The sequence below is a fragment of the Streptomyces sp. NPDC001927 genome (assembly GCF_053594455.1).
Genome location: NZ_JBSFEN010000012.1, coordinates 167,488 through 224,141, shown reverse-complemented (window position 1 = coordinate 224,141; position 56,654 = coordinate 167,488). Strand labels below are relative to the sequence as shown.

General features: G+C 71.0%; 54 protein-coding genes and 1 riboswitch (2 of these 55 only partly in view). Of the genes, 21 read left to right on the top strand and 33 right to left on the bottom strand.

Translation table 11 applies throughout. The features are described 5' to 3' along the window. Together ACWCO8_RS30550 and ACWCO8_RS30545 are read left to right on the top strand one after the other, a co-directional pair. A protein-coding gene (locus ACWCO8_RS30550) for a deoxyribonuclease IV (RefSeq protein WP_362013345.1) crosses the window boundary here: on the top strand, nt 1-262 show its 3' end. The gene continues 590 nt to the left of window position 1, outside the view; 262 of the gene's 852 nt are visible here — the last part of the coding sequence; the start codon falls outside the window, past its left edge; it ends in the stop codon at nt 260-262. Between the two features lie 82 nt (nt 263-344). Continuing rightward, nucleotides 345-866, top strand: coding sequence for a DUF4396 domain-containing protein (locus ACWCO8_RS30545; RefSeq protein ID WP_451034969.1), 522 nt, complete (start codon nt 345-347; stop codon nt 864-866). Nucleotides 867-895: 29 nt separating this feature from the next. On the opposite strand, the gene ACWCO8_RS30540 is transcribed toward ACWCO8_RS30545, so the two are convergent. Then, nucleotides 896-1,528, bottom strand: a complete 633-nt coding sequence (locus ACWCO8_RS30540) for a sulfite oxidase-like oxidoreductase (RefSeq protein ID WP_451034968.1) — start codon at nt 1,526-1,528, stop codon at nt 896-898. A gap of 176 nt (nt 1,529-1,704) precedes the next feature. Here ACWCO8_RS30540 and bfr point away from each other — a divergent pair, with 176 nt between their 5' ends. Continuing rightward, nucleotides 1,705-2,181: a bacterioferritin gene (gene bfr / locus ACWCO8_RS30535; RefSeq protein ID WP_362013351.1), complete on the top strand. Its 477-nt coding sequence runs from the start codon at nt 1,705-1,707 to the stop codon at nt 2,179-2,181. A gap of 46 nt (nt 2,182-2,227) precedes the next feature. On the opposite strand, the gene ACWCO8_RS30530 is transcribed toward bfr, so the two are convergent. Both ACWCO8_RS30530 and ACWCO8_RS30525 read right to left on the bottom strand, forming a co-directional pair. Continuing rightward, complete coding sequence (locus ACWCO8_RS30530) at nt 2,228-2,473, bottom strand: (2Fe-2S)-binding protein (protein WP_451034967.1); 246 nt, start codon at nt 2,471-2,473, stop codon at nt 2,228-2,230. 130 nt (nt 2,474-2,603) lie between these two features. Continuing rightward, nucleotides 2,604-3,956, bottom strand: coding sequence for a class II 3-deoxy-7-phosphoheptulonate synthase (locus ACWCO8_RS30525; protein ID WP_362013354.1), 1,353 nt, complete (start codon nt 3,954-3,956; stop codon nt 2,604-2,606). 157 nt (nt 3,957-4,113) lie between these two features. Here ACWCO8_RS30525 and ACWCO8_RS30520 point away from each other — a divergent pair, with 157 nt between their 5' ends. Beyond that, nucleotides 4,114-6,930, top strand: coding sequence for an N-acetylmuramoyl-L-alanine amidase (locus ACWCO8_RS30520; protein WP_451034966.1), 2,817 nt, complete (start codon nt 4,114-4,116; stop codon nt 6,928-6,930). Nucleotides 6,931-7,175: 245 nt separating this feature from the next. After that, nucleotides 7,176-9,044 (top strand): anthranilate synthase family protein, encoded by a 1,869-nt coding sequence (locus tag ACWCO8_RS30515; RefSeq protein WP_451034965.1) that lies wholly within the window; start codon nt 7,176-7,178, stop codon nt 9,042-9,044. A 7-nt stretch (nt 9,045-9,051) separates the two neighbouring features. Here ACWCO8_RS30515 and ACWCO8_RS30510 read toward each other — a convergent pair whose 3' ends face one another. The 5 genes from ACWCO8_RS30510 to ACWCO8_RS30490 all read right to left on the bottom strand — a co-directional run bounded on the left by ACWCO8_RS30510 (nt 9,052) and on the right by ACWCO8_RS30490 (nt 13,952). Next, entirely contained in the window at nt 9,052-10,053 is a 1,002-nt protein-coding gene (locus ACWCO8_RS30510; protein ID WP_451034964.1) for a 2-hydroxyacid dehydrogenase, read from the bottom strand. A 99-nt stretch (nt 10,054-10,152) separates the two neighbouring features. After that, on the bottom strand, nt 10,153-11,181 hold the full coding sequence (locus ACWCO8_RS30505; protein WP_451034963.1) for a 6-phosphofructokinase: 1,029 nt from the start codon (nt 11,179-11,181) through the stop codon (nt 10,153-10,155). Nucleotides 11,182-11,290: 109 nt separating this feature from the next. Next, nucleotides 11,291-11,974 (bottom strand): response regulator transcription factor, encoded by a 684-nt coding sequence (locus tag ACWCO8_RS30500; protein WP_362013362.1) that lies wholly within the window; start codon nt 11,972-11,974, stop codon nt 11,291-11,293. Next, on the bottom strand, nt 11,971-13,182 hold the full coding sequence (macS, locus tag ACWCO8_RS30495; protein ID WP_451034962.1) for a MacS family sensor histidine kinase: 1,212 nt from the start codon (nt 13,180-13,182) through the stop codon (nt 11,971-11,973). The genes ACWCO8_RS30500 and macS overlap by 4 nt, the downstream gene beginning before the upstream one ends. 38 nt (nt 13,183-13,220) lie before the next feature. Then, entirely contained in the window at nt 13,221-13,952 is a 732-nt protein-coding gene (locus tag ACWCO8_RS30490) for a lysophospholipid acyltransferase family protein (RefSeq protein ID WP_362013609.1), read from the bottom strand. Nucleotides 13,953-14,178: 226 nt separating this feature from the next. On the opposite strand from ACWCO8_RS30490, the gene ACWCO8_RS30485 reads away from it, so the two are divergent. Both ACWCO8_RS30485 and ACWCO8_RS30480 read left to right on the top strand, forming a co-directional pair. Then, a complete protein-coding gene (locus tag ACWCO8_RS30485) occupies nt 14,179-14,961 on the top strand; it encodes an alpha/beta hydrolase (RefSeq protein WP_362013365.1) in 783 nt (260 codons plus the stop codon). After that, a complete protein-coding gene (locus ACWCO8_RS30480; RefSeq protein WP_451034961.1) occupies nt 14,954-15,625 on the top strand; it encodes a hypothetical protein in 672 nt (223 codons plus the stop codon). The genes ACWCO8_RS30485 and ACWCO8_RS30480 overlap by 8 nt, the downstream gene beginning before the upstream one ends. A 46-nt stretch (nt 15,626-15,671) precedes the next feature. On the opposite strand, the gene ACWCO8_RS30475 is transcribed toward ACWCO8_RS30480, so the two are convergent. The 6 genes from ACWCO8_RS30475 to ACWCO8_RS30450 form a co-directional block, all read right to left on the bottom strand. After that, a complete protein-coding gene (locus ACWCO8_RS30475) occupies nt 15,672-16,424 on the bottom strand; it encodes an endonuclease/exonuclease/phosphatase family protein (protein ID WP_451034960.1) in 753 nt (250 codons plus the stop codon). Between the two features lie 76 nt (nt 16,425-16,500). Further along, complete coding sequence (locus tag ACWCO8_RS30470) at nt 16,501-17,442, bottom strand: ROK family glucokinase (protein ID WP_362013370.1); 942 nt, start codon at nt 17,440-17,442, stop codon at nt 16,501-16,503. Nucleotides 17,443-17,508: 66 nt separating this feature from the next. After that, entirely contained in the window at nt 17,509-17,967 is a 459-nt protein-coding gene (locus tag ACWCO8_RS30465) for a DUF5304 domain-containing protein (RefSeq protein WP_451034959.1), read from the bottom strand. Nucleotides 17,968-18,008: 41 nt separating this feature from the next. Then, on the bottom strand, nt 18,009-19,133 hold the full coding sequence (locus ACWCO8_RS30460) for an ArsA family ATPase (protein WP_451034958.1): 1,125 nt from the start codon (nt 19,131-19,133) through the stop codon (nt 18,009-18,011). Nucleotides 19,134-19,206: 73 nt separating this feature from the next. Then, entirely contained in the window at nt 19,207-19,650 is a 444-nt protein-coding gene (locus tag ACWCO8_RS30455) for an SRPBCC family protein (RefSeq protein ID WP_451034957.1), read from the bottom strand. 91 nt (nt 19,651-19,741) lie between these two features. Further along, on the bottom strand, nt 19,742-20,509 hold the full coding sequence (locus ACWCO8_RS30450; protein WP_362013377.1) for a metallophosphoesterase family protein: 768 nt from the start codon (nt 20,507-20,509) through the stop codon (nt 19,742-19,744). A 254-nt stretch (nt 20,510-20,763) separates the two neighbouring features. On the opposite strand from ACWCO8_RS30450, the gene ACWCO8_RS30445 reads away from it, so the two are divergent. Continuing rightward, a complete protein-coding gene (locus ACWCO8_RS30445; RefSeq protein WP_451034956.1) occupies nt 20,764-22,560 on the top strand; it encodes an AMP-dependent synthetase/ligase in 1,797 nt (598 codons plus the stop codon). Nucleotides 22,561-22,626: 66 nt separating this feature from the next. Here ACWCO8_RS30445 and ACWCO8_RS30440 read toward each other — a convergent pair whose 3' ends face one another. Next, nucleotides 22,627-23,769 carry a glycosyltransferase family 4 protein gene (locus ACWCO8_RS30440; RefSeq protein ID WP_451034955.1) on the bottom strand — a complete coding sequence of 381 codons (1,143 nt, stop codon included), beginning with the start codon at nt 23,767-23,769 and terminating at the stop codon, nt 22,627-22,629. A 97-nt stretch (nt 23,770-23,866) separates the two neighbouring features. Here ACWCO8_RS30440 and ACWCO8_RS30435 point away from each other — a divergent pair, with 97 nt between their 5' ends. Further along, nucleotides 23,867-25,156: a glycosyltransferase 87 family protein gene (locus tag ACWCO8_RS30435; protein WP_451034954.1), complete on the top strand. Its 1,290-nt coding sequence runs from the start codon at nt 23,867-23,869 to the stop codon at nt 25,154-25,156. Here ACWCO8_RS30435 and ACWCO8_RS30430 read toward each other — a convergent pair. The 5 genes from ACWCO8_RS30430 to ACWCO8_RS30410 all read right to left on the bottom strand — a co-directional run bounded on the left by ACWCO8_RS30430 (nt 25,113) and on the right by ACWCO8_RS30410 (nt 30,519). Then, a complete protein-coding gene (locus tag ACWCO8_RS30430) occupies nt 25,113-26,342 on the bottom strand; it encodes a hypothetical protein (RefSeq protein ID WP_451034953.1) in 1,230 nt (409 codons plus the stop codon). The two genes, ACWCO8_RS30435 and ACWCO8_RS30430, sit on opposite strands and share 44 nt — an antisense overlap. A 40-nt stretch (nt 26,343-26,382) precedes the next feature. Beyond that, nucleotides 26,383-27,399, bottom strand: a complete 1,017-nt coding sequence (locus ACWCO8_RS30425) for a C40 family peptidase (protein WP_362013384.1) — start codon at nt 27,397-27,399, stop codon at nt 26,383-26,385. Nucleotides 27,400-27,593: 194 nt separating this feature from the next. After that, nucleotides 27,594-28,622, bottom strand: coding sequence for a C40 family peptidase (locus ACWCO8_RS30420; protein WP_362013385.1), 1,029 nt, complete (start codon nt 28,620-28,622; stop codon nt 27,594-27,596). Between the two features lie 255 nt (nt 28,623-28,877). After that, on the bottom strand, nt 28,878-30,242 hold the full coding sequence (locus tag ACWCO8_RS30415) for an NYN domain-containing protein (RefSeq protein WP_451034952.1): 1,365 nt from the start codon (nt 30,240-30,242) through the stop codon (nt 28,878-28,880). A gap of 34 nt (nt 30,243-30,276) precedes the next feature. Next, nucleotides 30,277-30,519: a hypothetical protein gene (locus ACWCO8_RS30410; RefSeq protein WP_362013389.1), complete on the bottom strand. Its 243-nt coding sequence runs from the start codon at nt 30,517-30,519 to the stop codon at nt 30,277-30,279. A gap of 155 nt (nt 30,520-30,674) precedes the next feature. On the opposite strand from ACWCO8_RS30410, the gene ACWCO8_RS30405 reads away from it, so the two are divergent. The 7 genes from ACWCO8_RS30405 (at nt 30,675) to ACWCO8_RS30375 (ending at nt 36,809) form a co-directional block, all read left to right on the top strand. Continuing rightward, nucleotides 30,675-31,427: a rhomboid family intramembrane serine protease gene (locus tag ACWCO8_RS30405; RefSeq protein ID WP_451034951.1), complete on the top strand. Its 753-nt coding sequence runs from the start codon at nt 30,675-30,677 to the stop codon at nt 31,425-31,427. Further along, the gene (locus tag ACWCO8_RS30400) at nt 31,424-31,705 is read left to right on the top strand and encodes an Lrp/AsnC family transcriptional regulator (protein WP_362013392.1); all 282 of its coding nucleotides are present in this window, start codon (nt 31,424-31,426) and stop codon (nt 31,703-31,705) included. Before ACWCO8_RS30405 ends, ACWCO8_RS30400 begins: the two co-directional genes overlap by 4 nt. A gap of 102 nt (nt 31,706-31,807) precedes the next feature. Further along, entirely contained in the window at nt 31,808-32,071 is a 264-nt protein-coding gene (locus ACWCO8_RS30395) for a small hydrophilic protein (protein WP_451034950.1), read from the top strand. Next, nucleotides 32,046-33,488: a sensor histidine kinase gene (locus ACWCO8_RS30390; RefSeq protein ID WP_451034949.1), complete on the top strand. Its 1,443-nt coding sequence runs from the start codon at nt 32,046-32,048 to the stop codon at nt 33,486-33,488. Before ACWCO8_RS30395 ends, ACWCO8_RS30390 begins: the two co-directional genes overlap by 26 nt. Further along, nucleotides 33,485-34,147 (top strand): response regulator transcription factor, encoded by a 663-nt coding sequence (locus ACWCO8_RS30385; protein ID WP_362013397.1) that lies wholly within the window; start codon nt 33,485-33,487, stop codon nt 34,145-34,147. Before ACWCO8_RS30390 ends, ACWCO8_RS30385 begins: the two co-directional genes overlap by 4 nt. An 80-nt stretch (nt 34,148-34,227) precedes the next feature. Beyond that, complete coding sequence (locus ACWCO8_RS30380; protein WP_451034948.1) at nt 34,228-35,661, top strand: SLC13 family permease; 1,434 nt, start codon at nt 34,228-34,230, stop codon at nt 35,659-35,661. Beyond that, nucleotides 35,658-36,809 (top strand): glycerate kinase family protein, encoded by a 1,152-nt coding sequence (locus ACWCO8_RS30375; RefSeq protein ID WP_451034947.1) that lies wholly within the window; start codon nt 35,658-35,660, stop codon nt 36,807-36,809. Before ACWCO8_RS30380 ends, ACWCO8_RS30375 begins: the two co-directional genes overlap by 4 nt. Nucleotides 36,810-36,822: 13 nt before the next feature. Here the strand turns inward: ACWCO8_RS30375 and ACWCO8_RS30370 are convergent, their stop codons facing one another. From ACWCO8_RS30370 to ctaE, 6 genes are all read right to left on the bottom strand, one after another. Beyond that, the gene (locus ACWCO8_RS30370) at nt 36,823-38,226 is read right to left on the bottom strand and encodes an aminotransferase class V-fold PLP-dependent enzyme (RefSeq protein ID WP_362013402.1); all 1,404 of its coding nucleotides are present in this window, start codon (nt 38,224-38,226) and stop codon (nt 36,823-36,825) included. Between the two features lie 192 nt (nt 38,227-38,418). Continuing rightward, a riboswitch (SAM riboswitch) is annotated at nt 38,419-38,535 on the bottom strand. Between the two features lie 108 nt (nt 38,536-38,643). Continuing rightward, nucleotides 38,644-39,735 carry an anthranilate phosphoribosyltransferase gene (gene trpD / locus ACWCO8_RS30365; RefSeq protein WP_451034946.1) on the bottom strand — a complete coding sequence of 364 codons (1,092 nt, stop codon included), beginning with the start codon at nt 39,733-39,735 and terminating at the stop codon, nt 38,644-38,646. Nucleotides 39,736-39,865: 130 nt separating this feature from the next. Next, on the bottom strand, nt 39,866-41,491 hold the full coding sequence (gene qcrB / locus ACWCO8_RS30360; RefSeq protein WP_362013405.1) for a cytochrome bc1 complex cytochrome b subunit: 1,626 nt from the start codon (nt 41,489-41,491) through the stop codon (nt 39,866-39,868). After that, complete coding sequence (qcrA, locus tag ACWCO8_RS30355; RefSeq protein ID WP_362013406.1) at nt 41,488-42,540, bottom strand: cytochrome bc1 complex Rieske iron-sulfur subunit; 1,053 nt, start codon at nt 42,538-42,540, stop codon at nt 41,488-41,490. The genes qcrB and qcrA overlap by 4 nt, the downstream gene beginning before the upstream one ends. Continuing rightward, nucleotides 42,537-43,346 carry a cytochrome bc1 complex diheme cytochrome c subunit gene (gene qcrC, locus ACWCO8_RS30350; protein WP_362013408.1) on the bottom strand — a complete coding sequence of 270 codons (810 nt, stop codon included), beginning with the start codon at nt 43,344-43,346 and terminating at the stop codon, nt 42,537-42,539. The genes qcrA and qcrC overlap by 4 nt, the downstream gene beginning before the upstream one ends. A gap of 67 nt (nt 43,347-43,413) precedes the next feature. Beyond that, nucleotides 43,414-44,034: an aa3-type cytochrome oxidase subunit III gene (gene ctaE, locus ACWCO8_RS30345; protein WP_352189322.1), complete on the bottom strand. Its 621-nt coding sequence runs from the start codon at nt 44,032-44,034 to the stop codon at nt 43,414-43,416. Nucleotides 44,035-44,211: 177 nt separating this feature from the next. Here ctaE and ACWCO8_RS30340 point away from each other — a divergent pair, with 177 nt between their 5' ends. After that, entirely contained in the window at nt 44,212-44,613 is a 402-nt protein-coding gene (locus tag ACWCO8_RS30340; RefSeq protein ID WP_362013410.1) for a hypothetical protein, read from the top strand. A 15-nt stretch (nt 44,614-44,628) separates the two neighbouring features. Here the strand turns inward: ACWCO8_RS30340 and ACWCO8_RS30335 are convergent, their stop codons facing one another. The 4 genes from ACWCO8_RS30335 to ctaC form a co-directional block, all read right to left on the bottom strand. After that, on the bottom strand, nt 44,629-45,882 hold the full coding sequence (locus tag ACWCO8_RS30335; RefSeq protein WP_451034945.1) for an Ig-like domain-containing protein: 1,254 nt from the start codon (nt 45,880-45,882) through the stop codon (nt 44,629-44,631). 123 nt (nt 45,883-46,005) lie between these two features. Next, nucleotides 46,006-46,404, bottom strand: coding sequence for a cytochrome c oxidase subunit 4 (locus ACWCO8_RS30330; RefSeq protein WP_361669642.1), 399 nt, complete (start codon nt 46,402-46,404; stop codon nt 46,006-46,008). Next, nucleotides 46,401-48,143: an aa3-type cytochrome oxidase subunit I gene (gene ctaD, locus ACWCO8_RS30325; RefSeq protein WP_362013413.1), complete on the bottom strand. Its 1,743-nt coding sequence runs from the start codon at nt 48,141-48,143 to the stop codon at nt 46,401-46,403. Before ctaD ends, ACWCO8_RS30330 begins: the two co-directional genes overlap by 4 nt. Then, entirely contained in the window at nt 48,140-49,135 is a 996-nt protein-coding gene (gene ctaC, locus ACWCO8_RS30320; protein WP_451034944.1) for an aa3-type cytochrome oxidase subunit II, read from the bottom strand. Before ctaC ends, ctaD begins: the two co-directional genes overlap by 4 nt. 288 nt (nt 49,136-49,423) lie before the next feature. Here ctaC and ACWCO8_RS30315 point away from each other — a divergent pair, with 288 nt between their 5' ends. Continuing rightward, on the top strand, nt 49,424-50,809 hold the full coding sequence (locus tag ACWCO8_RS30315) for an aminotransferase class V-fold PLP-dependent enzyme (protein ID WP_451034943.1): 1,386 nt from the start codon (nt 49,424-49,426) through the stop codon (nt 50,807-50,809). 61 nt (nt 50,810-50,870) lie between these two features. Here the strand turns inward: ACWCO8_RS30315 and ACWCO8_RS30310 are convergent, their stop codons facing one another. Continuing rightward, entirely contained in the window at nt 50,871-51,845 is a 975-nt protein-coding gene (locus ACWCO8_RS30310) for a carbohydrate kinase family protein (protein ID WP_362013419.1), read from the bottom strand. Between the two features lie 131 nt (nt 51,846-51,976). Here ACWCO8_RS30310 and ACWCO8_RS30305 point away from each other — a divergent pair, with 131 nt between their 5' ends. Together ACWCO8_RS30305 and ACWCO8_RS30300 are read left to right on the top strand one after the other, a co-directional pair. Beyond that, nucleotides 51,977-52,183, top strand: coding sequence for a hypothetical protein (locus tag ACWCO8_RS30305; protein ID WP_451034942.1), 207 nt, complete (start codon nt 51,977-51,979; stop codon nt 52,181-52,183). A gap of 86 nt (nt 52,184-52,269) precedes the next feature. Beyond that, nucleotides 52,270-53,715, top strand: coding sequence for a hypothetical protein (locus ACWCO8_RS30300; protein ID WP_451034941.1), 1,446 nt, complete (start codon nt 52,270-52,272; stop codon nt 53,713-53,715). 86 nt (nt 53,716-53,801) lie between these two features. Here ACWCO8_RS30300 and erpA read toward each other — a convergent pair whose 3' ends face one another. Continuing rightward, complete coding sequence (gene erpA / locus ACWCO8_RS30295; protein ID WP_362013422.1) at nt 53,802-54,158, bottom strand: iron-sulfur cluster insertion protein ErpA; 357 nt, start codon at nt 54,156-54,158, stop codon at nt 53,802-53,804. Between the two features lie 264 nt (nt 54,159-54,422). Between erpA and nadA the strand changes: the two genes are divergently transcribed. After that, entirely contained in the window at nt 54,423-55,604 is a 1,182-nt protein-coding gene (gene nadA / locus ACWCO8_RS30290) for a quinolinate synthase NadA (RefSeq protein ID WP_451034940.1), read from the top strand. 102 nt (nt 55,605-55,706) lie between these two features. Here nadA and ACWCO8_RS30285 read toward each other — a convergent pair whose 3' ends face one another. Continuing rightward, nucleotides 55,707-56,654, bottom strand: the final stretch of a protein-coding gene (locus ACWCO8_RS30285) for an efflux RND transporter permease subunit (RefSeq protein WP_451034939.1). The gene runs 2,208 nt beyond the window's last position; 948 of the gene's 3,156 nt are visible here — the last part of the coding sequence; its start codon lies beyond the right edge, outside the window; it ends in the stop codon at nt 55,707-55,709.

The following is a 56,654-nucleotide window of genomic DNA, read 5'->3' as shown; positions in this document are numbered from 1 at the left end:
CATGCGGCAGACGCTCGACGAGCTGGTGGCGACGGTGGGCGAGGGCCGGCTGAAGCTGATCCACGCCAACGACTCCAAGGACGTCGTCGGCGCGCACAAGGACCGGCACGCGAACATCGGGGCCGGGCACATCGGCGAGGACCCGTTCCGCGAGCTGATGCGGCACCACGCGACCGAGGGCGTGCCGCTGATCATCGAGACGCCGGGCGGGAAGGAAGGCCACGTCGCGGACGTGGAGCGGCTGAAGAAGCTCCGGGGCTGAGATTCCCGTGGCGGAATACCCCTAGGGGGTATACGGTTCCTGCGTAGGCAGCAGGAACCGCCATCGGTCATTGGGGGAACCCATGCAGTACGAAGCGCACGCCGACCCGCACGCCCGCCACGACGGACACGACCACGGACAGGGCCACGGACAGCCCCCGGCCAAGGCCAGCTGGTCCATGGCGATGAAGGCCACCCTGCACTGCCTGACCGGATGCGCCATCGGTGAGGTCCTCGGCATGATCATCGGCACCGCGCTCGGCTGGGGCAACGCCCCGACGATGGTCCTGGCCATCGCCCTGGCCTTCTTCTTCGGCTACTCGCTCACGCTCTGGGCGGTCGTCCGTGCGGGCCTGAGCCTGAAGGCGGCCATCGGCGTCGCGCTCGCCGCCGACACGCTCTCGATCACCGTCATGGAGCTCGTCGACAACGGAGTGCTGCTCCTGGTGCCGGGCGCGATGGACGCACACCTCTCGGACGCGCTCTTCTGGGGCGCCCTGGCGTTCGCCTTCCTCGTCGCCTTCCTGATCACCACGCCCGTCAACAAGTGGCTGATCGGCCGCGGCAAGGGCCACGCGGTGGTCCACCAGTACCACCAGCACTGAGCGAGCACTGGTACTGGCACCGGCACCGATCAGAGTTCCGGGCCGTCCCCCGGCTCCTCCTGGTACGAGTACCGCTGTTCCTTCCAGGGGTCGCCGAGGTTGTGATAGCCGCGCTCCTCCCAGAAGCCGCGGCGGTCGGCGGTCATGTACTCCACGCCCCGGACCCACTTGGGACCCTTCCAGGCGTACAGGTGAGGCACCACGAGCCGCAGCGGGAAGCCGTGCTCGGCGGTGAGCAGCTCACCGTCCTTGTGGGTGGCGAACATCGTCTGGTCGGAGGCGAAGTCGGAGAGCCGCAGGTTCGCGCTGAAGCCGTACTCGGCCCAGACCATCACATGCGTCACGTTGCCGGCCGGCGGGGCCAGATCCAGGATCGTCCGGGCGGGCACCCCACCCCATTCGGCCCCGAGCATGCTGAATTTCGTCACGCAGTGCAGATCGGCCACGACCGTCGCGAACGGGAGGGCCGAGAACTCCTCGTGGTTCCAGCACCGCTTGTCGCCGTCCGCCGTCGCCCCGAAGACCCGGAACTCCCAGCGGTCGGGCTTGAACTTGGGGACGGGGCCGTAGTGGGTGACCGGCCAGCCGCGCTGCAGCCGTTGCCCCGGCGGAAGATCCGTCTGCCCTGCTTCCCGGTGTACCCCGCTCTCCGGCTGACCCATGTCATCCATGGTGACAGACCGCGAGGGGTGGTCATGACCAGCCAACCTCCCCAGCAGGGCAGCTTTGGGGCAACTCCCACTAAGCCTGCACTTACTGGACGGTCCCCAACCGTGGTGCAAGGATGCGGCCATCCTGCCCAGTCACGACTTAGACATGCGTGGAAGGAGCCTCTGCGATGCAGGGCGACCCCGAGGTCCTCGAGTTCCTCAACGAGCAGCTGACCGGCGAGCTGACGGCCATCAACCAGTACTGGCTGCACTACCGCATCCAGGACAACAAGGGCTGGACCAAGCTCGCCAAGTACACCCGCGAAGAGTCCATCGATGAGATGAAGCACGCGGACAAGATCACCGAGCGCATCCTGATGCTCGACGGTCTGCCCAATTACCAGCGGCTCTTCCACGTACGCGTCGGCCAGACGGTCACCGAGATGTTCCAGGCGGACCGCCAGGTGGAGGTCGAGGCGATCGACCGCCTCAAGCGCGGGATCGATGTCATGCGGGCCAAGGGCGACATCACCTCGGCCAACCTCTTCGAGGAGATCCTCGCGGACGAGGAGCACCACATCGACTACCTCGACACGCAGCTGGAGCTGATCGAGAGCCTGGGCGAGGCGCTGTACATCTCGACGCTGATCGAGCAGCCGAGCTAGCTCGGCCGGCTTTGGATCGGGCAGCTTCGAATCGGCCGGCTTGGGATCAGGCGGCTTCGGACAGCTCGTCCGGCTCGTTGATCTCCGCCGTCAGGGCGGGGATCCCCTGGTCGATCAGATCCCGGCGCGGGCAGTTGCCGCGCCCGAGTATGGCCTGGATGCGTCGTACGCAGGAACCGCAGTCCGTTCCCGCCTTGCAGGCGGAGGCGATCTGGCGGGGCGTGCAGGCGCCCGCGTCCGCGTGTTCCTTGACCTGCTTCTCGGTGACTCCGAAGCATGAGCAGACGTACACGCGGATTCACCTCCCGCCGAGATCGATAAGGCTAACCTAACCTTACCCGGCACGTCCGAGGTGTAAAGCTCTGCATATGACATGGGGCGCGGATCACAGTGATCCGCGCCCCATCGTCGTACGAAGCTACTTACTGATCGCGGTACATCTCCGCCACCAGGAACGCCAGGTCCAGGGACTGGCTGCGGTTGAGGCGCGGGTCGCAGGCCGTCTCGTAGCGCTGGTGCAGGTCGTCGACGAAGATCTCGTCGCCGCCGCCCACGCACTCGGTGACGTCGTCACCGGTGAGCTCGACGTGGATGCCGCCCGGGTGGGTGCCGAGGCTCTTGTGGACCTCGAAGAAGCCCTTGACCTCGTCGAGCACGTCGTCGAAGCGGCGGGTCTTGTGCCCGGAGGCCGCCTCGAAGGTGTTGCCGTGCATCGGGTCGGTCACCCAGGCGACGGTCGCGCCGGAGGCGGTGACCTTCTCGACCAGCTCCGGGAGCTTGTCCCGGACCTTGTCGGCGCCCATGCGGACGATGAAGGTCAGCCGGCCGGGCTCGCGGTCCGGGTCGAGCCGGTCGATGTACGTCAGCGCCTCGTCGACCGAGGTCGTCGGGCCCAGCTTGATGCCGATCGGGTTCGCGATCCGCGAGGCGAACTCGATGTGGGCGTGGTCGAGCTGGCGGGTGCGCTCACCGATCCAGACCATGTGGCCGGAGGTGTCGTACAGCTTGCCGGTGCGCGAGTCGGTACGCGTGAGGGCGCCCTCGTAGTCGAGCAGCAGCGCCTCGTGGGAGGCGTAGAACTCGACGGCCTTGAACTCGGCCGGGTCGGTGCCACAGGCCTTCATGAAGTTCAGGGCGTTGTCGATCTCGCGGGCGAGCGCCTCGTAGCGCTGACCCGACGGGGACGACTTCACGAAGTCCTGGTTCCAGGCGTGCACCTGGCGCAGGTCGGCGTAGCCACCGGTGGTGAAGGCGCGCACCAGGTTGAGCGTGGAGGCGGAGGCGTTGTACATCCGCTTCAGGCGCTCGGGGTCCGGGATGCGGGCCTTCTCGTTGAAGTCGAAGCCGTTGACGGAGTCGCCGCGGTACGTCGGCAGGGTCACCCCGTCGCGGGTCTCGGTGCCCTTGGAGCGAGGCTTGGAGTACTGCCCCGCGATGCGGCCGACCTTCACGACGGGCACGGAGGCCGCGTACGTGAGGACGGCGCTCATCTGGAGCAGCGTCTTGAGCTTGGCGCGGATGTGGTCGGCGGAGACGGCGTCGAAGGCCTCGGCGCAGTCGCCGCCCTGGAGCAGGAACGCCTCGCCACGGGCGACGGCTCCCATACGGGCGCGCAGCTGATCGCACTCGCCCGCGAAGACGAGCGGCGGATACGACTCGAGGTCCGCGATCACATCGCGCAGAGCCTCGGCATCGGGGTACTCGGGCTGCTGCGCCGCGGGAAGGTCTCGCCAGGTGTTGCCACCGGTTGCGGTGGTCTTAGCGTTCACGGTCACAACCACCACATTACGGTGTCCGGCGCCCTGTCCATCGCGCCGCCCAATGGCTGAGACACGCGTCCGCTATGTCCGATGGTGATGGTCACCCCTTCGGGTGGTGTTACCCTCACGCGCGTTTAAACAACTGAGACCTAAATACTTCACAGGGGTGGGCGTGAGCCAAGGGCACCGCAGGGACCGCAAGAAGAGACGGCTGCTTTACGGTGCGGCGGCGGCCGTCGTCGCCACGGCGACGATCGGCACGATCGCCGTCGCGTCTCCGGGCATCCTGACCTCCTCGGACGGCAAAGCGGGCGGGGACCCCTCGCTGCAGTCGCAGTTCGCGGCGGCCGCGGATGAGTTCGACGTTCCGCAGAACGTGCTGATGGCGGTGTCGTACCGGCAGACGCGGTGGGAGTCGCACGACGGGCAGCCCAGCGTCACCGGCGACTACAACGTGATGGGCCTGACGAAGGTCGACCCTGAGGACGTCGAGGACTCCGACGAGCACGTCGACCACCTCGTGAACGGCGCCGGAGACCCGTCGGTCGACAAGAAGGTCGACAAGAAGAAGCTGCTGGCGCCGCTGCCGAAGGGGGACGTCGACACCGACGACCCGAAGCTGCACACCCTGGACAAGGCGGCGGAGCTGATCGACAGCTCGGCCGAGACCGTCCAGAAGGACACCGGCGCTTCCATCCGTGCCGGTGCGGCGCTGCTCGCCGAGTACCAGAAGCAGGCCGGCGCCGAGCTGTCGGACAAGCCGGGCGACTGGTATCCGGCGGTGGCCCGCTTCAGCCAGTCCGAGGACCGCAAGGGCGCCGACCAGTTCGCCGAGCGCGTCTTCGAGTCGATCAAGACGGGCGAGGCCGAGATCACCGCCGACGGCGAGCAGGTCGTCCTGCCGGCCGATCCGACGGCCGAGCCGGTCAAGCCGGCGAACGTCCCACTGGCCGCGACGTCCGCGGCCACCACGGCGACCGCCGAGTGCCCCACCGGCCTGGCCTGCTCGTACAACTCGGCGGCCTACGCCCAGGACCTGGGCAACTACAACATCGCGAGCCGTGTCCCGTACGGCACCGGCGGCTTCGACATCCGCCAGATCGTGATCCACGACGTCGAGGGCACCCACGACGGCGCGGTCTCGGTGTTCAAGGACCCGAACAGGTGGGCCAGCGCCCACTACATCGTGCGCTACGACGGCCGCGTCACGCAGATGGTCGAGACCAAGAACGAGGCGTTCCACGCCGGCAACAAGACCGTCAACATGCACTCGATCGGCATCGAGCACGAGGGCTACGCCATCAAGGGCGGTGGCGGCTGGTACAAGGAGTCGCAGTACGACACCACCGCGGCGATGGTGAAGTACCTGGCGGGGAGGTACAACGTCCCGCTGACCCGCGAGCACATCATCGGCCACGACGAGGTTCCGGGCGTCCTCGACTCCAAGGCCGCGGGCGTCCACTGGGACCCGGGCCCGTTCTGGGACTGGAACCGCTTCATGGCCAAGATCGGCGCCCCGACCGGCGCCGAGGGGGCGGGCGGTCTGCTGAAGGTCGGACAGACGGTCCGCGTGGTGCCGCCGTTCACGTCGGCGAACCAACCTTCGCTCTCGTACACCGAGTCCGTCAACGGCACCGTCGTGCGGAAGACCGCTCCGGCCCAGCCGACGAACTTCGGGTACCTCTACTCCGAGCCCGTCGCCGACTCCGCCAAGGTGATCAAGGACCCGTACATCTCCGGCGCCGTCTGGAACAGCGGCGACAACTGGGGCAACAAGGTCGTCGCCGGCAGCCAGTACGTCGTCGCCGACGTCCGCACCGACTGGACCGCCATCTGGTACGGCGGCCAGAAGGCCTGGTTCCGCAACCCCGGCGGCCAGTACACCTCCCTGGTGAACACCGCGCAGACCGTGGTGAAGCCCGCGGGCACGACCGCGGTCAAGGTCTACGGTCGCGCCTACCCGGAGGCCGCGGCGTACACGGGAACGGGCGTGAGCGTCCAGGACAAGAACTCCGACCCGCTGACCAAGTACACGATCCCGGCGGGCCAGGCGTACATCGCCGCGGGCGCCGAGGTCGCCGGTGACTACTACTCCAGCGCGTACAACACCGACGGAACCCGCGTCCAGGGGACGACCAAGTTCATCCCCATCCACTACAACCACCGCATCGCGTGGGTGCAGTCCACGGACGTCCAGGTGGTGGCGGCGGCAACGCCCGCCGCGACGAACAACCGCTACAACCTGCTCGCCCGTGACGCCTCCGGTGTCCTCTGGCAGTACCAGGGCACCGGCAGCGCCACAGCGCCGTTCCTCACCCGGTACCGGGTCGGCAGCGGCTGGAACATGTTCAACGCCATCACCCCGATGACCGCGCTGCGCGCGGACGGCATCGGGGACATGGTCGCCCGGGACCCGGCCGGCGTCCTCTGGTACTACCAGGGCACCGGCAACCCGTCCGCGCCGTTCAAGGGCCGGCTCAGGACCGGTGGCGGCTGGCAGATCTACGACAAGATCATCGGCACCCGGGACCTGAACGGGGACTCCATACCCGACCTCATAGGTCGCGAGAAGTCCGGCGTCCTGTGGTTCTACAAGGGGACCGGCAACCCGGCCACCCCGTTCGCCGCGCGCGTCCGGGTCGGCGGCGGCTGGCAGATGTACAACCAGCTCGTCTCCACCGGCGACCTCAACGCCGACGGCAAGGCCGATCTCATCGCCCGCGACTCCGCCGGGAACCTGTGGTTCTACAAGGGCACCGGCAGCTCCACCACGCCGTTCGCCGCGCGCGTCAAGGTCGGTGGCGGCTGGCAGACGTACAACCAGCTCGTCGGACCGAGCGACCTGAACGGCGACGGCAAGGTCGACCTCATCGGCCGCGACACGACCGGAGCGCTCTGGTACTACAAGGGCACCGGCAGCGCGACCGCCCCGTACGCCGCCCGTACCAAGGTCGGCAGCGGCTGGCAGATCTACAACCTGATCTTCTGATCCACAGGTTGGCTTCAGGGGCCCGGCTCGCACCGTCCATGGTGTGAACCGGGCCCCTTCGCGCTGCCCGGCTGCGTTACAGTGCTCGCATGTTCGCGCAGACGACCCTGAACTGGTGGTGGCCCGCTCCTCCGGCGGCCTCCTGACTGCGCGTACCCCCACACCACACGCGAAGGCCGCCCGAGAGGGCGGCCTTCTGCGTTCCCAGGGCCGTTCCTCTCCGTCTCCCGGAAGGAACACACCCCATGGACCTCTCCCGTCTCCTCGACGACGCCTGTCCGCCCTTCGCCCTGCTCCGCAGGCGCACCCCCGGGCGTGACCACGACACCGTCGAGGTGCTGATCGGCGCGGTGCACGAGGCCGAGCGCCTCGCCGACCTGCCCGTCGGTGAGCTGCCGACCCTCGCCCTCGTGCCGTTCCGGCAGATCCGTGAGCGCGGATTCGACGTCCGCGACGACGGCACCCCGCTCTCCGTGCTCATCGCCGAGGAGACGTACGAGCTGCCGCTCGCCGACGCGCTCGCGCAGCTGCCGACCCACGCGGTACGGGTCGAGGGCGGCGGGTTCGACGTGTCGGACCAGGCGTACGCCGGGACCGTGCGGCGCGTGATCGAGGAGGAGATCGGCGCGGGCGAGGGCGCCAACTTCGTCATCCGGCGGACGTACACCGGGGAGATCCCCGGCTTCGGGCGCGCCGACGCGCTCGCGCTGTTCCGGCGGCTGCTCGCGGGTGAGCGGGGCGCGTACTGGACCTTCGTCGTCCACACCGGCGACCGGACCCTGGTCGGCGCGAGCCCGGAGGTGCACGTGCGGATGGCCGGCGGCACGGTCGTCATGAACCCGATCTCCGGCACGTACCGCTACCCGGCCGGGGCCGCGCCGACCCCCGAGGATCTGCTGACGTTCCTGGCGGACCGCAAGGAGACCGAGGAGCTCTCCATGGTGGTCGACGAGGAGCTGAAGATGATGTGCACGGTCGGCGACATGGGCGGGGTGGTGATCGGGCCCCGGCTCAAGGAGATGGCGCACCTCGCGCACACCGAGTACGAGCTGCGGGGCCGCTCCTCCCTGGACGTGCGGGAGGTGTTGCGGGAGACGATGTTCGCGGCGACGGTCACCGGCTCTCCGGTGCAGAACGCCTGCCGGGTCATCGAGCGGCACGAGGCCGGCGGTCGGGGTTACTACGCGGGCGCCCTGGCCCTGCTCGGCACCGACGAGAACGGGCTCCAGACCCTGGACTCGCCGATCCTCATCCGTACCGCCGACATCTCCCGCGACGGGGCCCTGCGCGTACCGGTCGGCGCCACGCTCGTCCGCCACTCCGACCCCGACGGCGAGGTCGCCGAGACGCACGCGAAGGCGGCCGGGGTGCTCGCGGCGCTCGGGGTGCGGGAGGGGCGGCCGCGGGACGAGGCGCCGGTGGCGGTCCGGCTCGCGGACGATCCCCGGGTGCGGGCGGCGCTGGACGCCCGGCGGGCCGACCTGGCGCCGTTCTGGCTGCGGATGCAGGTCCGCTCCGCCGAGCTGACCGGCCACGCCCTGGTGATCGACGCCGAGGACACCTTCACCGCGATGCTCGCGCACCTGCTGCGCTCCTCGGGCCTGGAGGTCTCCGTCGTCCGCTACGACGAGCCGGGGTTGCGGGAGCTGGCGCTCGCCCACGAAGGCCCGGTGGTGCTCGGCCCGGGGCCGGGGGATCCGTCCGACGCCACCGATCCGAAGATGCGTTTCCTGCGCGGGCTCACCGCCGATCTCGTACGGGACCACCGGCACGGTCTGCTCGGCGTCTGCCTCGGCCATGAGCTGATCGCGGCCGAACTGGGCCTGGAGATCGTCCGCAAGCGCACCCCGTTCCAGGGCGCGCAGGTGCGGATCGATCTCTTCGGGCAGGAGCGGACGGTCGGCTTCTACAACAGCTTCACGGCCCGCTGCGACGAGCGGACCGCCACCGAGCTGGCCCTGCACCGGATCGAGGTGAGCCGGGACGAGGAGACGGGCGAGGTCCACGCGCTGCGCGGGCCGGGCTTCGCGGGCGTGCAGTTCCACCCGGAGTCGGTGCTGACGATGGAGGGCGCGGAGCTGACCGCCTCCCTGCTCGCCGGCGTGCTCGTCTGACCTCGATCTAGGAGTCGGAGGCCGGGACCAGGACGTTCTCGCTGCGGCGGCCCGCCGCGTAGTCGAGGACGTTCTGGACGGTCGTGTCCACGATCTGGCCGACCGCGTCCACGGTGTAGTACGCCTGGTGCGAGGTGACCACCACGTTCGGGAAGGTCACCAGGCGGGCCAGGGTGTCGTCCTCGACGACCTCCAGGGACTTGTCGAGGAAGAAGAGCCCCGCCTCCGCCTCGTACACGTCGAGGCCCACGCCCGCGAAGCGGCCCGCGCGGAGTTCGGAGACCAGGGCCTCGGTGTCGATGAGGCCGCCCCGGCTGGAGTTCACCAGGATGGCGTCGTCCTTCATCGTCCGCAGCGCGGCCGCGTCGACGATGCGCCGGGTCGCAGGGAGCAGCGGCACGTGCAGGCTGACCAGGTCGGACTCGGCGAGGAGCCGCTCCTTCTCGACGTACTTCATGCCGAGTTCGACGCACGCGGGGTTCTCGGCGACGTCCCAGCCGAGGAGGTTCATGCCGAAGCCGTGGGCGATCCGGGTGAAGGCCTCGCCGATCTTCCCGGTGCCGAGGACGCCGACCGTACGGCCGCGCAGGTCGCGGCCCATCAGCCCGTCGAGCCGGAAGTCGAAGTCGCGGGTCCGGTTGGAGGCGCGGACGATCCGCCGGTTGACGGCCATCGCCAGGGTCCAGGCGAACTCGGCGACGGAGTACGGCGAGTAGTACGAGACCCGGGCGACGGTGAGGCCGAGCTGGGCGGCCACGTCGAGGTCGATGTTGTTGAAGCCGGTGGAGCGCTGGGCGATCAGCTTGGTCCCGCCGGCGGCGAGGGTACGCAGGACCCGGGCGCCGAGGTCGGCGTTGACGCTGGTGGAGACGGCTTCGTAGCCGGTCGCGATGGCGGCCGTGTCCTCGGTGAGGAACACGTCCAGGCAGCGGACGTCGTGGTGTCCCGCGAAGGCCTTCTCGATCAGCGGCTTCTCGTCGGCCTGCACGCCGAATGCCAGGATGTCCACGGATCCGCTCCCGGGGGTTCTGCCGGAATTGTCTGGTCACCGGCGAATATACGGTTCCCGGGAGCGGTCCGCGTGAGCTGCCGTCCCTGTCGGCGGCGCTCAGCCGAAGAAGACGCCCACCTCCGCGTAGAGCGCCGGATCGACGGTCTTGAGCCGGGCCGTGGCCTCCGAGATCGGGACGCGGACGATGTCGGTGCCGCGCAGCGCGACCATCCGCCCCCAGTCGCCGTCCCGGACGGCGTCGATCGCGTGCAGCCCGAAGCGGGTGGCGAGCCAGCGGTCGAAGGCGCTGGGCGTGCCGCCGCGCTGCACATGGCCGAGGACCGTGGTCCTGGCCTCCTTGCCGGTCCTGCGCTCGATCTCCTTGGCGAGCCACTCGCCCACGCCGGAGAGCCGCACGTGTCCGTACGAGTCGAGGGTGCCGTCCTTGAGGACCATGTCCCCGTCCTTCGGCATCGCGCCCTCGGCGACGACCACTATCGGGGCGTAGGTGGCCCGGAAGCGGGAGTGGACCCAGGCGCAGACCTGGTCGAGGTCGAAGCGCTGCTCGGGGATGAGGATGACGTTGGCGCCGCCCGCGAGACCGGAGTGCAGCGCGATCCAGCCCGCGTGGCGGCCCATCACCTCCACCACCAGGACCCGCATGTGGGACTCGGCGGTGGTGTGGAGCCGGTCGATGGCCTCGGTGGCGATGCCGACGGCCGTGTCGAAGCCGAAGGTGTAGTCGGTGGCGGAGAGGTCGTTGTCGATGGTCTTCGGGACGCCCACGCAGCGGACGCCGTGCTCGTCGACGAGCCGGGCGGCGACGCCGAGGGTGTCCTCGCCGCCGATCGCGATCAGGGCGTCGATCTCGTACTTGGCGAGGTTCTCCCTGATCCGCCGGACGCCGTTGTCGGCGGTGAACGGATTGGTGCGGGAGGAGCCGAGGATCGTGCCGCCGCGCGGCAGGATGCCCCGGACGGCGGGGATGTCGAGGGGTACGGCGATGCCCTCCAGAGGCCCGCGCCAGCCGTCGCGGAACCCGGTGAACTCGTAGCCGTACTCCTGGACGCCCTTGCGGACGATGGCGCGGATGACCGCGTTGAGACCGGGGCAGTCGCCGCCTCCGGTCAGTACGCCGACGCGCATGGAGCCTCTCCTTCGCCGTGGCGGACGTGGTTACGACCCACGCTAGTAGTGACGTGGGTCACTCCGACACGGCATGGAAGGTGAATTGCCGGGCTCCACCCGGATGGGGTCAGGCGTCGTCGAGGCCGCGCTCTATGGCGTACCGGACGAGCTCGACGCGGTTGTGCAGCTGGAGCTTGCCGAGCGTGTTCTGGACGTGGTTCTGGACGGTCCGGTGCGAGATGACCAGGCGCTCGGCGATCTGCTTGTAGCTCAGGCCCTTGGCCACGAGCCGCAGCACCTCGGTCTCGCGCTCGGTCAGCTGGGGCGCCCCGGGCTCGTCGGCCCCGGGGGCCGGCAGCGGCTCGGAGGCGAGCCGGCGGTACTCGCCGAGGACCAGGCCCGCGAGGCCGGGCGTGAACACGGGGTCCCCGACGGCCGTGCGGCGCACCGCGTCGATCAGCTCCGCCGTGCTGGCCGACTTCAGCAGATAGCCGGTGGCGCCGGACTTGACCGCCTCCAGGACGTCCGCGTGCTCACCGCTCGCCGAGAGCACCAGGACCCGCAGGGCGGGGTTGGCGCCGACCAGCTCCTTGCAGACCTGGACGCCCGGCTTGGCGGGCAGGTTGAGGTCCAGGACGAGGACGTCCGGGCCCGCCGCCCCGGCGCGGCGCACGGCCTGCTCGCCGTCGCCCGCCGTGGCCACCACGTCGAAGCCCGCCTCGGCGAGGTCGCGGGCGACCGCGTCCCGCCACATCGGATGGTCGTCCACGACCATCACCTTGATCTGCCGCTCGATCCGCTCGTCGCTCATCGCGTTCCCGCCTTCCCCCGTGTGTCCCTCGGGACCTTCAGTTCCACTTCCGTGCCCTGGCCCGGTACCGAGATCAGCTCGGCCGTGCCGCCCAGGTCGCGCAGCCTGCCGCGGATGGAGAGGGCGACCCCCATCCGCCCCTCGCCCTCGGCCTGCGCGAGCCGTCCCTCCGGGATGCCCGGGCCGTCGTCCCGTACGGTCACGATCACCTCGTCGGGCCAGTCCTCGACCAGGATCCAGGCCTGGGCCGCGTCGCCCGCGTGCACCCGGACGTTGTCCAGGGCCGCGCCGACGGCGGAGGCCAGCTCGCGGGCGGCCTCCGGCGGCAGCAGGACCGGGGCGCCCGGGTCCGCGAGCGTGATCCGCGCCCCGGCGCGCGGCGCGAGCAGGGCCCGCAGATCGACCGGGGAGTCGTCGTCCGGCTCCTCGACGATCCGGACCATCGCCCCCTCAGACTCGTCCTCGGAGACCAGCGAGGGCCGGGTCAGCCCGCCGGCGACCAGGGTGCGCAGGGCGACCTCCTGCTCCCCGGCCATCCGGCCCAGCTCGGCGGCCTCTCCGCCCAGGGCGGTGCCGCGCCGCTGCACCATCGCGAGGACCTGCAGGACGCTGTCGTGGATGTCCCGCGCAAGGCGTTCCCGCTCCCGGGTCGCGGCCTCGATCTCCAGGGCGCGGGCGAGGGTGCGCTCGGAGGCCCGGGCGACCTCGACGACGTACCCGATGGCGATCGACGCGACCCAGACGAGCAGGACGTTGTGGAGGGTGTCCCGGGTGGGGTGGGCGCGCTCGATGATGTTGGCGACGGCGACCAGCGAGGAGGCGAACCCGGCCCAGCGCCAGCCGCCCTTGATCGCGTACGCGAGGACGGCCCCGGCGGTCCATATGGACGGCAGGGTGGGGCTGTCGACCGTGCGCGCCTGCTCGTCGGCGAGCGGGGTCAGCAGGATGCCGGTGAGGGCGATGGTGAGGTCCGCGACGAGGAAACGCTTGGTGCAGCCGGCCGCGTTGGCCACCTTAGGGAGCGTCGCCAGCGTCCAGACGCAGAGGAACGCGAGGAAGACGACGGCCACCCAGGGCCGCTCGTAGCGGTCCCGGCCGAAGACGAAGATCAGGACGGCATAGATCATCGTCAGGACGCGATACGCGGTGAGCGCACGCCACAACGGCTGCTCCACCGACATCCGCACGACACGCTCGCGCTTGGCCATCTCCCCCACCCCCCAGACGCCGCCTCCCCCAGCAGGGGTCAGGCGCCGGACTCTTCCCGTGCCGCGATCTCGGCCTTCACGGCCTCCTTGGCGGCCTTCTCGGCCTCCGCGATCTGACGCTTGGCGGCCGTCGCGTAGATGTCGACGTACTCCTGGCCGGACAGCTTCATGATCTCGTACATGACCTCGTCGGTCACCGAGCGCAGGATGAAGCGGTCCCCCTCCATGCCCTGGTAGCGGGTGAAGTCCAGCGGCTCGCCGATCTTGATGCCCGGGCGCATCAGCTTGGGCACGACCTTGCCGGGCGGCTGGATCTTCTCGGTGTCGATCATGGCGACCGGGATCACGGGCGCGCCGGTGGCCAGGGCCACGCGCGCGAGGCCGCCGGGCTTGCCCCGGTAGAGCCGGCCGTCGGGCGAGCGGGTGCCCTCGGGGTAGATACCGAAGAGCCCGCCCTTCTCGATGACCTCGATACCGGCCTTGATCGCCGCCTCGCCCGCGCCCCGGCCGCCGGAGCGGTCCACGGGGAGCTGGCCGACGCCCTTGAAGAAGGCGGCGGTGAGCTTGCCCTTCACACCGGGCGAGGTGAAGTACTCGGCCTTGGCGATGAAGGTGACCTTGCGGTCGAGGACGGCGGGCAGGAAGAAGGAGTCCGAGAAGGAGAGGTGATTGCTCGCGAGGATCGCCGGCCCCTCGGCGGGAATGTTCTCGAGGCCCTCCACCCACGGCCTGAAGGCGAGCTTCAGGGAGCCGCCGATGGAGAACTTCATTGCGCCGTAGATCAACTCGAGTACCTTCCGTGTGCCGTCGGACAGACCTTATCCCGCCTTTTCCCGCCCGCCCGCTCCGGTGCGGCCGAGGACGGGACACCTTCGTGGATTCGGACCTGGTCGGGTGTCGGTCCGGTCGCGTACCGTGAAGTCCTTCCCCTTTATGCCCTCGCTTCGTCGAAGCCCCGCCCTCCTCGAAGCCGAACCCCCTGAACAGGAGACCCCGGTGCCGGTCCTTCCTGGAGCCGAGCCGTACCGCCACGACGGCGGCAAGGTAGGCGTCCTTCTCTGTCACGGATTCACCGGTTCCCCGCAGTCGATGCGCCCCTGGGCCGAGTACCTGGCCGAGCGCGGGCTGACGGTGTCGGTGCCCCTGCTGCCCGGGCACGGCACGCGCTGGGAGGACATGCAGCTCACCACCTGGCACGACTGGTACGCGGAGGTGGACCGCGAGCTCCGGGACCTCCTCGCCCGCTGCGAGCAGGTCTTCGTCTTCGGCCTCTCCATGGGCGGGGCGCTGGCGCTGCGCCTCGCGGCCAAGCACGGGGACGCGGTGCGCGGTCTGGTCCTGGTGAACCCGGGCAACAAGGTGCACGGCCTGGCCGCGCACGCGCTGCCGGTCGCCCGCCACTTCGTCCGCTCGGCGCCGGGCATCGCGAGCGACATCGCCAAGGAGGGCTCGGTCGAGGTCGGCTACGACCGGGTGCCGCTGCACGCGGCGCACTCCCTGCGCCAGTTCTTCCGGACCGTGGACGCGGAGCTGCCCCAGGTCACGCAGCCGGTCGTGGTGCTGCACAGCCCGCAGGACCACGTGGTCCCGCCGGCCGACTCGGCGCGGGTGCTCAGCCGGATCTCGTCCACGGACGTCAAGGAGCTCCTGCTGGAACAGAGCTACCACGTGGCGACGTTGGACCACGACGCGGAGCGGATCTTCGAGGAGAGCTGGGCGTTCGTGGGCCGGCTCGCTCCGGACGTCGTCGGGGAGAAGGGGAGCACGAGCGGTGGCTGAGCAGCAGGACGGGGAGCGCGACCCGCAGCCCATCGACGAGGAGGCGGCCTGGGCCGCGATCGTCGCCGGGTACGGCGACGAGCCGGCGGACCCTCCGGGCGCGAAGCCGTTCCGGTCGGTGGAGGACCTGGCGCTCCCGGAGCCGGTGGACGGCGACGGTGAGGGCGCCGGTGACCCGGACGCCGACGAGGACGAGGACGAGGACGACGAGGAGGACGAGGACCGGGACGGGCCCGCGAAGCCCGCGCTCGGCAGCTCGATCGTCTTCGCGCCCGGCGTCGGTGTCGGTGTGGGCGGCGGCGGCCCCCGGGACTACGAGCTGGCCGACCCGGACGCCGAGCCCGACGAGACGGACGGGGCGGACGGGGACGGCAAGAAGGCCGGTAAGGCGAAGAAGGACGACGACGGCGAGGGCCACTTCGTCCCGCCGGAGCCCCCGCCGCTGCCGGAGGCGGACGCGACGACGAAGTTCGCGTGGCTGGGCGTGATCGGCGGCCCGGTGCTGCTGCTCCTCGCCGTCCTGCTCTCGTGGGACATGACGTGGTGGCTCACGACGGTGTGCGTGGGCGGCTTCCTGGGCGGCTTCGCGACGCTGGTCGCCCGGATGAAGCACGACGACGATGACGACGGCTACGACGACCCGGGGCGCGGCGCGGTGGTGTGACCGCGCCGCGGGTCCGGGCGCCCTGTCCGTGGACCGGCCGTACGGCTCAGGACGCCTGGAGCCGTACGGCGGCCAGGACCGGCAGGTGGTCGGTGGCCGCGCGCAGGTCCGCCGGGTCGAGGCCGTCGAGGTCCTGGGGGACGCCGCAGCCGAGGAACTCCACGCCCCGCGTCGCCAGGATCGCGTCGATGCGCTGGTGCGGGTCGTCGGGCGTGGAGGTGTACTCACCGCCCCAGGGGCTGATCTCCCAGCCGTCCTGGAGCTCCTTGGTCAGCCGGGTGAAACTCCGGCCGCCGGGGCGCTCGTTGAGGTCTCCGGCCACGATCACGTGCGGGGCGTCCATCCCGGCCACCCGGTCGAGGAGCATCCCGGACTGGGCGTACCGCTCCTCGCTCCGCAGGCTCAGATGGCAGCTGATCAGGCCGACCCGGGCGCCCGCGAACCGTACGACGGCGGTGGCGAGGCCACGCCGGTGGAGCCCGGGGGTGAGCGGCAGGAGCACGTCCTCGGTGCGTTCGACGGTGGCCCGCAGCGAGCACATCAGGAGCGGCCCGGCGGCGGTCGCGCCGCCGCTGAGCAGGACGAGTTCGCTCTTCGCGGCGAGCCGGGCCGCGTGTTTGCGCCAGCGGAAGAACCGGGGCGCCTCCTGGACGAAGACGAGGTCGGGCGCGCAGGCCCGGATGACACGGGCGAGGGCGTCCTCGTCGTCCCGCATCGAACGGATGTTGTAGCTCAGGACCCGGACGACGGCCGAACCGTCCGCCTCGGTGCGGGAGTTGGGCAGCGGGGTGATCGCCATGCCCTGCAACATACGACACCCGCCCGCCGCTCCCCAGGGGACGCGACGGGCGGGTGGGCGTACGACCACGCGATGGCTAGCCCTGGCGGGCCAGGTCGGCCGCGCCGACGAGGCCGGCCTTGCCGCCGAGCTGGGCGGCGAGGACCTGGGCGTGCGGGCGCCACTGGCCACCGATCAGCCAGCGGCGGAAGGACTTCCGGATCGGGTCGAGGACCAGCTCGCCCTCGTCCGAGACCCCGCCGCCGACGATGAAGGCGGACGGGTCGAAGAGCGACGCCAGGTCGGCGAGGCCGGCGCCGGCCCAGCGGGCCAGCTCGCGGAAGGAGTCGATGGCCACCGGGTCGCCCGCGCGGGCCGCCTGGCTGATGTGCTTGCCCTCGATGCCCTCGGGCGTGCCGTCGCCGAGGCCGAGGAGGACCTCGGCGCGCTCGGGCGTGGCGTTGGCACGCTGCTTGGCGTACCGGACGAGGGCGCGGCCGGAGGCGTACTGCTCCCAGCAGCCCTGGCTGCCGCAGCCGCACAGCAGGCCGTCCGGGACGACCCGGATGTGGCCGAACTCGGCCGCGACGCCGAAGCGGCCGCGGCGCAGCTTGTTGCCGATGATGATGCCGCCGCCGAGGCCGGTGCCGAGGGTGATGCAGATGACGTCCTCGTGGCCCTTGCCCGCGCCGAACTTGTACTCGCCCCAGGCCGCCGCGTTGGCGTCGTTCTCGACGACGACGGGCAGGCCGACCCGCTGCTCGACCTTGTCCTTCAGCGGCTCGTGCCGCCAGTCGATGTTCGGCGCGAAGAGGACGGTGGCGCGCTTGTCGTCGACGTAGCCCGCGGCACCGATGCCGACAGCCTCGATCTGATGGCCCTTGCCGGCCTCGGAGACAGCGGCGCAGATCGCGTCGACGATGCCTTCGGGGGTCGGCGGGGTGGGCACCTTGTGCGTGTCGAGGATGTTGCCCTCCTCGTCGACCACGCCGGCCGCGATCTTCGTGCCGCCGATGTCGACGCCGATGGTGAGTCCCATGTGTCCCTCAGTTTTCGGTCGAGCCCCGCTAGGGCCAACCGTACCCGAGGGGGCCACCCGTACTGATCAGTCCAGATCGATGGGGCGCCCGGGACCGGGCCCGTCGTCCTCGGACTTGGGGTCCTTCGGGGAGTCCTTCGGGGCGTCCTTGGGGGTCTCGTCCCGGCGTGGGTCGTTCGGCTCGTCGCGCGTCCAGCGGGTCTCGTGGTTCTCGACCGCCGAGCGGTAGGCGGCGAGCAGCTCGTTCCCGGCGGCCGCGAGGTGGTCGAAGACCTGCGGGTTGCGCTCGATGATCGGCTCGACGGCGGCCTTCGCCTGGTTGACGAACTGCTGCACGGTGCCCTGGGCGGCCATGCCCGCGAGCGGGCCGCGCAGGGTGGAGACCTTGTCGGCGACGGCGTCGAAGAGCTTGCGGAACTCCTCGGCTGCCGAGCCGGGCTCCGCGCCGGAGGCGGCGCGGCGGCGGGCCTTCTCGGCCTCCAGGTCCTCGGCGCACGCCTTGGCCCAGGCGTCCTGATCGCTCATGGCGTACTCCTTACGGCTTATACCGTCGACGGTACACGCCCTCAGGGGGCCTTCGGCCAGAGACCGGCGTCCGGGGCGAACCTGACCCTCAGATCGCCGTCGACGAGCCCCGCCCCGGCGACCGTGCAGCGGCGCAGGGCGGGCGGGAGCGGGACGTTGCGGCGGAACGGGCCGACGGCGAGGAGCAGTTCGTCGCCGCGCCGGACGAGGGAGAGCTCCTCCTTGACGGCGCCGGGCAGGGGGATGTGCCAGACGAGGATGCCGTCCTCGGCACGGCGGTCCTCGACCGTCCACGCGGGGGCGGGGGCGGGCTCGGGTTTCGTGTCCACGGCGAGCAGGGCGAGGTCCTCGGAGCCGCGCGGGTCCCGGCCGAGGTGCGGGAGGGCGTGGACGGCTCCGTCGTGTCCGGTACGGAGCCGGTCCAGGTGCTCGTGCTGCTGGGCGGTCAGGGCGGCGAACCAGGGGTCCTGGGACTCGGCGGGGAGCAGCTTGTTGGCGACGACGGTGTCGAGGGCGAGGCCGTGCAGGGCGAGCCCGAGGCGGGCGGTGCGCAGGGTCTCGGTCGCGGCGGGTCCGGGCTCGACGACCAGGCGTACGGCGGTGGTGGGGGCGTCGACGACGGCCTGGACGGCGGCGAGCTCGGCCTCCCAGCGGGCGGTCGTCTCGTAGAGCCACTGCGCGGGCATGGGGACGCCGGCGAGCTGGGCCAGCATGGGGCGCAGGGCGCGGGCGGCCTGCCGCTCGGGCGGCAGGAGGCGGCGGAGGTAGCGGCGGAGCTGCTCGGGCAGGGCGAGCAGCGCGATCGCGTCGAGCAGTGGGGGCAGGTCGACGACGACGAGGTCCAGGTCAGGCCGCGCGGCGGCGTCGCGCAGGGCGCGGAGCAGGGCGAAGGGGGCGCTGCCGGGGAGCTCGGTGAGCTCGGCGTCCTCGAAGGGGGTGGCGCCGAGGAGGTCGAGGGCAGTGGCGGAGCGTTCCTGCAGGGCGAGGAACTCCCGGCGGAAGTCGGCGGCGGGGGCGGGCCGGAGGACGTCCACCCCGAGCCCCTCGTCGGCGTCCGCCGAGACAAGCAGTACGCGCCGCCCGGCAAGCGCCTCGGCGAGCGCGGTGGCGGCGGCGACGGTACTGCGTCCGGCGCCCCCGGCCCCGGTGACAAGCAAGATCCCCATACGGCGCAACGTTACCGGCCGGAGGGGCCCCGGCCGCGGGCGACCGCCCCGATCCCGGGCCCGCGGCCTCGGGCTACTCGCCCGACTCGACGCGCTTCTTCAGGCCCGCAAGGGCGCGGTCGATGATGACCTTCTCGGCCTTGCGCTTGATCATGCCGAGCATCGGGATCTTGACGTCCACCGTGAGCTGGTACGTCACCTCGGTGCGCGTGCCGTCGCCGGCCGGGGCCAGCTGGTAGGAGCCGTCCAGGGCGCGGAGCATCTGGGACTTCACCAGCGTCCAGGAGACCTCGTTGTCACCGGTCCAGGTGTACGCCAGCGTGTGGTCGTCCTTGATCGCGCCCGCGTCGAGCAGCAGCCGGACCTTCTCCGCGCGGCCGGCCGCGTCCTTCTCCAGGACCTCGGCCTCCTTCACCTCGCCCGTCCACTCGGGGTAGCGCGCGAAGTCGGCGATGACGCTCATGACGTCGACCGGCGCCGCCTCGATGGTGATGCTCGAGCTGGTGTGTTCGGCCATCGTGGTGGCTCCTCCACTGTGCGGTCCGGCGGAAGTTCTCGCGGCACGAACGTGCCGACTCGAAGGCTATCGCGCCCTCACCGGCGCCCCGTCACCACTCCAGCGTCCACGGCCGGCCCGTCGCCGCGAAGTGACCCACGTTCACGCACTCCGTGCCCGCGACCCGCATGCGCCGGGCCAGCGGCTGGTGGACGTGACCGAACAGCGCGTACCGCGGCCGGGTGCGCCGGATCGCGTCGAGCAGGGCCCGGCTGCCGCGCTCGAAGCGCCGGGCGACCGTGTCGTACGTCAGTTCCGGGACGTCCGGCGGGATGTGGCTGCACAGCACGTCCACCGCACCGAGCGCCTCGACCTTCGCCGCGTACTCCTCGTCGGAGATCTCGTACGGCGTGCGCATCGGCGTGCGCAGCCCGCCGCCCACGAAGCCGAAGACGAGCCCGCCTATCTCGACCCGCTCGCCGTCCAGGACCGTGGTCCCCGGGCGGGCGTACTCGCGCCAGAGGCCCGGGATGTCGACGTTCCCGTACGTCGCGTACGTCGGGGTGGGGAAGGCCGCGAAGAGCTCTTCGTACTGGCGGCGCACCGCGCCCTCGATCGCCGTGTCGCGGTCGACGGCGAGCTCCGACCAGAGCCGCCGCCCCAGGTCACGGGCCTCGTCGAAGCGGCGGGCGGTGCGCAGCTCGACGATCCGGTCCGCGTTCTCCACGCCGAAGAGGTCGGGGAAGATGCCCCGGCTGTGGTCGGCGTAGTCGAGGAAGAGCACCAGGTCACCGAGGCAGACGAGGGCGTCCGCCCCCTGACCCGCCTTCGCGAGGGCCCCGCTGTTCCCGTGCACGTCGCTGACCACGTTGATCCTCATGCCGTCAGCGTAGGGGGTCGGACCTGCGGTTACTTCCGAGTCGTCAAAGCTGTGGACTACTGTGCGCGGAGCACCGCCACAGCTGTGTGACGCACGGAACATCTGACCAGGACCCCCTATCGGGAACCCAGTACTGATGGGTAACGTCCGGGCAGTCCAGTTGTGCTCACCCCACTGAGCACCTGCCCGATCTTGGACCGCACCGGTGCATTACACAGAGCCGTGGCGCCGGCGCCCGATGAGGAGCAGCAGTCTTGCGCGAGTTCAGCCTTCCGGCCCTGTACGAGGTCCCCACGGACGGCAATCTGACGGATCTCATCCGCCGCAACGCCACTCAGCACCCAGACACCGCCGTGATGGGACGCAAGGTGGCCGGCGTCTGGACGGACGTCACCGCCAAGCAGTTCCTCGCCGAGGTCAGAGAGACCGCGAAGGGGCTGATCGCGGCGGGCGTGGAGCCCGGCGACCGGGTCGCCCTGCTGTCCAGGACGCGGTACGAGTGGGTGCTCCTCGACTTCGCGATCTGGAGCGCGGGCGCGGTGACCGTGCCGGTGTACGAGACCAGCTCGCCGGAGCAGATCCAGTGGATCCTCGGCGACTCGGGCGCCACGCTCGCCATCGTCGAGTCGGCGGCCCACCAGGAGGCCGTGGTCTCGATCCAGGCGAACCTGCCCGACCTCAAGGGGATCTGGCAGATCGACGCCGACGCGATCGGGCACCTCGCGGGGACCGGCTCGGACATCTCGGACGAGCTCCTCGACCAGCGGATGTCGACCGCGCACGCGGACGACCCGGCGACGATCGTCTACACCTCGGGCACCACCGGCCGCCCCAAGGGCTGTGTCCTGACGCACCGCGCGTTCTTCGCGGAGTGCGGCAACGTGGTGGAGCGCCTGAAGCCGCTCTTCCGGACCGGCGAGTGTTCGGTCCTGCTCTTCCTGCCCGCCGCGCACGTCTTCGGACGGCTCGTCGAGGTCGCGTCCGTGATGGCGCCCATCAAGCTGGGCTGCGTACCGGACATCAAGAACCTCACGGACGAGCTGGCCTCCTTCCGGCCGACGCTGATCCTCGGTGTGCCGCGCGTCTTCGAGAAGGTCTACAACTCGGCGCGGGCCAAGGCCCAGGCGGACGGCAAGGGCAAGATCTTCGACAAGGCCGCGCACACGGCGATCGCGTACAGCCGGGCGATCGGCACCCCGCAGGGCCCGTCGTTCGGCCTGAAGCTCAAGCACAAGATCTTCGACAAGCTCGTCTACTCCAAGCTGCGGGCGGTGCTCGGCGGGCGCGGCGAGTACGCGATCTCGGGCGGCGCGCCGCTGGGTGAGCGGCTCGGCCACTTCTTCCGCGGGATCGGCTTCACGGTCCTGGAGGGCTACGGCCTGACGGAGTCGTGCGCGGCGACCGCGTTCAACCCGTGGGACCGGCAGAAGATCGGCACAGTCGGTCAGCCGCTGCCGGGCTCGGTGGTGCGGATCGCCGACGACGGCGAGGTGCTGCTGCACGGCGAGCACATCTTCTCGGGCTACTGGAAGAACGAGTCGGCGACGGCCGAGGCGCTCGCCGACGGCTGGTTCCACACCGGCGACATCGGCACCCTCGACGAGGACGGCTACCTCGCGATCACCGGCCGGAAGAAGGAGATCCTGGTGACGGCGGGCGGCAAGAACGTCGCCCCCGCGGTCATCGAGGACCGGATCCGGGCGCACGCGCTCGTCGCGGAGTGCATGGTGGTCGGCGACGGGCGGCCGTTCGTGGGCGCGCTCGTCACCCTGGACGAGGAATTCCTCGGCCGCTGGGCGAGCGAGCACGGCAAGCCCGCGGGCTCGACGGCGGCGACGCTGCGCGACGACGCGGAGCTGCTCGCGGAGGTCCAGCGCGCGGTGGACGACGGCAACGCGGCGGTGTCCAAGGCCGAGTCGGTCCGGAAGTTCCGCGTCCTGCCCGCGCAGTTCACCGAGGAGGCGGGCCACATCACGCCGTCCCTGAAGCTGAAGCGGAACGTGGTGGCGAAGGACTTCGCGGACGAGATCGAGGCGATCTACCGCGCCTGACGCGGACCCCACGACATGAGGAGGGCCCCTCGGTGCACCCGCACCGAGGGGCCCTCCTCACGTCTCCTACAGCAGTTCCCTCAGGCGCTCCGCCAGGAGGTCCCAGCGCCAGCGGTCCTCGACCCACTCGCGGCCCCGGGTGCCCATGCGCCGGCGCAGCTCCGGGTCGAGGAGGAGGGTCGCGATGCGGTCGGCCGACTCCTCCGGGGCGTCGCCGCGCACCACCCACCCCGTCTCGCCGTCCAGGACCGCGTCCGGCGCCCCGCCCGAGTCGCCCGCGACGACCGGGAGCCCGGTGGCCGAGGCCTCCAGGTAGACGATGCCGAGACCCTCGACGTCCAGGCCGCCCCTGCGGGTGCGGCAGGGCATCGCGAAGACGTCACCGGCGCCGTAGTGGGCGGGGAGCTCGGCCCACGGCACGGCCCCCGTGAACCGTAGGGAATCGGCCACGCCGGTCTCCGCGGCGAGCTTCCGCAGGTCGTTCTCGTACGGCCCGCCCCCGACGATCAGGAGCACCGTGTCCGGCACTCGGCGCAGGATCTCCGGCAGGGCCCTGATCAGCGTGTCCTGGCCCTTGCGCGGGACGAGCCGCGAGACGCACACGACCACGGGGCGGTCGCTGAGCCCGAGCCGTTCCCGTACCGCGTCGCCGCCCGAGCCCGGGTGGAAGGTCTTCTCGTCGACGCCCGGCGGCAGCTGGACCATCCGCCCCGCGGCGGCCGGGGTGAGCGCGCCGGCGATCCGCGAGCGCGTGTACTCGCCGAGGTACGTGAGCGTGTCCGTGCCCTCGCCGATCCGGCGCAGCAGCTGCCGCGCGCCGGGCAGCTGGGCCCAGCCCGCCTCGTGGCCGTGCGTGGTCGCGACGAGCCGCCGCGCGCCCGCCCTGCGCAGCGCGGGGCCCATCAGGCCGAGGGGCGCGGCCGCCCCGAACCAGACCGACTCGCAGCCGTGCTCGCGCAGCAGCGCGGTGGCCCGGGCGGTGACCCGAGGTGTGGGCAGAAGCATGGTGGTGCGGTCCCGGACGACCGTGAAAGGCTGTTCGGCGTCGAACGCGGCGGTCGCCTCGATCCCCTCGCGGCTGCGCTTCCAGGTGGAGGCGTAGACCACGACCCGCTCGGGATCCAGGCGCAGCGCCATGTTGTGCAGGAAGGCCTGGATTCCACCGGGTCGGGGCGGGAAGTCGTTGGTTACGATCAGGGTCTTGTGCATCGTCGCCGAATGTACGTGACGGCACCCCCCGCCCGGCAACACCACCCTCCGCCCGCGCGGACCGAACAGACCGACCGACGGATTGGACGAGTCAGGAATGACGGGCGTACTGGGTACGGCTGCCGAGCGCGCGAGAAGGAACCCCGATCTGGTCTGGGCGGTCACCCGGATCGTCCTGCTCCTGTGCGTCTTCAAGGTCCTCAGGGTCCCGGGGCCCGACGTCACGAGCGACATCGACCAGATCTACCGGGGCTGGTTCGAGGTCCTGAGGACGGGCACGTACCCGCTGGACGACGTGACCTGGCAGTACCCGCCGCTCGCCGCCGTGGCGATCCTCTCCCCCGCGCTGCTGCCGTTCCTGGACTACGCCGCCGCCTTCTTCGTCCTCGCCTTCCTCTGCGACGCGCTGGTCTACGGGCTGCTGCGGTACACGGGCCGTCGGCAGGGCCGCAGCCCGCGCGGGGCGTGGATCTGGATCGCGGGCGTGCCGCTGCTCGGCCCGACCGCGTATGCCCGGTACGACCTGATGGTCACCGCCGTCGCGGTGGCCGCGCTGCTCGCCGGGGCGCGGCGGCCGGGCGCGCTCGGGGCCCTCGCGGGCTTCGGGGCGATGCTGAAGGTCTGGCCCGCGCTGCTGCTCGCGGGCACCCCGCGCGGCCGCGCCACGTTCCGTTCGTGGCCCGCGGCGGCGGGCGCCGCGGCGGGGCTGCTCCTGCTGTGCGTGCTCGCGGCGCCGGGGGCTCTGGCGTTCCTGAACTTCCAGCGCGACCGGGGTACGGAGGTCGAGTCGCTGGGCGCCCTGGTCTTCCATGTGGCCCGGCACTTCGGCTGGGACGGCGAGGTGCGGATGAACTACGGCTCGATCGAGTTCCTCGGCCCGTACGTCTCCTCGGTCTCCACCGCGGCCATGGCGCTGACCTTCGCCGCGTTCGGCTGGCTGCTGGTGTGGCGGATCCGGGCCCGGGCGTTCGCGACGTCGACGACGGCGGACGCGGCGTTCGTGGCGGTGCTGCTCTTCACCACGACGAGCCGGGTGATAAGCCCCCAGTACATGATCTGGCTGGTGGGCCTGGCCGCCGTGTGCATGGTCCACCGGGCCAGCCGGATGCGCCGGCCCGCGCACCTGGTGCTGTGGGCGACGGCGGTGACGCAGCTGGAGTTCCCGGTCTGGTTCTCGCACGTCACGGACAGCGATCCGCTGGGCGTCGCGCTGCTGCTCGTACGGAACGGGCTGCTTGTCGTCGCGTCGGTGTCGGCCTGCCGGATCCTGTGGCGGCAGACGGTGACCGAGCCGCGCCTGACCCCGCTGTCGATCCCGGCCCAGCGGGAGCCGCTGCGGTCGGCTACCCCAGCCTCTGCCGCAGGTACGTCCGCCAGTCGTCGGTGAACTCCTCCAGGGTGGTGCCGAGGACCTCGGCGAGCGCCTTCTCCACGGCGCCCTCGCGCTGCGGGTGGGCGCCCACCGCGCGGTAGAAGGCCCGGAGTTCCGCCTCGCCCCAGCGCTCCGCGATCATCGCGCACGCCAGCCAGCCGCCCTCGTAGGCGCGGGCCAGGGCGTCCGAGTCGCCGCCGAAGGCGAAGGCCTTGTCGTCCGGGAGCGCCGCCGGCAGGTCGCCCGCGCGGACCGCGCGGCGCAGCTCCGGGGCCGCCTGCGCGGCCGTGCGGCCCGTCTCGCGGTACCCCACCCAATCGGCGAGGCCCTCGGAGAGCCAGACCGGGGTGGCCGCGGAGGTCGCGGCGCGGGTGGCCACGTGGGTGGTCTCGTGGGTGAGGACCACCTGCTGCCCGAACTCCCCGAGCACGCCGTACGCCTCGGGGTTGACGATCACCCGGTCCGCGGGCGCGTCCGGGCCGCCGCCGACCTCCCCGGTCGTGACCGCCGCTATCCCCCGGTACGAGGCCGCGGGGGCCCCGAGGAGCCCGCCCATGCCGTCCAGCGTGGCCGGGACGAGGACCACGACCCTGCGGGCCCAGTCCTCGGGCCAGGCCGCCGAGACCGCGGGCACCGCCCGGTCCGCGTACGCCGCGATCGTCTTGAGGCGCTCCTCCGACTGCCCGACGCCGAGAACGAGGCTGTGCTCGCCCCGTACGGTCTCGACGTCGCCCTGCTGCCAGAGCTGCTGGGTGGCGCCCTCGGCGGGCCGGTCGCCGGTCACGTACCAGCGGCCTTCCCGCTCAGTGAGGTCCAGGACGCGTTCGGTGGTGACGGGCCCGGAGTCGTAGCCGTCGATCCGGTAGCTCAGCTCGGCGCGGACCGTGGCCCGGTCGCCGCCCGCCCGGTCCCCACCCTGCCGCTCGACGGCCTTGAGCCGGTAGCCCCAGGAGGCGAGCGGCACCTCGGCGAGCCGGTCGAACTCGGCGATCGCGGCGGGCGCGTACGTGGGGTCGAGGGCCACGGCGTAGGCCGCCTCGTCGCGGGCGAGCAGCGCCCGCGCGTGCCGGTCGAGGAGCGCGCCGATCTCCTGCGGCGCGGAGTCGGTCGGTTCGGGGGCCGCGCACCCGGCGAGCACGAGCAGCGCCGTCAGCAGACAGGCCGCCGCCCTTCGCCCCGCACCACGTCCCTGACCTGCCACGCACCCGATCGTACGGGCAGGCGGATGGACAGGTGTCCGGTCAGACCCGCGTCACCGTCACGTGGGACATCATCACCACGGGGTCGTAGCGCACCCGGGCCCCGGGATAGGGGGCGTGGATCACCTGGCCGTTGCCCGCGTAGATCCCGACGTGGCTGGCGTCGCCGCGGTACGTCACGAGGTCGCCCGGCTGCGCCTGGGAGAGCGGGACCTGCCGGCCGGCGTACCGCTGCGCCTGCGAGGTCCTGGGCAGGCTGATCCCGGCCTGCCGGTACGACCAGACCATCAGGCCCGAGCAGTCGAAGCCGGAGGGGCCGGTCGCGCCCCACACGTAGGGCTTGCCGATGGCGCTGCGGGCGGCGATCACCGCGGCGGCGGCCCGCGAGGAGGCCGGGCCGAGGTCGGCGAGCGGCGGCAGCTCCTCGAGTCCGTCGCGGCCCGAGCGGGAGGCCCGGCCCTCGAAGTCCGCGCGCTCCTCGGCCGTCAGGGACTGCAGCAGCCGGCGGGCCTCGGCGAGCTTCCGCTCGACGGTGCGTTTGTGCCGGCCGACCTGGGTGCGGCTGATCTCCAGCTCGGCGAGGAGCCGGGTCGCCTCGGTCCGTTCCTGGTTCAGCCGGCGTTGCTCGTCCTTGAGCCGGCCGAGCTCCAGGCCCTGCCGCGCGGCCACCCGGTCGAGGACGGAGGCCCGTTCGAGATACGAGTCCGGGTCGGCGGAGAGCAGCAGGGCGAGGGCCGGGTCGATGCCGCCGGAGCGGTACTGGGCACCGGCGACCGAACCGAGCGCGTCCCGCATGCGGTTGACGCGCTCCTGGCCGCGCGCCACGCTGTCCCGCGCCTGGGCGACCGTCCTGCGCAGCCCGTCCGCCCGCTCGTCGGCCTTGTTGTAGCCCTCGGTGGCCTGTTCGGCCTCCTCGAAGAGCCGGTCGACCGTGGCGCGCGTCGACTCCGGGGTGCCGACCGGGTCGGCGTTCGCGGGGACGGCGCCGAAGGCCGTGGCGGCGGTGGCCGCGGCGGCGGTCAGGACGGTGACCCTGGCGGGTCGTCGGTGGGACGCCACGTATCGCGCTCCGTTCGGTGTTGCCCGGGCTGGCGCGGCAGACAGTAGCCGGTGATCACTCGCCGTCCAACGAAGCTCTCGGGCACGCAAAGTGACGCCCCACCGGAGACCACAAGGTCACCGGCGGGGCGTCACGTCAGCGAAGGAGGCGACAATCCACCCGATTGGGCGTCAGGTCGCGGGAGTCGGGCGCGTCAGATGCGCACGCCGAACTGGAAGGTGCCCATGTAGCTCATGGACTCGTAGCGGACCACGGCACCCGGCTTCGGCGCGTGCAGGATCGTGCCGTTGCCCGCGTACAGACCCACGTGCGAAAGGCCGTTGAAGAAGACCAGGTCGCCCGGCTTGAGCTGGCTGCGGCCGATCTTCACGCCGTCGTTCTGCTGGGTGTACGTGGTGCGGGTGAGCTTCACGCCGGCCTGGCGGTAGGCCCACTGCGTCAGACCGGAGCAGTCGTACGAGTTGGGGCCCTCGGCGCCGGAGACGTACGGCTTGCCGAGCTGGGTGGCGGCGGCGCTGAGCGCGGCGGCACCACGCTGGGAGGCCGGGACCTCGTTGCCGAGGTCGACCCGCTCGCCGGCGGCGCGGCTGGCGCGCTGCTCGTCCTGCTGGATCTTGGCGCGCTCGGCGGCGGTGAGGGTGTTGAGCAGCTTGCGGGCCTCGGCCAGCTTGCCCTGGTAGCTCTTCTTCTTCTCACCGAGGGTCTTGCGGACGTCCTCGAGGTCGGCGAGCTTCGTCGTCGCCTCGGCGCGCTGCTGGGCGAGCGTGCGCTGCTTGGACTGGATCGACTGGAGCACGTCGGCCTGCTTGGCGCCGAGCTGGTCGATCGCGGACGCCTTGTCGAGGTAGGTGTCCGGGTCGGAGGAGAGGAAGAGCTGGAGCGCCGGGTCGATGCCACCGGAGCGGTACTGCGCGGAGGCGACCGAACCGATGCTGTTGCGCAGGGTGTTGAGCTCCTGCTGGCCGCGGGCCACCTTGTCCTGGAGGGTGCTGATCTCGCCCTGGAGCTTGCCGCGCCGCTCGTCGGCCAGGTTGTACTGCTCCGTGGCCTCTTCGGCCTCGTGGTTGAGCTTGTCGACCTTCGACTTCACATCGTCGATCTTCGGCTTGGGAGCCGCCTGGGCGCCGGTCTGGGCGGTGAGCGCAACGGCAGCGGCGGCGGTGACGCCGAGCACGGTCACACGGGTGCGGCTCGGCTGCTTGGGTCGACGGTGGGACGCCACGAAGGCGAGCTCCTCTTCCTCGAGCCGCCCAACCGAGGTGCGTCAGGCGGTTCCTCCGCTGACATCCCGGATGGATGATCAACCGCGCGAAGGTTCGAGGCCCGACCCTAGTGACCATCTTGTGATCAGTTCAAATCCTCATGGGCAAAATCTCGCTCACAGGGCACATTATTTACACGCACCACACGGGCGGTAATGGGCACTTGACCCTGCGCCCTCCAGAATTCGGGCATTACGCCCAGGACTTGCGATCCGTCACGACATGCGCGAAAGCCGCTTCAGCAACAAGGCGGACGCGACCGGCCGCGCACCGGCCTTGGCGACCCCGTCGGCCACCTCGCGGTCGGTGGAGACGACCACGACCGGACGGCCCGGCGGCTCGGCGCGGACCAGCTGGCGGATCAACTCGTCGGCCGTGACACCCGGCTTGGAGAACAGCACCCGCACCCCGCGCGGCGGCGCGAGGAGGACCGGGGCGGCCAGCTCGGCCCCGTCGAAGACACAGGTGACCTCGGCGCCCGAGCGGGCCGCGAGCGCGGAGAGCCCGCCGAGCAGCCGCAGCCGCTGCTTCTCCAGCGGCATCGTCGGGTAGCCGGTCTTGGTGACGTTGTAGCCGTCCACGACCAGATGCGTCTGTGGCAGCGCGAGGAGCTGGTCCAGGAGCGCCGGGTCGGTCTCGGAGAGCGCGCGGGCCGCGATGTCCTTCGGGGACATCCGGCCGGGCTCCACCGCGTCGACGGTGTCGGCGGGGTGCACGGAGACGGGCGGCAGGGCCAGTTCGCGCCGGAGCCCCTGGGCGGCGTCGAGCACCGTGTCGAGCAGCAGCCGCAGCCGCATGTCCTCGACCGAGCGCCCCTCGCGGGCGGCCCGGCGGCTTGCCTCCAGGGCGGCCTCGACCTCACCGAGCCGGGCCTTGAGCCGGCGGGTCTCGCTCTCGGCGGCCGACACCTGCGCCGCCGCCTCCGACCTGATCGTGTCGACCTCGGCGTGGGTCCTGCGCAGGGCGGCCTCGCCGCGCTTCACATCGCTCTGGGCGCTGCGCAGCTTGCGGTGAAGCGATTCGGCTTCCCTGCGGGCCGCCTCCAGATCGTGGCGCAGCTGCTCGGTCTCCGCGCGGCCGCGGTCCTTGGCGGAGGCGACCTCCTCGCGCAGCCGCTCCAGCTCGCGCCGGCCGGCCTCGTCGGCTCGCTCGGCGTCCGCCCGCTGGGCCTCCTCGCCGGCGGCGGCGACCAGCTTGACCCAGCCGGTCGGGCGCAGCACATAGGCGGCCGCGGCGACGTCGACGGGGTCGGCGGCGGCCGGCGGGGCGCCGGTCTCGACGGCCCCGGCCAGCTCGGGCTGCGCCTCCTTGAAGCGCTCGCCGATCCGCTGCCGGAAGAGCGGATCGCTCTCCAGGGCGGCGGCCATGGCGTTGCCGGCGAACTTGGCCCGCCGGCTCGCGGTGAAGCGGGCGTACTGCCGCAGGGGTGCCGGAAGTTCGGCGACGGTCAGCCCGCCGAAGGCGTCCGAGACCAGCGCGACGACCCTGCGCCGTACGCCGTCAGGCAGCGGGCGGTCGAGCGCCTCGGCAGCGTCACCTGCCGCGCCGGCCGGCTCTCCACCGTGCGCGGGCTGCTCCACGATCCGTCACCCCATTGTCATTCGCACCGCTCCGTCAGGAGGCGCTGCCGGGCCTGTCCACCAGTTCGATCTGGTCCACCGCGTTGCACCAGCGGCAGCGGACCGACTCGATGGTCTCACTGACCACCTCGCGCTCCTCCACCTTCGGCTCACCCGCGAGATCCAGATGGACGTACTCGACGACCTTGGAGGAGCGGGTCACATCGAACCGGGTGAGGTTGCCGCAGAGGGTGCAGCGCCAGCGGGTCTCGGCGGTCGGCAGGGGAACCGTCGTCATCGTGCCGTCCTCTTTCATTGCGTGATGCGGGTGCGGGTGCCGCGGTGCGCCGTCGAACTGCGGAGGTACAACGCGTAACCCTACGGCCTTGCGGGTACCCCGTGTCGCGGCGAGGCACTCTGTCCAGGTCGGCACCGTTACGCCATGATCTGTCCATGATCGATTGGCGGCGGATCGACTGGCGGCGGACGGCCCTCGACACCTGGCGGGGCGCCCGGACCGGCCCCTCGGTGACGTACGCCCTGATCACCGCCTGCTGCGTGGTGTTCCTGATCAGCCCGGTGTCGGGGCTCAATCCCGTGTACGGGACCGGGGACGCGGCCCTCGCGGCGCAGAGCGCGTACTTCCACGACTGGGGCGTCGTACCGGCCGAGCTGATGGCCGGCGGGCCGCCGCGCACCCTGCTCACCCCGCTGACCGCCCTCTTCGTCCACGGCAGCTGGCTGCACCTGCTGGGGAACATGCTCTTCCTCTACGTCTTCGGCGCGATGACCGAGGACCGGATGGGCCCGCTCGCGTTCGGCCTCTTCTATCTGGGCTGCGGCTATCTGGCGCTGCTCGGCTACGCGGCGGCGCACGCGAGCAGCGAGCAGACGCTGGTGGGTGCCTCGGGGGCGATCTCGGGGGTGCTCGGCGCGTTCCTGTTCCTCTTCCCCCGCACCCGCGTGACCAGCCTCTTCCCCTTCCTGCTCTTCCTTCCGCTGCGCTTCCCCGCCTGGATCGTGCTCGTCTTCTGGTTCGTGCTGCAGTGGCTCGCGGCCCGCGCGGCGGGCGCGGGCCCGGGCGTGGCGTATCTGGCCCATGTGGTGGGCTTCGCCGTCGGCTTCCTCTACGCCTGGGGCCGCTACCGGGGTGGGGATACAGTGAAACCCCCAGCCGCGGCGACCGAGGGAGAAAGCCAGCCGTGATCACCGCGATCGTGCTCATCAAGACCAGCGTGGACCGCATCCCCGAGATCGCGGAGTCGATCGCCTCGCTCGACAGCGTCAGCGAGGTCTTCTCGGTGACCGGTACGTACGACCTGATCGCCATGGTCCGCGTGCCCCGGCACGACGACCTGGCGGACGTCATCCCCGGCCGGATCAGCAAGATCCCGGGCGTCGAGGCGACGGACACGCACGTGGCGTTCCGTACGTACTCGCAGCACGACCTGGAAGCGGCCTTCGCCATCGGCCTGGAGTCCTGACGCCCTCTGCGGAGACGCTCCCGGCGAGGACGCCCTCGAAGATGAAGGAATCCTCATCGGGGCCTCATCCTCGCCGGCGCCCGCGCGCGCGAGCCTGATCGCATGTCCTTCACCCATCGCATGGCCACGCTCGCGGCCGTCGTCGCCATCCCGCTGGGGATAGCGGCGACGAGCTACGCCCTGACCGACGAGCCCGAGGCTCCCCGGGTGCCGCCGGCCGTGGAGCTGAGCTCCACGCCGAGCCCAGGCACGACGGGCACGCCGACGACCAGCGGGACGCCCTCCACCCCGCCGCCGTCCGACGCCGTGGTGCCCGGGCCCTCGGCCACCGGCGACGACGATGACGACGTCCGTGACGAGGGCTGAATACCGGGTGTCCGCCCGCGTCCGCATCCTGCTCTGGCTGCTGCTCGTGATGGCCGTGGCCCTGGCGGCCGTCGCCGTGGCCACCCGCTCGATCCTGCTGCGGGACGTGGACCACCGGATCAACCAGCTCCTGACCCAGGAGACCGGGGAGTTCGCCAACTTCGTGGCGCAGGGCCTCGACCCCGCGACGGGCCGCCCGTTCACCGATCCGGACGCGCTGCTCCGCGTCTTCCTGCAGCGCCAGTACTCCGACCCCGACGAGGAACTCCTCGGCCTGGTCGGCCCGTCGGGCCAGGGGCTCCGGGTCATCCGGCAGTCCCGTGAGCTCCCCGCCTCCGTCGCCCTGCACCGCGACCGCCCCTCGCTGGACGCCATCGCCGCCTCCGGGGCCTCCTCGGGACGGCTCGACCGCGCGCGCGGCGAGGTCCGCTGGGCGAAGGTGCCGATCAGGAGCGACGCCGCACGCGGGGCGGCCTTCGTGGTCGCCTTCCACGCGGACCGCGAGCGGGCCGTCGCCGACGAGGCGTTCCGCGCGCTGCTCGCCATATCGGGCGTGGCGCTGCTGATGACGACCGGGATCGGCTGGGCCGTCGCGGGCCGCATCCTTGCACCCGTACGAGTGGTACGCGCGACCGCCGCCGAGCTGACCGAGCGCGATCTGACCCAGCGGATCCCCGTGCAGGGCCGGGACGACATCGCCGCGCTCGCCGAGACCTTCAACGCGATGCTGGACCGGCTTGAACAGGCGTTCGCCGGGCAGCGCCAGTTCGTCGACGACGCCGGGCACGAACTGCGCACGCCCATCACCATCGTGCGCGGCCATCTGGAGCTGATGGGCGAGGACCCGGCCGAACAGCGCGAGACCGTACGGCTCGTGACCGACGAGCTCGACCGGATGAGCCGGATCGTGGAGGACCTGCTCCTCCTCGCCAAGGCCGAACGGCCGGACTTCGTCCGTACCGAGCCCGTCCAGCTCGCCGAACTGACCGCCGACGTCTTCGTGAAGGCCCGCGCCCTCGGCGAACGGGACTGGGTCCTGGACGGGGTCGCCGACCGGGCGGCCGTCCTCGACCCGCAGCGGATCACCCAGGCCATGGTGCAGCTCGCGCAGAACGCGGTCCAGCACACCGTCGCCGGGCAGCGGATAGCGATCGGCTCGCGGGCGGTCGAGGACCGGATCGAGCTGTACGTCGCCGACGCGGGACCGGGCGTCCAGGAGCAGGACGCCGACATCATCTTCGAACGGTTCCGGCGCGGCACCGCCCGCCGGGGCGCCCGGACCGGCGGCGCCGGGCTCGGGCTCTCCATCGTCCGGGCCATCGCCGAAGGCCATCGGGGCGGGCGCGTCGAGCTCCGCCCGACCGAGGGCGGCGGAGCCACCTTCGTCCTCGTCCTCGACCTCCAGGAGTCGCCGTGAACCGCATTCTGATCGCCGAGGACGAGGACCGGATCGCCTCCTTCGTGGAGAAGGGGCTGCGCGCCAACGGCTTCACCACCACGGTCGCCGCCGACGGTGACACCGCCCTCGCCCGGGCGGTCTCCGGCGGCTTCGACCTGATGCTCCTGGACATCGGGCTGCCCGGCAGGGACGGCTTCACCGTGCTGCGGGAGCTGCGCGAGGCCCGGGTGACGCTGCCCGTCATCGTGTTGACGGCCCGTGATTCGGTACGGGACACGGTGGCCGGCCTGGAGGGCGGCGCGGACGACTGGATGACCAAGCCGTTCCGCTTCGAGGAGCTGCTGGCCCGGATCCGGCTGCGGCTGCGCACCGCCGCCCGCACCCCCGAGGTGACGGTGCTGCGCGGCGGCGAGGACCTGAGCCTGGACCTGCGGACCCGACGGGCCAGGTCCGGGGAGCGGACGGTGGATCTGACGGCCCGTGAGTTCGTGCTGCTCGAACTCTTCCTGCGCCACCCGGGCCAGGTCCTGTCGCGGGAGCAGATCCTCTCCCACGTCTGGGGCTACGACTTCGACCCCGGCTCGAACATCGTGGACGTGTACGTCCGGGCGCTGCGCAAGAAGCTCGGGGCGGAACGCCTGGAGACGGTACGGGGCATGGGGTACCGCATGCCGTAGCGAGCGGGCCGCCGCCCGCATGAACCTTCCTTCATGGCGGGCTCATGGGCGGCTCACCCCCCGCTCGGAGAGTGGTTCTCGTGAACCTCTCCCTCCGTCAGGCGGTCTGGCTCTGCCTGGCCCTGAGCCTCTGCGCCCTGCTCGCCGTCCCCGGCACCGCCCCGGGGCTCGGCGAGGAGGCCCGGCTCACCCTGGCCGTCTTCGCCCTCGCGACCTGTGCCTGGATCGCCGCCCCCGTCGACGACACCTACGTCGCCCTCGGCGCGGGCCTCGCGCTCACCGCGACCGGGGTGATCAGCGCCGACACGCTCTTCAGCACCCTCGGCGACGAGACGATCTGGCTGCTGATCTGCGCCTTCGTGCTCGCCGCCGCCGTGACCCGGACCGGGCTGGCCGGGCGGGCGGCCGCCTTCCTGGTCAGCGGGGCCCGTACCGTACGGCAGTTGGTCCATCTGACCACCGCCGCCCTGGTGGTGACCGCCTTCGCCGTCCCCTCCACCTCGGGCCGCGCGGCGCTCGCGCTGCCCGTCTTCCTCGCGCTCGCCCAGGTCCTCGCCGAGCGGCGCCGGCTCGTGGTGATGCTGGCGCTGCTCTTCCCGACCGTCGTCCTGCTCTCGGCGGTGGCCACGCTGATCGGCGCGGGCGCGCACCTCATCACGGTGAGCCTGCTCCTGGAACGGACGGGTGAGCGGATCGGTTTCGTGGAGTGGCTGGTGCTCGGGCTGCCGCTCGCGGTGGTGTCCTCCCATCTGGCGGCGGAGACCGTGCTGTGGACGACGACCCGCCGCGCGGACCGGCGCGAGCCGGTGCGGATCACGGTCGCCCAGCTCCAGGAGCACTCCCCCACCGCCGTCTCGGGACCGCTCACCACGGCGGAGACCCGCTGTCTGCTGCTGCTCGGCACGGTGGTCGCGCTCTGGTGCTCGGAGCCGCTCCACGGGGTGTCCCCCGCGGTGGTGGCGCTGATCGGCGCGGTGGTGGCCTCCTCGCCGGCGCTGGGGACGGTACGGCTCAAGGAGGGGCTCGGGTCGGTGCCCTGGCCGATGCTCCTGTTCATGGCGGCGACCACCGCGATGGGCGTGGCGCTCGTCGACTCGGGCGCGGCCAGCTGGCTGGTCGGCGGTCTTCCGGTGGACGGGATACCCGCCTGGGGGTTCCTCGCGGCGGTCGTGGTGGTCGGCACGGCCGCGCACCTGGTCCTCCAGTCGCGCTCCGCCCGCTCCTCCGTGCTCGTCCCGCTGGTGATCGCGGCGGCGGTCGCCGCCGGGGTCAACCCGGTGGCCGCCGCGCTCGCCTCGACGGCGGCGGCCGGTTTCTGCCAGACGCTGCCCGCCTCCGCGAAACCGGTCGCGCTCTTCGCCGAACCACCCGACGGCGTCCCCACCTTCACCCCGGGCCATCTGCTGCGGCTCTCCGCCGTGCTCGCCCCGCTCAGCGCCGCGCTCGTGCTGTGCTTCGCCCTCTTCGTCTGGCCGCTGCTCGGCGTGCCCGTCCTTCTGGAGTCCCAGCCATGACCTTCCGTATCGCCGTCGCCCCCAGCGGTTTCAAGGAGTCCCTCTCCGCTCCCGAGGCCGCCGAGGCCATCGCCGAGGGGGTGCGCAGGGCCTGCCCGGACGCCGTGCTCGACCTGATCCCGCTGGTCGACGGCGGTGAGGGTACGGCGCGGGCCCTGGCGGCCGCGACCGGGGGCAGGCTCGTGCCCCGGGTCGCGACCGGCCCGCTGGGCTCACCCGTCCGGACCCACTTCGCGCTCCTCGCCCCCGACTCCGCGGTGGTCGAGATGGCGGCCGTCGCGGGCCTCTCGCTGGTGCCGGCCGGGCGGCGCGACCCGGGCGCCACGACGACCTTCGGGGTCGGCGAGCTGATCCGGGCCGCGCTGGACGCCGGGGCGCGCCGCGTCCTGGTCGGCTGCGGCGACTCGGGCACCTCGGACGGCGGCGCGGGCGCGCTCCAGGCCCTCGGCGCCCGACTCCTGGACACCGAAGGAGCCGAACTCCCCCTAGGTGGAATGGCGTTGAACCGCCTCGACCGGATCGACGCGACGGGCCTGGACCCCCGCCTTGACGAGGCCGAGCTCCTCGTGGCCTGCAATCCGTACAACGTGCTGTGCGGCGAGCGGGGCGTGGCGCGGGTCTTCGGCCCGCAGAAGGGCGCGAGCCCGGAGCAGGTCGAGGAGTTGTCGGCGGCCCTGGAGCGGTGGGCCGCCGTCCTCGGCCGCGACCTGCCGGTCCCGGTCGCACTGCGGACCGCCCCGGGCACAGGCGCCTCGGGCGGTCTCGGCGCCGGGCTCGCCGCGCTCGGCGCCCGGCTGCTGCCCCGGTTCGAGGTGCTGCTCGACCGGATCGACCTGGACGCCCGGCTCGCCCGCGCCGACCTGGTCATCACGGCCGAGGGCGCCCTCGACGGGCAGACCGTACGCGGCAAGATCCCCGCCGAGGTGGCCCGTCGGGCCAAGGCCCACGGCGTCCCCGTCCTCGCCCTCGCGGGCACCCTCGGCAAGGGCGCCCACCACGTACGGGCGGTGGGGGTGGACGCCTACGGCTCGATCCTGCCCGCCCCGATGGCGCTGCCCGAGGCGCTCGACCGGGGCGCGGAGTTCCTCGCCGACGCGGCCGAGCGCGCTCTGCGGATGGTCCTGCTGGGCACCCGGCTGGCGGCCTGAACAGCCCTGATCGTCAGCCGCGGTCCGGGACGCAACGGCCGTCCTCGGTGCGGTACTTCCACTGCGCGCCGTCCCGGACGAGCTCCTTCACGGCCCGTACGAAACGCTCCACGTGCTCGTCGGGCGTACCGGCGCCGAAGCTGACCCGGATCGCGTTGAGCGACTTCTCGCCGGGCGCGGCCTCGGGCGCGCCGCACTCGCCCTGGGTCTGCGGGTCGCTGCCGAGCAGGGTGCGGACGAGCGGGTGGGCGCAGAAGAGGCCGTCGCGGACGCCGATGCCGTACTCGGCGGAGAGCGCGGCGGCGAAGTGCGAGCTGTTCCACCCCTCGACGACGAAGGAGATGACGCCGACGCGCGGCGCGTCGTCGCCGAAGAGCGAGAGCACCTTCACCTCGGGCACCTCGGCGAGGCCCGCGCGGACGGTGTCGATGAGGTGCTGCTCGCGGGCGACGAGCTGGTCGAAACCGGCCTCGGTGAGCGCCTTGCAGGCGGAGGCGATGGAGTAGACGCCGATGACGTTCGGCGAACCGGCCTCGTGGCGGGCGGCCGTGGTGTGCCACTCGACGTCGACCCCGCCGTCGGCGCGGCGGGCGACCTTCTTGGAGGCGCCACCACCGGCGAGGTACGGCTCGGCGTCCTGGAGCCAGTCGGCGCGGCCCGCGAGGACGCCCGAACCGAACGGGGCGTACAGCTTGTGCCCCGAGAACGCGACCCAGTCCACGTCCAACTCCCGTACGGAGACGGGGTGGTGGGGCGCGAGCTGGGCGGCGTCGAGGACGATCCGGGCGCCGTGCGCGTGGGCGGCGGCGGCCAACTCCTTGACCGGCCACAGCTCACCGGTGACGTTCGAGGCACCGGTCACGCAGACGAGGGCCGGGCCGTAGGGGTCGCGGTCGGCGAGGGCGCGCTCCAGGGTCTCGACGGCCTGGGCGGGCGTGCGGGGCGCGTTGAGGTAGGTGACCCGGGCGTCCTGCCACGGCAGGAGCGAGGCGTGGTGCTCGGTCTCGAAGACGAAGACCTCGCACCCCTCGGGGACGACCTGGGCGAGCAGGTTGAGCGAGTCGGTGGTGGAGCGGGTGAAGACGACCTGGTCCTCGGGGCGGCAGTCGAGGAACTCGGCGACCGTGACGCGGCTGTTCTCGAACAGGTCGGTGGAGAGCTGCGAGAGGTACCCGGCGCCCCGGTGGACGCTGCCGTAGTACGGGGCGTACGCGGCGACGTCGTCCCACACCCGCTGCAGGGCCGGCGCGCTGGCCGCGTAGTCGAGCGCGGCGTACGTGACCTCGCCGCCGGTCACGAGCGGCACGGTGACGTCCCGCCCGAGGACCGGGAGCGGAGCGGCACAGCAGGGGTCGGCGGATTCGGCGTCGGCGGCGGTGGCGGCAGTGGTGACGGTGGCGTTCGGGTACGCGGACATGGCGGTATCTCCCTGGCAGGACTGGGGCAGCGAAGGGCCCGCAGGGCAGCACGATGTGGGTGCCTCGTACGGGTGTTGCCTCGACACACGACACGGCGTGCGGAGGGTGGGGAAACGGGGCCGAAGGCCCTATCGCATTCGCTTGCTCACGAGACTGCTCCCTTGAGGACCAGGACCCCAGGGTGTCGCAGGGGTCCGCGCTTGCCGCGGACCTTGCTGTCCACGGCCTGGTCTTCACCCGGGGCACCCCGCCACGGACGGAGGGTTGCCGGACAGCAAGCCGGGGCTTCGTAGCTGTCACTCATGACCTGGCCAAGAAGCTATGTCAGGTGATCGCTCCGGCGCAACCCGTGTCCGGGATCCGGGACGCGAAAAAGGGGCCCGGACAAACCCGGACCCCTCTGCCGCGCGCCGGCGCTACGCGTTGCTCGCCGCCACCCAGCGCTCCAGCGCCTTCCGGGCGGCCCCCGAGTCGATCGACTCGGCCGCCCGCGCGATCCCCTCGCGCAGCTGCTCCGCCAGGGTGCCCGACCCCGGGTGCAGCGCCACGAGCGCCGCCGCCGAGTTCAGCAGGACCGCGTCCCGTACGGGACCGGTCTCACCCGCCAGCAGCCGGCGCGCCACGTCCGCGTTGTACGAGGCGTCGGCGCCGCGCAGGGCCTCCACCGGGACCAGCTCGATGCCGACGTCCCTCGGGTCGAAGGCCTCCTCGCGCACCTGGCCGTCCCGTACCACCCAGACCCGTGAGGTGGCCGTGGTCGTCAGCTCGTCCAGGCCGTCGTCGCCGCGGAAGACCAGCGCGGAGGAGCCGCGCTCGGCGAGCACTCCGGCCATGATCGGGGCCATCCGGGCGTCGGCGACACCAGTCGCCTGGGCCTTGACGCGGGCCGGGTTGGTGAGCGGACCGAGGAAGTTGAAGGTGGTCCGGATGCCGAGCTCCTTCCGGGCCGCCGCCACGTGGCGCAGCGCCGGGTGGAACTTCACGGCGAAGCAGAAGGTGATCCCGGCCTCGTCCGCGACCTCGGCGACCCGCTTCGGGGTCAGTTCGAGGTTGACGCCCAGCTTCTCCAGGACGTCGGAGGCACCGCTCGCGCTGGAGGCGGCCCGGTTGCCGTGCTTGACGACCTTCGCCCCGGTGCCGGCCACCACGATCGCGGACATGGTGGAGATGTTGACGGTCTTGGCGCCGTCGCCGCCGGTGCCGACGATGTCGACGGACGGTCCTGGGACCTCGATCAGGTTGGCGTGCTCGTACATCGTGCGGACGAGCCCGGTGATCTCGTCGACGGTCTCGCCCTTGGCGCGCAGGGCGACGGCGAAGCCGGCGATCTGCGCGTCGGTGGCCTCACCGCGCAGGATGCGGTCCATGGCCCAGGCGGTGTCCTCGGCGCTCTGGTCGCGGCCGGTCAGCAGTCCGTCGAGGACGCCAGGCCAGGTGGGGGTCCCCCCGGTCGAAGCCAGGGGGAGGCCCGCCCTGTACTCGCCTCCAGCGGGGGTCGCAGCGCTCATGGCAGCTCCTGGTCATCACGTAACGGAATACAGGTCCCACCCTATCGATCCGGGAGCACGGCAAAGAGCCCCGTCCATCGAATGGACGGGGCTCTCGCTGTGGCGACCTTGCGGTCAGGCGATCAGGTGATCAGTGGTGGCCGTGGCCGCTCGTGATCTCCTTGTACTCCTCGGCGGTCGGCTTGGCGATCTGGTGGTCCTCGCCGTAGTAGCCCTTGCTGAGCTTGACGCGGAGCTTCTCCATGCGGCCGACCTTGCGCTCGACGCCGTTCTCGTCGACCAGCGGGCCGAGCTCGGCCGGCTGGTTCTGCTCGTGCGCCGTGAGCTTGTACAGCTCGCCCTGGCTGAGCGGCTGGTGGACCTCGACGAACTCACCGTGCGGCAGGCGCTTGATGATGCCGGACTCGCGTCCGTGCAGCACCTTGTCCTTGTCCCGGCGCTGGAGGCCGAGGCAGATCCGCTTGGTGACGACGAACGCGATGACCGGTCCGACGAAGAAGAAGATCCGGACGAACCAGGTGATCGAGTTGATCGACAGGTGGAAGTGGGTGGCCCAGAGGTCGTTTCCACCACCGACGAGCATGATCATGTACGCGGTGATCCAGGCGACACCGAAGGCGGTGCGCGTCGGAGCGTTGCGCGGGCGCTGCGCGATGTGGTGCTCGCGCTTGTCGCCGGTGATCCACGACTCGATGAACGGGTAGACCGCGATGGCCGCGAGGACCGCCGGGAAGATCGCCAGCGGGATCATCACGCCCAGGACGAGCGTGTGGCCCCAGAGGTTGATCTCCCAGCCCGGCATGACACGGATCAGACCCTCGGCGAAGCCCATGTACCAGTCGGGCTGGGCGCCGGTGGACACCTGGTCCGGGCGGTACGGGCCGAGCGCCCAGATCGGGTTGATCGAGGCGATCGCCGCGATGACCGCGATGACACCGAAGACCAGGAAGAAGAAGCCTCCGGCCTTGGCCATGTAGACCGGCAGCAGCGGCATGCCCACGACGTTCTTGTTCGTACGGCCGGGGCCCTCGAACTGCGTGTGCTTGTGGTAGAAGACCAGGATCAGGTGGGCGACCACCAGACCGAGCATGATGCCGGGCAGCAGCAGGACGTGCGCCGAGTAGAACCGGGCGACGAAGTCGCCGCCGGGGAACTCCCCGCCGAACAGGAACATCGACAGGTACGTGCCGATGATCGGCACGGACAGGATCGCGCCCTGCATGAAGCGGACACCGGTGCCGGAGAGCAGGTCGTCCGGGAGCGAGTAACCGGTGAAGCCGGTGAACATGCCCAGGAAGAACAGCAGGAAGCCGAACAGCCAGTTGATCTCACGCGGCTTGCGGAACGCGCCGGTGAAGAACACGCGCATCATGTGCACGAACATGCCGGCGAGGAAGATCAGCGCCGCCCAGTGGTGGATCTGCCGGATGAGCAGACCACCGCGCACATCGAAGGAGATGTGCATGGTCGAGTTGAACGCCTCGGACATCAGCTGACCCTGCAGCGGGATGTAGCTGCCGTGGTACTCCACCTCGTTCATCGACGGGTGGAAGAACAGCGTCAGATACACACCCGTGAGGATGATGATCAGGAAGCTGTAGAGGCAGATCTCACCCAGCATGAAGGACCAGTGGTCCGGGAAGATCTTCCGCATGTTGGCCTTGGCCAGGGAGTAGATCCCCAGGCGGCCGTCGGCCCAGTCGGCCACCCGCTCGCCGGCGGGTGCCTTCTTCTTCGTATCGGTCACAGTGCTCATCCGCGCTCCCAGAAGGCAGGGCCGACGGGCTCGTCGAAGTCGCCGAGCGCCTCCAGGTTGCCCTTGTCGTTCACACCGATCCGCAGCTGCGGAAGGGCGTGACCGGCCGGGCCGAAGATGACACGGGCGCCGTCGGAGAGGTCGAAGGTGGACTGGTGGCACGGGCAGAGCACGTGGTGGGTCTGCTGCTCGTACAGCGAGATCGGGCAGCCGACGTGGGTGCAGATCTTCGAGAAGGCGACGATGCCCTCGTGCGACCACTCCAGCTCGCGCTTGTCCTTGATGTCCTCCGGCTGGATCCGGACGATCATCAGGGCGGCCTTGGCGATCTGGACCTGGAAGTCGTGGTCGTGCTCCGTGAGGCCCTCGGGCATCGCGAAGGTCAGCGAACCGACGGCGACGTCCTCGGGACGCAGCGGCTCGTGCGTGTTCATGTTGATGAGCTGCTTGCCGTTGGCCCACAGGGTGGACCGGAGCTTCTTCTCGGGCAGCGGGCCCATGTCACGCAGCAGCACGATGCCGGAGAGCGGTACGAGCGTCAGCGCGCCGAACATCGTGTTGCGGATGAGCTTGCGGCGGCCCATGCCGGACTCGGCGGCACCGGCCGCGAAGTCCGCCATGACCTTCGCCTTGGTCTCCGGCGACGCCTGGATCGGGTGACGCTCGTCGGCGATCTCCACGTCGGACATCAGGGTGCGGGCCCAGTGGACCGCGCCCGCGCCGATGAAGAAGAGCGCCGCGCCGAGGGTCAGACCCAGGCTGAAGTTGAGCGCGCTCACCCGGCCGAACGGCCAGATGTAGACGATCTTGTCGACCGGGAAGATCACGTACGAGGCGATGAAGCCGACGGTGGCCAGCATCGACAGCGTGAACATGAAGGCGACCGCACGCTCGGACCGCCTGGCGGCCCGCTCGTCGATGTCCTGGATGCGCGGCTTGTGGGGCGGGAGGCCCGGGTCCGCGAACGGGTCGTCGAGGACCTTCACCGCGCCGTGCGCGGTGTCCTGCTCTGCGGGCAGGTTCTCTTCTGGAATCTCTTGGCTACTCATGACTTCTTGGCCTTAGCGGTGTGGGCCGCGACCCAGACGGCAACTGCGATCAGCGCACCCAGACCGAACACCCACGCGAACAGACCCTCGCTGACGGGGCCGAGGCCGCCGAGGCTGAGCCCGCCGGGGCTGTCGGCCTTCTCGCCGTTGACAGCCTGGACGTACGCGATGATGTCCTTCTTCTCCTTCTCCGGCATGGTCGTGTCGGGGAAGGACGGCATGTTCTGCGGGCCGGTCTGCATGGCCTCGTACAGGTGCTTCGGGCTCACGCCTTCGAGGTTCGGGGCGTACTTGCCGTGCGTCAGCGCGCCGCCCTCACCGGTGAAGTTGTGGCACTGGGCGCAGTTGGAGCGGAACAGGTCGCCACCACGGGCGATGTCGGCGCCGTCGGGGCTGTACTGGCCCTCGGTCGGCGTGATCGGGCCGGCACCGAGGGAGGCGATGTACGCCGCGAGCTGATCGATCTCAGCCTGCGTGTAGATGACCTTCTTCTTCGGCACCTGGGCGCCCGGCTGCTGGGCCGGCATACGGCCCGTGCCGACCTGGAAGTCCACGGCCGCCGAACCGACGCCGACCAGGGACGGGCCGTCAGTGGTGCCCTGACCGCCGGTTCCGTGGCAGCTGGCGCAGCCGACGGCGTAGAGCTTCTTGCCCTCCTCGATGGCGAGGGACTGGGCTGTTTCATCGGCCTTCGCCGTGCCCGCGGGCGCGAACGCGGCGTACAGCCCCCCGGTGGCCGCCAGCGCGAGGAGTAGGACGACGACCGCCGCCAGCGGATGGCGTCGTCGTGCGGAGAGCTTTTTCACGGATTACCCCGGTGTCAGGATCTTCTGCGTCGATGCTTGCTGGATGTGCTCGGGTCCCGGGACCCGATTACTTGATCATGTAGATCGTGGCGAAGAGGCCGATCCAGACGACATCGACGAAGTGCCAGTAGTAGGACACGACGATGGCGGCGGTTGCCTGCTCGTGAGTGAACCTCTTGGCGGCGTACGTCCGGCCCAGGACCAGCAGGAAGGCGATGAGACCGCCCGTCACGTGCAGGCCGTGGAAGCCGGTGGTCAGGTAGAACACCGAGCCGTACGGGTCCGACGAGAGCGAGAGCCCCTCGTGCTTGACCAGCTCGGTGTACTCGAACACCTGGCCGCCGATGAAGATCGCACCCATCACGAACGTGATGATGAACCACGTCCGGAGCTTCTTCACATCGCCCCGCTCCGCGGCGAAGACGCCGAGCTGGCAGGTGAGGGAGGAGAGCACCAGGATCGTGGTGTTGGTCGCCGAGAACGGGAAGTTCAAGGCGTCGGCCTTTTCCGTCCAGAACTCGGGGCCGGTCACCGATCGCAGGGTGAAGTACATCGCGAAGAGGGCCGCGAAGAACATCAGCTCGGAACTCAACCAGATGATGGTTCCGACGCTGGTGAGGTTCGGTCGATTGACCGACGGGTGCGCGTGCCCGGTTTCTACTGTCGTTACTGTCGCCACGACCGACATTATGTCGGTCGCTTATCCCGCCCTCACTCCGGGGGGTGCCGTTCGGAGTGTCAGGGGCCTCTGTCCAGCCCGAACGGCCCATCGAAGTGGCCTCCCAACCGGTGTCGTACCGGTGTTGACGGGGTGTGGGACGGAGTAGCATCCCGCGCATCGGTTGATGACCTTCACGGAGGAACGATGCAGTCGAGCGCCACGGTCCTGGTCTACAGCGACGACGCGAACACGCGGGAACAGGTGCGGCTGGCTGCCGGGCGCAGGCCCGCGGCCGACGTTCCGCCGGTCGAGTTCATCGAGTGCGCGACACTCCCGGCCGTGCTCGCGCGCCTCGAGGAGGGCGGGATCGACGCCTGCGTCCTGGACGGCGAGGCCGTGCCCGCGGGCGGGATGGGCGTCTGCCGGCAGATCAAGGACGAGGTCTTCCGCTGCCCGCCGGTGCTGCTCCTGATCGGCCGGCCGCAGGACGCCTGGCTGGCGACCTGGAGCCGGGCGGACGCCGCGGTCACTCTTCCGGTGGAACCTGTCGAGTTCGCGGCGTCCCTGGCGGGTCTGCTGCGCGAGCGCCTGTCCATCGACGCGTAACGGCCTCGGAAGGACCTAGATCGACGGCGCGAGGCGGCTGGGGTCGGGCTCGTGGGCGGCGCTCTTGGTGTCGGCCACCAGGGCGCTGCCCTGGCGCCACTTGTCCCACTCCAGGTTCCAGTCGCCGAAGCCGTTGCCGAACGGGTCCATCGTGTCGCCGATGCTGTTGACGGTCTGCACGATGTCGCCGGGGCGGACGGTCTCGAAGAACCAGGCCGCGTTCCCCGTCGACATGCCGACACAGCCGTGGCTGACGTTCGCGAATCCCTGTGAGCCGACGGACCAGGGCGCGGCGTGGACGTACTCGCCGCTCCAGGTCACCCGGGTGGCGTAGTACACGGGCAGGTCGTACGACTCCGAGCTGCCCTCGGCGATGCCGACGCTGGTGCCCCGCATCCGGACGTAATACTCCTTGCCGAGCACGACTTTGATGCCGTTACGGGTGGAGAAGCCCGGTTTGCCGGTGGTCACCGGCATGGTCTTGATCACTTCTCCGTTGCGCCGCACGGTCATGGAGTACGAGCCCGCGTCCGCGACGGCCTCGATCCGGTCGCCGATGGTCAGCTTGAGCGGCTTCGATTCGCCGCCGTAGAGCTTGTCGCCGACCTTGACGCCCGCGAGGTTGCCGGTGACGGTGATCGACGCGCCCGCGGGCCAGTACTCCTTCGGACGGAAGTGCAGTTTCCGGTCGTCCACCCAGTGCCAGGAGCCCGCGACGGCCGGCGTGGAGCGCACCTTCAGGGCCCGTTCGACCACCGCGCGGGCCTTCTTGTCCTGCACGGGGAGGCTGAGCTCGGCCGTGATGGGCTGCCCGACGCCGTACTTGCCCGCCTCCGGGCCGAACTCGACGGTCAGGGCCCGCTTGGCCGGGGCGGTCTCGAAGGTGAACGTACGGGTGCCTGGGGCCCCGTCCTCGTCCTCCACGGAGACCTTGACGGTGTAGCGGGCGCCGGCCGTCAGGGAGCCCGTGGAGCGCCAGAGGCGGCCGTCGGCGGTCAGTTCGCCGGCCAGGTGGTGCCCGGTCGCGTCGACGGCCGTGACGTCGGTGATACGGCCGTCGGAGCCCTTGGCCGTGATCTCCAGCGCCTTGTCCGGGTCCGCCTTCTTGTCGCCCTCGGGGGCGCTGAAGGAGACCTGCTCCGCCGCGTCGTACGGCTTCGCCGAGAGCGGATGGCCGTCGGAGCCCGCGCAGGCACCGGCGCCCACGCTGACGAGCAGGGCCATAAGAGTGCAGCTCAGAACAGTCCGAATGCGCGGCGTGTCGTTCATGACATCACCGTAAGAACATTCCGGCCGACCAGCGCGTCGAGTACTGCAAACGAGGGGCCCGGACACTTCGTGGCGACGAAGTGTCCGGGCCCCTCGGGGTGTTACGGGGTGAAGCGGGTGGTGCTACTGGTTCTGGTTCTCACCGCGGTAGAACTCGAACACCCAGCCGAACAGACCGACCAGGATCAGCGGAGCCGAGAAGTACAGGATCCACCAGCCCATCGCGACGGCGAGGAAGGCGAGCGCACCACCGACGGCCAGCGAGAGCGGCTGCCAGCTGTGGGGGGCGAAGAAGCCCACCTCGCCGGCCTCGTCCGCGACGTCGGCCTCCTTGTCGTCCTGCGCCATCGCGTCGACCCGCCGGGCCGTGAAGGCCAGGTAGTAGCCGATCATGATGGCGAGGCCGAAGGCCAGGAAGAGCGCCGTGGTACCGACCGGCTCCTTCGACCACACGCCATAGAGAATCGCCATGGCGAGGATGAAGACGCTCAGCCAGATGAACATCTTGCCCTGGATCTTCACTTGCCGGCCTCCTTGCTGCTGCCGGCGGTGAGAGCCTCGGCCTCGTGCGGCTTGTTCTCCAGCTGGTCGACCGCCGCGATCTCAGGGTGGTGCAGGTCGAACGCCGGGGATTCGGAACGGATCCGCGGCAGGGTGAGGAAGTTGTGCCGCGGCGGCGGGCAGGAGGTCGCCCACTCCAGCGAACGGCCGTAGCCCCACGGGTCGTCGACCTCGATCTTCTTGCCGTACTTGGCGGTCTTCCAGACGTTGTAGAGGAACGGCAGGATCGACAGACCGAGCAGGAACGAGGAGATCGTCGAGATCGTGTTGAGCGCGGTGAAGCCGTCGGCGTCGAGGTAGTCCGCGTAACGACGCGGCATGCCCTCGGCACCGAGCCAGTGCTGCACCAGGAACGTGCCGTGGAAGCCGATGAACAGCGTCCAGAACGTCATCTTGCCGAGCCGCTCGTCCAGCATCTTGCCGGTGAACTTCGGCCACCAGAAGTGGAAGCCGGCGAACATCGCGAAGACCACGGTGCCGAAGACGACGTAGTGGAAGTGCGCGACGACGAAGTACGAGTCGGAGACGTGGAAGTCCATCGGCGGCGAGGCCAGGATGACGCCCGTCAGACCACCGAAGGTGAAGGTGACCAGGAAGCCGATCGTCCAGAGCATCGGTGTCTCGAAGGACAACGAGCCCTTCCACATCGTTCCGATCCAGTTGAAGAACTTCACACCGGTCGGTACGGCGATGAGGAACGTCATGAAGGAGAAGAACGGTAGGAGCACGCCACCGGTGACGTACATGTGGTGGGCCCACACCGTCACGGAGAGACCGGCGATCGCGATGGTCGCGGCCACCAGACCGATGTAACCGAACATCGGCTTGCGGCTGAAGACCGGGATCACTTCGGAGACGATGCCGAAGAACGGCAGGGCGATGATGTACACCTCTGGGTGTCCGAAGAACCAGAAGAGGTGCTGCCACAGCAGGGCACCGCCGTTGGCCGCGTCGAAGACGTGGGCACCGAATTTGCGGTCCGCCTCCAGGGCGAACAGCGCGGCCGCGAGGACCGGGAAGGCGAGCAGGACCAGGACACCGGTCAGCAGCACGTTCCAGGTGAAGATCGGCATACGGAACATCGTCATGCCCGGAGCGCGCATGCAGATGATCGTGGTGATGAAGTTGACCGAGCCGAGGATCGTGCCGAAGCCGGAGAAGGCCAGACCCATGATCCACAGGTCGGCGCCGACACCCGGCGAGCGGACGGCGTCCGACAGCGGGGAGTAGGCGAACCAGCCGAAGTCGGCCGCACCCTGCGGGGTGAGGAAGCCGGCCACCGCGATGATCGAGCCGAAGAGGTACAGCCAGTACGCGAACATGTTCAGCCGCGGGAACGCCACGTCGGGCGCGCCGATCTGCAGCGGCATGATCCAGTTCGCGAATCCGGCGAACAGCGGCGTCGCGAACATCAGCAGCATGATCGTGCCGTGCATCGTGAACGCCTGGTTGAACTGCTCGTTCGACATGATCTGCGTACCCGGACGGGCCAGCTCGGCGCGCATGAAGAGCGCCATGAGTCCGCCGATGCAGAAGAAGACGAACGACGTGACCAGGTACAGCGTGCCGATCGTCTTGTGGTCGGTGGTGGTCAGCCACTTCACCACGACATTGCCGGGCTGCTTGCGGCGTACCGGGAGCTCGTTCTCGTACGAGTCCTCAGCCGCGGCCGCACCCTGGGGTTCGTTGAGGATGCTCACAGTTGGTTCTTCTCCGCATTCCTGGCCGGGTCCGTCTGCTCAATGCCCGACGGGATGTAGCCGGTCTGCCCCTTCTCCGCCAGCTCCTTCAGGTGCTGCTGGTAGCGCTCCGGAGAGACCACCTTGACGTTGAAGAGCATCCGGGAGTGGTCCACGCCGCAGAGCTCGGCGCACTTGCCCATGAAGGTGCCCTCCTGGGTCGGAGTCACCTCGAAGACGTTGGTGTGACCCGGGATGACGTCCTGCTTGAACAGGAAGGGGACCACCCAGAAGGAGTGGATGACGTCACGGGAGGTCAGGACGAACCGGACCTTCTCGCCCTTCGGCAGCCACAGGGTCGGACCCGGGTTGCCGGTCTGCGGGTTCCGGTCACCGGGGATACCGGCGTCGTAGACGCCGCCGGCGTTCGCCGGGAAGTCGTCCTGGTACTTGTCCGGGATCGCGTCGAGGTTCGGGGCCGTCTGCGCGTCACCCGTCACACCCGGCACGTTCTCGACGTAGTTGAAGCCCCAGCTCCACTGGTAGCCGACCACGTTGATCGTGTGGGCCGGCTTGTCGGAGAGCGACAGGAGCTTCGACTCGTCGCGCGCCGTGAAGTAGAAGAGCACGGAGACGATGATGAGCGGGGTGACCGTGTACAGCGCCTCGATGGGCATGTTGTACCGCGTCTGCGGAGGTACCTCGACCTTGGTGCGGCTGCGCCGGTGGAAGATGACCGACCACACGATCAGCCCCCACACCAGCACGCCCGTGACGAGCGCGGCCGCCCACGAGCCCTGCCAGAGGGAGAGGATGATGGGTGCCTCTTCCGTGACCGGAGTGGGCATACCAAGGCGGGGGAAGTCTTCCCAGTTGTACGAGCAGCCGGTGGCTGTCGCCAGGATCAGGCCCGCAGTCAGCACCTGCGGCAGCTTCCGCCGCATCGGGCGCCGAGACGTGGGGGTACCACCCGCGCCTTGGCTGCGGGGGAGGTCGGAGCCGTTGGGACTCACGTAGCGCCTTCCCGAGAGTCTCGGCCCGCGCTGGTCGGCCACGGCCGTCCGTCACGTGGTCGGTCGCCGCCCCGGCCGCGGGCAGGGGTTTGGATGTTTATGCGGACCAAACCCTACTGGACGCTATTTGGGGTCGCGCGGGGAGGGTGCCCAACGCGCCGTCCGACTCCCCGAAGGGGTGGACGCCGGGCTTCCGCCGGGCGGTCGCGACCCCCCGGACGTGGGGCGATCGGCGCTGCGGACGGGGGATCTGACGGGGGATTACGGAGCGGGGGCTAGCGTGGTCCGGTGCCCTACTTCGACGCCGCCTCCTCCGCCCCGCTCCACCCCGTCGCCCGCCAGGCCCTGCTTGCCTCCCTCGACGAGGGCTGGGCCGACCCCGCCCGGCTCTACCGCGAGGGGCGGCGGGCCAGGATGCTGCTCGACGCGGCGCGGGAGGCCGCGGCGGAGGCGGTGGGCTGCCGCGCCGACGAGCTCGTGTTCACTCCTTCGGGGACAAGGTCGGTGCATTCCGGAATTTCCGGCGCGCTCGCGGGGCGTCGGCGTGTCGGGGCCGGTCTGGTGGTCTCGGCGGTCGAGCACTCGGCCGTCCTGCACGCGGGCGAGGCGCACGCGGCGGCCGGCGGCACGGTGACGGAGGTTCCGGTGGGCCGGTCCGGCGCGGTGGAGGCCTCGGCCTTCGCGGCGGCCCTGGGGCCGGGGACGGCGCTCGCCTGTCTGCAGTCCGCCAACCACGAGGTGGGGACGGCGCAGCCGGTGGCCGCGGTCGCCGAGGCGTGCCGGGCGGCGGGCGTGCCGCTGCTCGTGGACGCGGCGCAGTCGCTGGGCTGGGGGCCGGTGGAGGGGGCCTGGTCGCTGCTCGCGGCGAGCGCGCACAAGTGGGGCGGTCCTGCGGGCGTGGGGCTGCTCGCGGTCCGCAAGGGTGTCCGTTTCGCCCCTCAAGGTCCTTCGGACGAGCGGGAGTCGGGGCGGTCGGCCGGCTTCGAGAACCTGCCGGCGATCGTGGCCGCGGCGGCCTCGCTGCGGGCGGTGCGGGCGGAGGCGGAGGCCGAGGGGGCGCGACTGCGGGATCTGGTGGACCGGATCAGGGCGCGGGTGCCGGAGCTGGTGCCGGACGTGGAGGTGGTGGGCGATCCGATGCGCCGGCTCCCCCATCTCGTCACGTTCTCCTGTCTCTATGTCGACGGAGAGACCCTGTTGCACGAGCTGGACCGGGAGGGTTTCTCCGTTTCGTCCGGTTCGTCGTGTACGAGTTCGACCCTGACGCCCAGCCATGTGCTGCGCGCGATGGGGGTGCTGAGCGAGGGGAACGTCCGGGTGTCGCTGCCGGTGGGCACGGCGGAGGAGGACGTGGACCGCTTCCTGGCCGTGCTGCCGGGCGTGGTCGCGGGGGTACGGGAGCGGCTCGGGGCGCCGGAGGCGGCCGCCACGGAGCCGGGGCCTTCCGGCTCTCTCGTGGTGGACGCGCTGGGCCGGCGCTGCCCGATCCCGGTGATCGAGCTGGCGAAGGTGATCGGCGACGTGCCGGTGGGCGGCACGGTCACGGTCCTCGCCGACGACGAGGCGGCCCGCCTGGACATCCCGGCCTGGTGCGAGATGCGCGGCCAGGAGTACATGGGCGAGAAGCCGTCCCCGAAGGGCGGGGTGGCGTACGTGGTGCGGCGAGTGTCCTAGGGACAGCCCTTACGGGCAGCGCATAGGGGCTCCGCCGCGGCGGAGCCCCTGGCGCGTCGCGTCAGCTCAGGTGCGTCTGGACCTCGGCCGCGGCCTCGTCGCCGTACGCCTTGGTGAAGCGCTCCATGAAGTTGGCGCGGCGCAGCGTGTACTCCTGGGTGCCGAGGGTCTCGATGACCAGGGTCGCGAGCATGCAGCCGACCTGGGCCGCGCGCTCCAGGCTGACGCCCCACGACAGACCGGTCAGGAAGCCGGCCCGGAAGGCGTCGCCGACGCCGGTCGGGTCGACCTTGGCGTCCTCCTCCGCGCAGCCGACCTCGATGGTCTCGCCGCCCACGCTCTCGATGCGCACACCGCGCGAGCCGAGGGTGGTGACCCGGTGGCCGACCCGGCCGAGGATCTCCTCGTCGCTCCAGCCCGTCTTGGACTCGATCAGACCCTTCTCGTACTCGTTCGAGAAGAGGTACGTGGCGCCGTCCAGGAGCGTGCGGATCTCGTCGCCGTTCATCCGCGCGATCTGCTGGGAGAAGTCGGCCGCGAAGGGGATGCCCCGCGTCTTGCACTCCTCGGTGTGGCGCAGCATCGCCTCGGGGTCGTCGGCGCCGATCAGGACCAGGTCGAGGCCGCCCACGCGGTCGGCGACGGCCTTCAGCTCGATCTGCCGGGCCTCGCTCATGGCGCCCGTGTAGAAGGAGCCGATCTGGTTGTGGTCCTTGTCCGTGGTGCAGACGAAGCGGGCGGTGTGCAGGACCTCGGAGATCCGCACGGAGCCGGTGTCGACGCCGTGGCGGTCGAGCCAGGCGCGGTACTCGTCGAAGTCGTAACCGGCCGCACCCACCAGGATCGGGTTGCCGCCGAGCTGACCCATGCCGAAGCAGATGTTCGGGCCCACGCCTCCCCGCCGGATGTCGAGGTTGTCGACGAGGAAGGAGAGGGAGACCGTGTGCAGCTGGTCCGCTACGAGCTGGTCTGCGAACCGGCCGGGGAAGGTCATGAGGTGGTCGGTGGCGATGGAGCCGGTGACTGCGATACGCACGGCTGGGCGCTCCTGCGGGACGGAAAGCGGTTGACACTTTACGTTACCGGCTCGGAGGCCCCAGCCGAACAGTGGAAACTACCCCAGAGTAGGCCTTTTCCCCGGAGCGGTGGCGTGCGTACGGTGCGCACATGTCCACGCAACCCGCTCCTCGTGAGCCTCAGGAGTCCGAGTTCAGCCTCGCCCAGCTGCGCGGCGACAGCGCGCGCATGGCTCCGCACTGGGTGGTTCCGGCGGACGCCGCACCCGCCCGGGTCTCCCCCGCGGCGATCCACGGGGTCGTCGTCCCGCCCGCTTCGGCGCGGCTGATCGACGCCACGCCCGAATACGGCGCCTGAGGGACGGAACCGCTCGCACGTCCGTTCCGTCCCACTGATGTCTTCCGGGAGGCGTCCTCCCGGGCCAGGGACGAAGGAGCGATGCGGTGAGCGGTACGGAGAACCGGCGGACGCGGCCCCGGCCGCTTCTCGTGGCCTCGGTCGCGGCGGGCGTCCTGCTCGTCGGGGGCGGCGGGGTGTACTTCGCGAACACCTCGGACGGCACCGCCACGTCGAGCGGCGCCCCGGCGGCGCCCCCGCCGCTGAGCCTGGACGCCCCGGGCGACGGCGCGAACCGGGACGGCGGTCCCGGTATCGCGCCCGGTGAGCCCGACCCGAACGGCGGCGGAGCCGTCTACAAGGCCAAGGGTCCACTCCCCAAGGGGCCCTCCTCGGCAGCGGTCCACCGGCCCGAGGGCCGGGTCACCTCGGCGGAGGTGACCCGGCTGGCGAAGGCCCTGGGCATCGCGGGCACGCCGCGGCTCGAGGGCGAGGTCTGGAAGATCGCGCCGGAGAAGGACGGCTCGGGGCTGCGGCTCGACGTGTCGGCCGAGGCGCCGGGCAGCTGGACGTTCGCGCGGCACGACGGGGGTCCGGTCGGCGACACCTGCCTGAAGGGCAAGGCCTGCCCGCCCCCGGGTGAGGCGGAGTCGCCGAAGGGCGGCCCGGTGAGCGAGGCGGCGGCGCGGGCGGCGGCCGCTCCGGTCCTGAAGGCGGTCGGCCAGGACGACGCGAAGGTGGACGCGAGCCAGCTGATGGGCTCGCTGCGGGTGGTCAACGCCGACCCGGTCGTGGGCGGGCTGCCGACGTACGGCTGGTCGACCGGGATCCAGGTGGGCCCGGGCGGTGAACTGGTCTCCGGCAGCGGGCAGTTGAAGGAGCCGGCGAAGGGCGCCGAGTACCCGGTGGTCGGTGCGGAGAAGGCCCTGGAGGAGCTGAACAGGTCGGCCGTTCCGGGCTCGATCGGCATCGGCGGCTGCGCGACGGCCCCGCCGGCCGGGGAGAAGCCCGACGCTTCCGCCGGGGACACGGCCACGGCTCCCTGCGAGCCGAGGAACGAGCCGCGTGAGCTGGCCGTGACGGGCGCGGTCTTCGGACTCGCGGCGCAGTTCGTGGACGGTGAGCGGGCACTCGTACCGTCGTGGCTCTTCCAGGTGGAGGCGGAGGCCGGGGCGAAGCCCCACACGGTCGTCCGCACGGCCGTGGCGCCCGAGCACCTGGTGCCCCCGGCGAAGCCGACGCCCACCCCGACCACGACCCCGGACCCGGGTGAGGGCACGGCGCCCGCGCGGCAGATCCAGTCGTACCGGGTGGACGGCGCCGGCACGAAGCTGTCGGTGACCTTCTGGGGCGGGGTGTGCAGCACGTACACGGCGACGGCCCAGGAGAGCGCCGACAAGGTCTCCGTACGGATCACGGAGAAGCCGATCGACCCGGACCGGGTGTGCATGGCCATCGCGGTCGAGGTGACCCGCACGGTGACCCTGGAGCAGCCGCTGGGCGGCCGCGCGGTCGTGGACGGGGCGAGCGGGCAGTCCGTACCGAGGAAGTGACCGGAGACGCCCTGAGAGGCGTCCTGAGAAGCGCGAAGGCGGCCGCCCGGAGTCCGGGCGGCCGCCTTCGGCGTACTGCGTGAGGCTTAGCTGAACGAGTCGCCGCAGGCGCAGGAGCCCGTGGCGTTCGGGTTGTCGATCGTGAAGCCCTGCTTCTCGATGGTGTCGACGAAGTCGATGGAGGCGCCGTGCAGGTACGGGGCGCTCATGCGGTCGGTGACGACCTTGACACCGTCGAAGTCCTTGACGACGTCGCCGTCGAGCGAGCGCTCGTCGAAGAAGAGCTGGTAGCGCAGGCCGGAGCAGCCGCCGGGCTGTACGGCGACGCGCAGCGCCAGATCGTCGCGGCCTTCCTGGTCGAGCAGGGCCTTGACCTTGGCCGCGGCGGCGTCAGACAGGAGGATGCCGTCGCTGACAGTGGTCTTCTCGTCCGATACGGACATCTGCTTCTCTCCCGGGTTGTACGGAGACGGAGACTGCTTGCCGACGGTTGCAACCAGCGGGGTCCCGGATTCATTCCGGGCGAGGCTCGGCTTCGCGTCGTTGTCCCTTTCATGCTCGCACACCCGCTCGCGAACCCGGAGCGAGTGCCTGCGCGCACGCGAACTCGTCACATCGACACTATGGCCATCGTCAAACTGACGTGAAGCGGTTATGATAGATAGCGTCATTTAGACGAAAAGCCAGCTCTTCCGCAGAAAGAAAGGGTGCGTGACGTGACCACCGCCCAGCCCCTGGACGTCCAGCCGACGCCGCTCGCCCTGCTGCTGCTCGGCCGCGAGGCCGACCCGAAGAGCGAGCGCGGGGTGGAATGTCCCGGCGACCTTCCGTCGCCCTCCGACCCGGACCTGGTGGAGCGCGCCCGGGCCGCCAAGGAGAAGCTCGGGGACAAGGTCTTCGTCCTCGGCCACCACTACCAGCGCGACGAGGTCATCCAGTTCGCCGACGTCACCGGCGACTCGTTCAAGCTCGCCCGCGACGCCGCGGCCCGCCCGGAGGCCGAGTACATCGTCTTCTGCGGTGTGCACTTCATGGCCGAGTCGGCCGACATCCTCACCACGGACGACCAGAAGGTCGTGCTGCCGGACCTCGCGGCCGGCTGCTCGATGGCCGACATGGCCACCGCCGAGCAGGTCGCCGAGTGCTGGGACGTGCTGACCGAGGCCGGCGTCGCCGAGCAGGTCGTGCCCGTCTCGTACATGAACTCCTCGGCCGACATCAAGGCCTTCACCGGCAAGCACGGGGGCACGATCTGCACCTCGTCCAACGCCAAGCGGGCCCTGGACTGGGCCTTCGAGCAGGGCGAGAAGGTCCTCTTCCTGCCCGACCAGCACCTGGGCCGGAACACGGCCGTGCGCGAGATGGGCATGACGCTGGAGGACTGCGTCCTGTACAACCCGCACAAGCCGAACGGCGGCCTGACCGTCGAGGAGCTGCGGAACGCCAAGATGATCCTGTGGCGCGGGCACTGCTCGGTGCACGGCCGCTTCTCGCTGGACTCGGTCGAGGACGTACGGGCCCGGATCCCCGGGGTCAACGTGCTGGTCCACCCCGAGTGCAAGCACGAGGTCGTGGCGGCCGCGGACTACGTCGGCTCGACGGAGTACATCATCAAGACCCTGGAGGCGGCCCCGGCCGGCTCGAAGTGGGCGATCGGCACGGAGCTGAACCTGGTCCGTCGCGTGGCGAACGCGCACCCGGACAAGGAGGTCGTCTTCCTCGACAAGACGGTCTGCTTCTGCTCGACGATGAACCGGATCGACCTGCCGCACCTGGTGTGGGCCCTTGAGTCGCTCGCCGAGGGCAAGCTGGTCAACCAGATCCAGGTCGACAAGGAGACCGAGAGCTTCGCGAAGCTGGCGCTGGAGCGGATGCTGGCCCTGCCGTAACGATTCCCCACGGCTCACGACGTACGAAGGGCGCCCCGCATCTCGCGGGGCGCCCTTCGGCCTACCTGGGCCGGTACCGGCCTACCTGCGCCGGTACGGACGTCAGACGTCCAGCGCGTCCAGCAGGGTCGCGTCCGCGGGGGTCACGTCCGGCTGCTCCGGGTTGCCGGTGCCGTCGCCCTTCTTGCCCTTCTTCGCCTTCTTGGCCGCCTTCTTCTTCGCGCGGCGCTCCTTGCGGAGCTCCACCATCGCGTAGAGCGTCGGGACCAGGAGCAGCGTCAGCAGCGTCGACGTGATCAGACCGCCGATCACGACCACCGCGAGCGGCTGCGCGATGAAGCCGCCCTCGCCGGTGATGCCGAGCGCCATCGGGAGCAGCGCGAAGATCGTCGCCAGGGCCGTCATCAGGATCGGGCGCAGTCGGTGCCGGCCGCCCTCGACGACCGCCTCGACGACGCCCAGGCCCTGCGCCCGGTACTGGTTGATCAGGTCGATCAGGACGATCGCGTTGGTCACGACGATGCCGATCAGCATCAGCATGCCGATCATCGCCGGCACGCCCATCGCCGTACCCGTGATCACGAGCAGACCGATCGCGCCGGTCGCCGCGAACGGGATCGACACCAGCAGGATCAGCGGCTGGATCAGCGACTTGAAGGTCGCGACCAGCAGCATGAAGACGATCGCGATGGCCGCGAGCATCGCCAGGCCCAGGTTGAGGAACGCCTCGGACTGGTCCTCGGAGACACCGCCGATGGACGCGGTCGCGCCCTCCGGCAGGTCGAGCGCGCTGATCTTCGACTGGAGCTCGGTGCTCACCGCGCCGGTGTTGTCACCGGTCGGCTTGGCCGAGATCGTCGCGGCCCGCGAGCCGTCGATCCGGGTCATCGAGACCGGGCCGGGGACCAGCTCGACCGTGGCGATGTCGCCGAGCTTGACCGGGCCGAACGGCAGCGCCTTCAGGCTCGCCATCGTGGTGGCCTGGTTCGCCGAGGTCAGGACGATGTCCCGCTCGGTGTCATTCAGGATCGCCTTGCCGGCCGGGGTGCC

Coding starts and splice junctions, on each gene's coding strand:
- ACWCO8_RS30410 (WP_362013389.1), bottom strand. CDS start 30,519: ATGACGACGGTTCCCCTGCCGACCGCCGAGACCCGCTGGCGCTGCACC.
- ACWCO8_RS30460 (WP_451034958.1), bottom strand. CDS start 19,133: ATGGGGATCTTGCTTGTCACCGGGGCCGGGGGCGCCGGACGCAGTACC.
- ACWCO8_RS30475 (WP_451034960.1), bottom strand. CDS start 16,424: ATGGCGATCACCCCGCTGCCCAACTCCCGCACCGAGGCGGACGGTTCG.
- macS (WP_451034962.1), bottom strand. CDS start 13,182: ATGGCCAAGCGCGAGCGTGTCGTGCGGATGTCGGTGGAGCAGCCGTTG.
- ACWCO8_RS30505 (WP_451034963.1), bottom strand. CDS start 11,181: ATGCGCGTCGGCGTACTGACCGGAGGCGGCGACTGCCCCGGTCTCAAC.
- ACWCO8_RS30450 (WP_362013377.1), bottom strand. CDS start 20,509: ATGAGGATCAACGTGGTCAGCGACGTGCACGGGAACAGCGGGGCCCTC.
- ACWCO8_RS30405 (WP_451034951.1), top strand. CDS start 30,675: ATGATCGATTGGCGGCGGATCGACTGGCGGCGGACGGCCCTCGACACC.
- ACWCO8_RS30540 (WP_451034968.1), bottom strand. CDS start 1,528: ATGGGTCAGCCGGAGAGCGGGGTACACCGGGAAGCAGGGCAGACGGAT.
- ACWCO8_RS30545 (WP_451034969.1), top strand. CDS start 345: ATGCAGTACGAAGCGCACGCCGACCCGCACGCCCGCCACGACGGACAC.
- ACWCO8_RS30465 (WP_451034959.1), bottom strand. CDS start 17,967: ATGAGCGATCAGGACGCCTGGGCCAAGGCGTGCGCCGAGGACCTGGAG.
- ACWCO8_RS30470 (WP_362013370.1), bottom strand. CDS start 17,442: ATGGGACTCACCATCGGCGTCGACATCGGCGGCACGAAGATCGCGGCC.
- ACWCO8_RS30305 (WP_451034942.1), top strand. CDS start 51,977: ATGTCCACGCAACCCGCTCCTCGTGAGCCTCAGGAGTCCGAGTTCAGC.
- bfr (WP_362013351.1), top strand. CDS start 1,705: ATGCAGGGCGACCCCGAGGTCCTCGAGTTCCTCAACGAGCAGCTGACC.
- erpA (WP_362013422.1), bottom strand. CDS start 54,158: ATGTCCGTATCGGACGAGAAGACCACTGTCAGCGACGGCATCCTCCTG.
- qcrA (WP_362013406.1), bottom strand. CDS start 42,540: ATGAGTAGCCAAGAGATTCCAGAAGAGAACCTGCCCGCAGAGCAGGAC.
- ctaE (WP_352189322.1), bottom strand. CDS start 44,034: ATGTCGGTCGTGGCGACAGTAACGACAGTAGAAACCGGGCACGCGCAC.
- ACWCO8_RS30340 (WP_362013410.1), top strand. CDS start 44,212: ATGCAGTCGAGCGCCACGGTCCTGGTCTACAGCGACGACGCGAACACG.
- ACWCO8_RS30500 (WP_362013362.1), bottom strand. CDS start 11,974: ATGAGCGACGAGCGGATCGAGCGGCAGATCAAGGTGATGGTCGTGGAC.
- ACWCO8_RS30440 (WP_451034955.1), bottom strand. CDS start 23,769: ATGCACAAGACCCTGATCGTAACCAACGACTTCCCGCCCCGACCCGGT.
- ACWCO8_RS30435 (WP_451034954.1), top strand. CDS start 23,867: ATGACGGGCGTACTGGGTACGGCTGCCGAGCGCGCGAGAAGGAACCCC.
- trpD (WP_451034946.1), bottom strand. CDS start 39,735: ATGAGCGCTGCGACCCCCGCTGGAGGCGAGTACAGGGCGGGCCTCCCC.
- ACWCO8_RS30370 (WP_362013402.1), bottom strand. CDS start 38,226: ATGTCCGCGTACCCGAACGCCACCGTCACCACTGCCGCCACCGCCGCC.
- qcrB (WP_362013405.1), bottom strand. CDS start 41,491: ATGAGCACTGTGACCGATACGAAGAAGAAGGCACCCGCCGGCGAGCGG.
- ACWCO8_RS30515 (WP_451034965.1), top strand. CDS start 7,176: ATGGACCTCTCCCGTCTCCTCGACGACGCCTGTCCGCCCTTCGCCCTG.
- ACWCO8_RS30335 (WP_451034945.1), bottom strand. CDS start 45,882: ATGAACGACACGCCGCGCATTCGGACTGTTCTGAGCTGCACTCTTATG.
- ACWCO8_RS30375 (WP_451034947.1), top strand. CDS start 35,658: ATGACCTTCCGTATCGCCGTCGCCCCCAGCGGTTTCAAGGAGTCCCTC.
- ACWCO8_RS30390 (WP_451034949.1), top strand. CDS start 32,046: ATGACGACGTCCGTGACGAGGGCTGAATACCGGGTGTCCGCCCGCGTC.
- ACWCO8_RS30395 (WP_451034950.1), top strand. CDS start 31,808: ATGTCCTTCACCCATCGCATGGCCACGCTCGCGGCCGTCGTCGCCATC.
- ACWCO8_RS30455 (WP_451034957.1), bottom strand. CDS start 19,650: ATGGCCGAACACACCAGCTCGAGCATCACCATCGAGGCGGCGCCGGTC.
- ACWCO8_RS30490 (WP_362013609.1), bottom strand. CDS start 13,952: ATGAAGTTCTCCATCGGCGGCTCCCTGAAGCTCGCCTTCAGGCCGTGG.